The sequence below is a fragment of the Lactiplantibacillus brownii genome (assembly GCF_031085375.1).
In the GTDB taxonomy this organism is placed as follows: Bacteria; Bacillota; Bacilli; order Lactobacillales; family Lactobacillaceae; genus Lactiplantibacillus; species Lactiplantibacillus brownii.
Genome location: NZ_JAVCWF010000002.1, coordinates 1 through 57,671 on the forward strand (window position 1 = coordinate 1; position 57,671 = coordinate 57,671).

The following is a 57,671-nucleotide window of genomic DNA, read 5'->3' on the forward strand; positions in this document are numbered from 1 at the left end:
ATAATGAATCAAACTAATTTCAATTTTATTGAGTCGGAAAAAGCTTATGCAACTCGTTTTTTCCAATTCCCACAGGTTTTAATTTATGGATCTCAATATAAGACATTAAGTGATAGTGCAAAATTAGGATATATGATTTTACACGATAGACTAGATTATTCATTGAAAAACAACTGGGTTGATGAAGATAACAGGGTTTATTTCATTTTTACAAATCAAGAACTAACAGATCTTATGGGCTGGTCAAAAAAGAAAGTGATTAGGGTAAAAAATGAACTTGAAAACCAAGGATTATTATTTCAGAAAGCCATGCACTTTAATCCCAAAACTGGTAAAAATGAACCAAATAGATTGTATTTAGCAGATTTAGAAGTTACCGCAACAGACATTTATACAAAATCTCGGCAACAAGAGCCACGAGCCCTTGGTACACGCGAAAGTGTCAAAACGGAACCTTCGCGGAAGTTCGCTAAAACCCTTGATACACGCGAAAGTGTCAAAACGGAACCTTCGCGGAAGTTCGTTAAAGATACACCACAAACCCTTGATACACGCGAAAGTGTCAAAAAGAGTCACGATCTAGACTATACTAATAATTTAGATACTAATAGATATAATATAGATACTCAAAAGTTGGACTTTTCCACAGCCCAATTCTCACCAGCAGAACTAGAAAAGCAAAACAAGGATTTGGTGAAACATGCTAATGATTTCTTAACTGATAAAGATAGTGGCTTACCAGTTTTCTTAGAACCCGAAGCCGTACAATTACTTAGTTTCTGGTGCCGAACTCCGCAACAAATGCGCCGGTTTATTGGTATCATTCTGAATGCTAAATATCGAGTTGAAAAGGATCATCAGGACATTGGCGTCATAATCCCACTTGATGATGAGGAACTGAAGCCTTTAATGACTAAAGCCTTGAGACGCTACTTTAACGCCCTGAGAAGCAATGAGAAGCACATCAAGAATGTTGAGAACTACTTGTACGGCACCATGCAAAACCTATTTGGCGTTTGGTGGAATAAACAAGCGGCTAGAGAATATGCGGCTAAACACCCCGAAGAAGAAAAGTCGGCCGACAACGATAACAGTGGGTTGTACTACTAGTCCTAAAAGGCTACAAAATCCTTTCTAAGCAGTTTTAAGACTTACTAACCTATTTATACTTAAGCTAGATTTAAATGGCTTAAACAGAAGAATAGGGGCTTTTAAATGAGTGCCAGAGCTAACCAGGCTAACCAGCTCAAAAGTTCAGCCTTTAGATCAACGCCAAGCTCAAGTGATTTGAGGCCAGGGCTTTATCTATTGATAGGGTACTCAAAAGGTAGTATAATGGTAGTAGTAAAATAAAGGAGATGAGACAATCATGGCAGTTAAGGCAAAGAAACGGGTCCAAGTCAAGATTGATAAAGATTTGGCCGATGATACCGAAGCAGTTTTAAGCGAATTGGGCTTAAATCCAACCACGGCCATTAACATGTTTTACAAGCGGATTGTTGCTAATGGTGCTTTACCTTTTAATGCGTCTTTAAGCGAAGAAGAAAGAGCTAATTTACGCTTTTTAAAGGCGACCGAAGGGACACCAGTCACCGAGTTCAAAGACGCTAAAGAGGTCGCTGATTGGCTCAACGATCCAGATGAGGACTAATGACTTAGTCAGCCTATACGTTAGTTTTGTAGAAACTAACGGTGGCAAGTCTCGGCCAGTTTTAATTCGTCGGGTATCAGAACAGACGGTCGAGGCTTTTAAAATTACTAGTCAGTATGAAAAGAAGTCGGCTTATATCAAGCAACAATATTATCCGATTCAAGATTGGCAATCCGCTGGGTTGAAGAAACCTTCCTGGGTCGATCTTGGTAATATTTATCGCTTTCCCAAAGCCGGTTTAAACTTTAAAGAAATCGGTCATTTAAGTAAGCTAGATCAAAATAAAATTTCAGATTTTACGCTTGACCTAAAATCAAAAAGAAGAGGTAAGGGTCAAAAGATAATTCAACAGCGATCAAGTAAAAGGAAGCACAAAGAAAGTAAAGCAGAGCTTACACAAAGAATTCAAAAACAGTTAAAAGACTTTGCTAAACAAAATCCAGAAATTAAGCCAAAAAACAATCCTGAAAATAAAAACGATCGGCCTAGTTATTAGGTTGATCGTTTTTTAATTTATCCGGTTTATGGGCGTTAACATAGTCAGCAAATGTTTTTAAAAGTTCTTCGGTTTGTTCGACCGAGAGGTTATTAGCTTGAAAGTACTTTTCTAATAAAGCCCCTTTTTGAATTAATCGGCGAGAACGGGCTTTGCGGGCTTGCCGATTTTCATAGTATTTAGATTGCCGTAATTTAAAATCCTCCCGCTCAATTTTTTGTTTTAAACGCGCTTGCTGCTCGACTAGTTTTTCATATTGATTAGACATGGAATTTCCCCATCTCGTATGGCTAATGATCTACGGAATTTACCTTTAAAAATTCAGAAAATTGCTTGGCTAAAAGCTTAATCTGATCGTTAGACAAATTAGCATAATCTAAATTGGCTTGACTGATGATTTGTTTACCTAGACGTTGTTCAATCTTATTTTTTTCGTCCTTAATTTTTTTATTAAGGGCTTTTAATTTAGCTTCTTGTTTTTCTAAGTTACTTTGAGACATAACGATCCCTCCAATCATATTAGAAATAATCACCGACACTATATCATAAGGGAAACGTTAAGTCAAAGTATAAAAGTTGAAATAGCGAAGCGGAAGGCATACACTAAAAGTAAATTCAGGAGAATAAGCAGACCGAGTGAAACGAGGTCAATGCGCACTTACACACAACAACTAAAGTTGGTTGTGTTATTGTGCTAAACACTTGTATTAGAAGTCGCCGTTGGCGACAACAAAAGCAAACCCATAAACCCAAAGAAAGGTGGTGACCGACATGGCAATTTTTCACATGAGTTTTCAAAATATTAGTGCTGGTAAAGGACGTAGTGCCATTGCTGGAGCTGCTTATCGAAGTGGTGAAAAGTTATTCGATCAAAAAGAAGGCCGAAGCTATTTTTATGCTCGGTCAGTCACGCCAGAAAGCTTTATTTTGACACCAAAGAATGCGCCAGAATGGGCGAGTGATAGAGAGAAATTATGGAATGAAGTCGAAAGAAAAGATCGGCGAGCAAATTCACGCTATGCAAAAGAGTTTAACGTGGCTTTACCAGTTGAATTAAGTGAAGATGAACAGAAAGAATTATTGACAAAATATGTACAAGAAAATTTTGTTGATGAGGGTATGGTTGCCGACGTAGCAATTCATAGAGATCACCCAGATAATCCGCACGCTCATGTTATGCTAACTAATCGTCCATTTAATCCAGACGGAACATGGGGATTGAAAAGTAAAAGAGAAAATATATTAGATGAGAATGGGAACAAGACTTATACAGGAAATAGTCGTTTTCCAAGATCAAGAAAGGTGTGGCTAGTTGATTGGGATAAAAAAGAAAAAATAACTGAATGGCGGCACAATTGGGCGGTTAGTGTAAATCAAGTTTTAGAGCAAAAAAATATTCCCGATCGGATCAGCGAAAAATCATTTATCGAGGAGGGAATAGATGATACCCCAATGCAACATGAGGGAATCAATAGTAAGCGGCATGAAAGAAAAGAATTTAACCAACAAGTTAAGGACTATCGCAAGGCCAAAGCCAGTTATAAAAATAACCAAGAAAAAGTAATCAATAGAGGTCATTTAGATAGCCTAAGTAAACACTTCTCGTTTAATGAAAAACGGGTAGTTAAAGAGTTAAGCCATGAACTGAAAACTTATATCAGTTTGGAGAACTTAGATGATAAGCGGCGCATGCTATTTAATTGGAAAAACAGCACCTTAATTAAACATGCGGTTGGTGAAGATGTGACTAAACAATTATTGACAATTAACCAACAAGAAAGCTCACTCAAAAAAGCAGATGAACTCTTAAATAAAGTGGTTGATCGCACGACTAAAAAACTTTATCCAGAGCTTAATTTTGAACAGACCACGCAAGCTGAAAGACGAGAATTAATTAAGGAAACCGATAGCGAACAAACAGTTTTCAAGGGTAGTGAATTAAACGAACGTTTAATGAACATTCGTGATGATTTGTTGACCCAACAATTATTGACCTTTACCAAACGGCCATACGTTGGCTGGAAGTTATTAATGCAACAAGAAAAGGAAGTCAAAATCGAACTGAAATATACGCTGATGATTCATGACGATAACTTAGAAAGTCTAGAACACGTCGATCAAGGGTTACTAGAGAAATATTCACCAACCGAACAGCAAAAGATTACTCGCGCAGTCAAAGATCTACGGGCAATCATGGCCGTTAAGCAAGTCATTAAAACGCAATACCATGAAGTATTGAAAAGGGCCTTTCCCAAAGGTGATTTAGATGGATTGCCATTGATTAAACAGGAACAAGCCTATACAGCCGTGATGTACTATGATCCTGTTTTAAAGCCATGTCAGGCCGAAACGATTGAACAGTGGCAAGCAAATCCACCACAGGTGTTCAGTCCCCAAGAACATCAACAAGGACTAGCTTATTTATCGGGACAGCTTAGCTTAGATCAGTTAGAGAATCATCACTTACAACGGGTTTTAAAGCATGACGGCACTAAACAACTCTTTTTGGGTGAATGTAAAGTCGATCCAACGATTAAGAACAGTCAGATCGAGAAAATCCAAAAACAGTTAAAAGGGCAACAAGCCAAGGACGACCAGTACAGAAAAGCAAATATCGGACATTATCAACCACTGAACTACAAGCCAGTTAGTCCAGACTATTACTTAAAGACGGCCTTTAGTAACGCAATCATGACCGCCCTATATGCCCGTGATGAAGATTACCAACGGCAAAAACAGGCGCAAGGTTTAAAGGAGACTGAGTGGAAAATGACGAAAAAGCAACGGCAACACCAAACTCGAAACCGGCATGAAGATGGGGGCATGCACTTGTAATGTAAATGTAAAAACAAATGTACACAAGTGTGTTCAAATGGTGCTATAATTTAGTTAATTATTTAAGAAAGGAGTTACCTGCATGTGGCAAGACAACACGAATGGATTAGTTTATCTCAGGCCGGTATCAAGCTAGGGCATGATCGATCATATGTAAGCTTATGGTTAAGACGGCACCCAAATAGAATGCCCGAAGAATACTTAATGGAAACCGGCACAGTTAAATTAATTTCATTGGAAGGCATTGAATGGATAAGAAAACAAACAAAAAAAGAGGGCGTCCTCGTCAGCAGTAGAGTTGCTAACGGGGATCAGCACCTAGAATTACGCCTTCTAGGTGTCACCCTCCTAACAATCCATTTTACCGGGTGGGCTAGGGGAAAGCTAGTTGCTTAATATTTCTAGCCTAGAAAAGGGCAATATAAGGAGGTGATCCAATGAAAGTAGAAAGCTGGCAAGGCATTAATGGCAAGTTACTACATGATAACCAAAAGGCGATTATGGTTGATGACGACCAAGCACTAACTGACCAGAAGCAGCTACAAGCGATATTAGATCAAGACGGTCAGCCAATCGATGAAGTTCGGCAAGCAATGATTAAGAAGACCGTTAAACGCCAGTTGAAGACTGAGCCGTTAAAGCTTAGTGGTTGGTTTAATCGCCACCAAGACAGTCAAAATGCTAAAAAGGCCGAAAAATTAGTCAGTGATAAACCGACTCATCAATATAAGCAGATCAAAAATGAAATGACCTTTTTTGGTGCGAGTTTTCTGGAGGGCTTCTTAGGCTTCTACGGTTTAGAAGTTGATAATGCCTTAGGTCGTTACGAACATAATTTACATGTCTTAGAGACTCAGGAACTTGGTCAGTCAGAAAAAGAGTATTACTTAGCCACGAGCCAAAATGGGCGAGTTAAATTAGCCACAGATCCATTACCAAGCCAGCAAATTGCCGAGGAACAATTGGATAAGTTCTATCAGCGTGAGCCAGAAAAAACGCAGGCCGAACAAATTCAATTACGAACATCAGAAGACGATGGAAAGGAGGAATAACATGAAGTTCAGCAAAATGAAAGCGCTAGCAACCACTGGAGCTACTGCGATTTATTTAGGGCTGATGAACGCCCAGGTTGTTTTGGCGGCGGACGGCGGCGAAGTTAAAAGCAAGTTAACTCAAGCTGGTAAGACGATTCAAGGTATTTTAACTGGCTTGGTCGTTTTAGTTGGGATTTGTGTCGCGCTATTTATTATTATCAAAAGAATGCCTGACGCAGACGATCCACGAGAGAAATCAGAGGTTTATCACGCGGTTGGTCGGGTGGCTGGTTTAGTGGCCCTAGCGGCAGCGATTATCTGGCTATTACCTTGGGTTTACAGCCTATTCACTTAATTTAAAAAGGAGCCTGCCGAAATGAAGAAAGGAAAAGAATTTATCTTTCCAGAGAACGTAGATAAAGATTATGGGATCTGGAAAGACTACACCTTGAAGGATTTTGGCTATGCGGCGCTGGCAGGACTAGTGGGCTTAATTTTTATTGCGATCCCACCCTATGGCCTGATTTTAGTCCTGATAAAAATAGTGATTGTTGTCTTAGCCATGACGATTGTCATGGCTATTTTAACAATTCGGCCAGTTGCGGTGCGGAAGAATATTAAAGTGCGGGATAACTTTAAGTTGAAACGTCGCTATGCCAATGGTCAGAAACTGTTTTATTTAAAACCGAAGAAGCGAGGCGAACTAAATGCGTTTGAAGAAGAGCAAAACCGCCAATAAATCAGCGAAGCTCAATTGGGATTACCAACCGCCTAGAATCAATGGTGGCAAAGAGACCATTGATGACATGAGCTTGGTGGTGGGTATGTATGGTAACTACGAAGTTACCAAAACGGGTAATCTCGTTGGCATTTTGGAAGTTAGTGGGATCAACCTTGATCTACTTAATGAAACCGAACAGCAAGACGTCTTTGAGGACTATGGCGCCTTTCTCATGAGTACGTTAGGTGAAGGGGTTGATGACACCTTACAGTTCTTAGAGCCGACAATTCCCGTCAATATGACAGCTTATCTCAATGGTCTCAAACGTCGGTATCTTGCTTTACAAAAAGATCACCCCGATCAACAGTTCAAAATCCAATTAATAGCCAGTTATTTGGACCACTTTACTAAAGTCCAGGAATCCAAAAACATGACCACTAAACAACATCTGCTAATCGTTAAGGTACCGATTAAAGACAAAAGTGTTAAGAGTTTAAATCTAGCGGTCAGTCATTTAGACGAAAAAATCGAACAGGTTAAGCGGGATATTGAAAATGCGTTAACGGACTTTGATGTGACGGCCAAAGTGTTGACTAGTCAAGAAGTCCAAGAGATTTTAAAGAACTTAATCAATTTCAATGGATAGGAGGCAACAGTATGAGTTTTGGCGATAAGGTCATAGATTTGTTCATGCCAACCAAAAACGAAAGTCAGCAAAATAGTGAACCAGCGGTTAATAAACAAAAACCGGAGGTTGAAGACTTTACCAAGCTGATTGATCGCGATAGCTTGCATTCACTATTCCCGTTTAGCTGGGAACAGTACCCCACCTACGTCCAGTCGGGGGAGAATTTTATTCGGGTGTTAGCGATTGCTGACTATCCCAAGCGGGTTTACGGCAACTGGTTGTCAGAATTGAAGCGTAAAAAAGGCGTTATCGATATTGTGCAATATATCGACAGCGCCAGTAACAATTCAATGATTACCTATTACAAGAAGACGATTCAAAATAAGGAAGCGCAGAAGCTGAATACGTTCGACCCGTATAAAAAGAAGATTCTGCAAAACTACATTGATTCGGCCAACATGCAACTAGATAAATACCTTGATAATTCTACCACATTTGTCTATCAACATATGTTGGTTTATCTGCGGGCTAACAGTTTAGCAGAATTAGATGACTTAACCGAGAACGTCAAGAATACGTTGATTAAACTACAAATGAAGCCCTTAGTGCCCGTTAAAGCAACCTTTCAAGCTTTCTGGTCAACCATGCCAATTAACGAGAACCTCATGGGGGATTACACCTATAAAGAAAGTAATACCGAAGTCGCCAGCAGCATGTTTCCCTTTGACGACGCGGAGATTTTGGACTTGAAGCCTAGATCTGATATTGAAGGGGTTAACAAAGATACCAACAGCTTAATTGCCGTAGATATGCTGGATCGCAACAAGACCCTTAATCAAAATCAAGTCATTATCGGGACTTCCGGGGTTGGTAAAACCACCTATATGATTCAGAAAATCCTACGCTACGCCATTCAAGACTATCAAATCTACATTATTGATCCGGAAAACGAATATACCAAGATTGTCGAAGCCCTAGGTGGGGCAGTCTTGCACTTAACTTCTAATGCTAAGTACAAAATTAACCCGCTCCAAATTTTCTCCGAAGAAATCCTCAGCGCTGATGAGGCGGTCACGAACCTTGATTTACTAGTCAAAGATAAAATCCAGCGATTAAAGGGGTTCTTTGAAGTCCTTAAAACCGGGATTACCCAAGTTGAACTGGCAATCCTTGATGATGTTGTTAAACAAGCTTACGTCAACAGTGGCGTTTTGAAATACAGCCGCTTGAAAGAAATTAAAGACGATCAGTGGCCGACCTTATCCAATGTTTATGACGAGTTGGAAAAATTGGCTGATAAGGACGCTGACAAATTCGGTCGGGTTAAAGACTTCTACTATATTTTAGGCAGTTATACCCGTGGCTCTAACAGCCTATTTGACGGCCACACCAACGTTAACTTAAAAGGGAAAATCATTTCCTTTGATTTGAAACCGCTACAAAGTGAACAGGAAGTCCAATCAGCGGCCTATCTGAATACTTTTCAGTATCTATGGGACGAAATTACCAAAGATCGGCATAACCGCAAGAAATTATTTGTTGATGAATTTCACTTTTTAACCTTGCACAAAGCCGCTGCCACCTTTTTCCATCAAGCCTACAAGCGGTTCAGAAAGTACAATGCCGGGGCGATTGCCGGAACGCAACAAATTCAAGATGTGATCGAAGGAACAACAGATACTGGGCAGAATATTGGGGAAGCCATTATTGGGAACTCCTATACCAAGGTGTTCTTTGGCCTGGACGGTAAAGGCGTTGATGATGTGATTACTAAGTTAAGAATGACGTTCTCGGATAAAGAAAAGAAGTTACTAGAACGCCGTAGACAAGGCGAAGCCCTGATGATTTATGGCAGTCAACGCGCCTTTATGAAAGTCGAGTTGACCGAAGAAGAACTACGGCTAATTGATCCCGAAGCTTACCAAGAAAAATACAACTGTGAGACAGCCATTCAACCGGATTATCAAAAGCGCGTGGTCTTAACCCCCAGTGAAGTTGACGCTTTGACCACTACCGAAGAGGAAGGAGGGACTTTAAATGAGTAAATCAAATCAGCTATTAAATATCGAGGTCGGTACGTTCAAGCGACAAGGGAACCAGTTAATCCTCGAACTCAATCACAATCAGTTTCGATATGACCAGTTGAGTGAGCTAAACGAATTAAAACAAACTGATTCCAAGTTCTTGCAGTTAGTCAACGTGGTTGAGCAAGGCCAGAAGGTCGTTTTAACTTATACCTTGCCGGATAAGGTCAGATCATTAAAGGAATTACCGCAGGAAAATAAGGCGATCCGGGCAGCCATTGCCAAGAAAATTATGGCGCAAAAGGTGGTTGCTGATAGCCAGTATCATATTGCGTTAAATCCAGCTAATCTGTGGTATTACCCCATGCAACATGTTTGGTACGCCTATCGCGCCAATGAACTCATGCCTTATGATGACAAACATAGCAACTTAGCCAAATACAAAGCGCTGATTCTATTTTGCTTGACGGGGACGCCCTATGAACGGCTACTAAGCAATCCTAAAGAAGCCCTAGCTAAACACCCTGATGACTATTTACAACAAGTAGCTAAAGCTACGTCGTTAAATGAGTTAACGGAAGTGGTTAACGGCATTGAGGACTTTGTGAGTTATCACGAATGGCAGGAAGTTGAAACGGCCCAGCAGAAAACCAAACAACGTTTATGGTTGAGCGTGGCCGGAGTGGCGATTGTGGCCGTTTTGGCCGTCGGCTTAGTCCATAAAAGTGACGAACGGCAATATCAGAGCTTAGCTAACCAGAACCAAGCCCAGGTCACGCGATTAAAATATAGCGGCCAAATTCAAACTGCTTTAAATGATCGGAAGTGGTCGGAAGCGCAAAAAGATATGCAACGGGCCGGCTACCCTGCAACTAAGCAAGTCAATGTCTTTTTAAAGCATGGTCAGTACCAGCAAGCCTTAAAGGTTGATCCAAGTCAGTTGAACAAGGTTGTTAACACGGCTTATGCCAACAAAGATAGTAGCCAAGTGGCTGATTGGCAGTTGCCAACTAAGGCGACGAGCAAGCAAAAAGACCAATTGCAACTCGAAAAAGCGATTGTTAACTACGATACCAATACGCTCAATAACCAATTATCCTTTACGACGAACGGTGATGTTTTATTGAGAATGGGGCAAGCTTTCCTCGCCCATAACGATACGCAAGACGCCCAGACCGTCCAAACCAAATTAGCCGGCGTGAACAGTCCTAAAGCTAAGTATTTAAAAGCCCTGTTAAGTCTCAATTCCGCTAAGAACGAAGTTAACGACGCGCAAAAGAAGTTAGATGACGCCAACAAGATTGATGGCAGTAAAGATAAGGATAAAGACAAGAAGGTGGATTCGGCTAAGGCTGATCTAAAGAATGCGCAGAGCGACCAATCGGCAGCGCAAAAACAAGTTGATCAGGCCAAGCACAAAGTGGGTGATTAAATGCAGGTATTGTCGTTTGAATATAAGAAAAAGAAGTGGAAGTTGATTGCTTATATTGTGGGCGGTGCCATTCTGCTAATCGTCTTGCTGATCGCCGCAATTACTGGTCAGCTACAAGAAAACAGTTGTGATAACTCAACCACCACAGAGACGCAATTGGATAGTAAGAGCATGACAGAAAATGCCAAAAATATCTATGCGCACTGGAAACAGAAGTATGGCGCCACCCCACAAGCGGCCGCCGGGATCTTAGGGGTCTTACAACTAGAAAGTCGCCTTGATCCCAATTCGGTTAATTCAAGCTCCGGGGCCACGGGCTTAGCCCAGTGGTTAGGCGGTCGAAAGGATAAGCTGGAAGACTTAGCCCACAAGGAAAACAAACCAGCGACCAATCTCGGGGTACAGTTGGATTATCTCGACCAAGAATTGAACAGTAGTTACTATGCGTCAAACAAGCAGATCTTTAAATATACGGACGTGCACAAAGCGACGAAAGCCTGGCTAATGGATTATGAGGGTATGAGTAAGAACCCGGAACAATGGTATCTAAGCCAAAGATACGGATATGCCGATCACTGGTATTCCGTGTTGGGTGCGAGTGATCCAGTGGCCGGAAACACCTTAGACAATGCGAGTTCCGGAGATCTGACCGAACTAGGTTGTGATAGTGACCCAAGCTATTCCGGCGGTAGTATCGTCAAAAATGCGGAAAGTATGAAAGGCGATTTCTACTATGTTCAAACCCACCCTAGCCCTGATTTAGGTAGCGATTTAAAGAACCCTAACAAAACCGGTGGAACCGATTGTTCAGGCTTTGTCTGGTTAGCCCTGAATAAGGCTGGTTACAAGGTACCGGCCAATATGGGCTGGTTTACCGGCACGATGGCTAGTGACGCCAAAGGCAGCCATCAATACTTGAAACAAATCAGTGAAAATGACGCGAAAGCCGGCGATATTGTGATTGTTAATCAAGGCGCGGGAGCCGGCAACAACGGCCATACTGCTATTCTGTTAGGAAAATGGCAAGGTAAAGCCACCAAGATCATTGAGCAAGGTGGTGTAGGCGACAAGGTTAACGAAAGCACATTTGGCACCGCGTTTTATAGCTTATTGAACGGTAGTGATGTGACGTTAGCCCGGCCAATCAAGAAGTAAGGAGGGATAAACAAATGAAGCGTAGCGTGGTTTTAAGTGTGGTGATTGGTAGCTTGATCTTAGTTATGTCATTAGGGGCGAATGCCTATCAGCATAGCCAAATTAAGCAGGCACAACAACAGATTAGTCGCTTACAACAACAAAAGCGTCAAGTCAGCCGGCAATTGACTAAAACCAACCAACAAAAGCAGTTATTGAGCACCCAAATTGACAGTTATAAGACCTACCAAAATAATAAGGACAAAAGTCAGGCTGAACTTAGCTTTAATACGGTGGTCACCAAGTTCTTTAAGGTCATGAATAACTTTAAGCCCAAGACCTACGGTCAGCGCAAAGATGGGGTTAAAGACTTGATTTCCGACAAATTGTACCAGCAATACTTTTCAAATAAAGGCACGTATGGTGATAGCAATAGTGTTTCAGCCAAATTAGATCAGCTGAACCTGTATACACAAAGTAAGCAGGGGCAAAACATGAAGGGCTTGGCCGTCGTCAGTTATGAAAGTAAGAGTGGCGACAACGACTGGCAAAAGGCGACGGTGCTTTATCAAGTGACTTACGATACCACCACGAATCGAATCACCGCAGTCCAAAACTTAGGCAGTAGTTTTAAAGCCAGTGACCTTAATTAAGCGGGTTGGTAAAGCCCTAGCGGTAATCGTGGTGGTTTTAGCCGTTGGCGGGTTTGCCAGTCATCAATATGTCAACCACGTAGAAAAGCAGCGACCAATCGTGACTTTAGCTAAGCACCCTAAAAAAGTGTTGTTCTTCTATCGCGATGATTGCCCGGATTGCCAATCGATCTTTCATCAGATTTATTGGCACAACGCAATTAGTCACAACATCATCTTGATTAACATGAATCAACCCAAAAATCGGCATTACATTCAAAAATATCAACTAACGGCGGTGCCAACCTTGATTCATGGCAAGCAACGGTACACCGGTAACAACCAACAAAGAATTAAACAGATAGTAGGTGATTAGATGAAAGACAAATTATTAAACAGCGTTAAAGCCAGTTGGCCGTATCTACTAACGCTAATCATTGGCTTGTATTTAGCGGAGATCTTAGCTGGAGCTGTCATGGCCTTGTCCCGTTATAAGCTAACCTTTGCGGATCATATGCCAACCGTATTAAAACAATTAGCTTTACACCCCTGGCACTATTACAACTTGTATTTGGGCCAAAAGAACCCAGTACTAATTATTGTCAGTGTCGCCGTGATCCTATACACCATCTATTTTGCCTTGAAACGAAATAGCAAACATAAATCGTGGGAAACTGCGGACACTGAAACCCACGGGAGTGCGACCTGGGGTGATCTAAAAGAGTTGAGTGACCATTACTTTAGTATCAATGCCAAAGACCTCACCACAGCATTTAACAAGAGTACCAAGTCAGAAATTCTCAAATCATTAGTGGATCGAGAAAAGTCAGCGAAAGGGGGAGATTAACATGAATGGGACAATTTTAGGGATCGTAGATAAACAGATTGTTTACCAGAATAATAGTACCAAACCCAACCGGAACATTTTTGTGGTCGGGGGCCCTGGATCATATAAGACCCAGTCAGTCGTCATTACCAACCTGTTTAACGAAACGGAGAACAGCATTGTCGTAACCGACCCGAAAGGTGAATTATACGAAAAGACGGCCGGTGTCAAACTAGCCCAAGGCTATCAAGTACATGTCGTCAACTTTGCCAACATGGCGCACAGTGATCGCTACAATCCTTTTGATTATATTCAACGGGATATTCAAGCTGAAACCGTCGCCACCAAGATCGTTCAGAGTGAAAATGCCGAAGGCAAAAAAGATGTGTGGTTTAGTACCCAAAGACAGCTTTTGAAGGCTTTAATCCTGTTTGTCATGAACCACCGATCACCGGAACAACGGAATTTGGCCGGTGTGACCCAAGTATTGCAAGAAAACGATGTCGAAGCCGAGGAAAAGGGTGCAGATAGTCCGTTAGACACCTTGTTTCTTGATTTAACCATGACTGATCCAGCAAGACGCGCTTATGAGTTAGGGTTCAAAAAGGCCAAGGGGGAAATGAAAGCTAGTATTATTGAAAGTTTGCTGGCAACCATTTCGAAGTTTGTCGATCAAGAAGTGGCCGACTTTACCAGCTTTTCAGATTTTGATTTAAAAGAGATTGGCAACGACAAAGTGGTGCTATATGTGATTATTCCCGTGATGGATAACACTTATGAAAGCTTCATCAATCTGTTTTTCTCACAATTGTTTGATGAATTATACAAACTAGCCGCCGATCATCACGCTAAATTACCCCACCAAGTCGACTTTATCCTTGATGAATTTGTCAATTTAGGCAAGTTTCCCAAGTATGAGGAGTTCCTAGCGACGTGTCGAGGGTACGGTATTGGCGTGACGACCATTTGTCAGACCTTAACCCAGCTACAAGCCTTGTATGGCAAGGATAAAGCCGAGAGTATCTTAGGTAATCATGCCGTTAAAATTTGCTTGAATGCCGCTAATGATGTGACTGCGAAATACTTTAGTGATTTGTTAGGTAAATCGACCGTAAAAGTGGAAACCGGTAGTGAGAGTACCAGTCATAGCAAGGAAGAGAGTCATAGTAAAAGCGATAGTTACAGCTATACGAGCCGTTCGCTGATGACACCTGATGAAATTATGCGTATGCCCGAAGATCAGAGCTTATTAATCTTTAGTAATGCGCGACCAGTCAAAGCTACAAAAGCGTTCCAATTTAAACTATTTCCGGGGGCCGATCATTTGGTTAACTTGTCACAGAACGATTATCAAGGCCAACCAGAAACCAGTCAAGAAACCAACTTTAAGGATAAGGTAGAAAAATGGAAAGCAAAATTAAAGGAGACTGCTCAAAAAGAAGCCGCAAACGAGATGTCTCAAACAGAGGAGGAGCAACAACAGGACAACCTAGACAGCGACTTAGAAAGAGTTTCAAATAAAGATAGTCAAACAGAGGCGCCAAAAGAAGACGACAACAACCTACTTGGATAATGGAGGACATATTAATGAAAAAATATCGCAAATATATAATCGCCGTGATGACAGTGTTACTGATTGCTGTTGGTCTTACCGCTTGCGGAAAGTCTACAGCACAAGATTTGCAAAGTAACAAATGGTATCTCAACCAAAAAGGTCAAAGCTACAAAACCCAATTCAATAAAAAAACAATGATTATTGAAAGCCCTTTGATGAATGTAAATGCCACTTATTCAGTCAGCAATACTTCCGGTAAAGAATATTTAAAAGTAGATACTGATGATGAGAAAAATCAAAAGTTTGAATTAACTCAAATTAGCGATGGTTATAAGGCTAAAGCAATTAATAAGTCTGCTAAAGCAGATAACGGATTAGGGAGTTTTGAATTGCAAAAAAGGAAGTGATAGATATGTTTGTTTTAGGTGACATTTCAGGATTAGTTCAGGGAGCGATTGCTAAATTTTTTGAATGGGCATTATCTGGTTTGCTGGACGGTTTATTCAACATCTGCAAGGCCATTATTGACCAAGCCAATCAAAGTTTGCCAATTGTTAAAACGTGGTATGCCATCTTCCTGTCCTTTGCGACATCGTTAGTAGTCGTGGTTGTCCTTGGGCGTATTGTGATGACAATTCTAAAAGAGGCGGACGAAAGCACCGATGTCACTTGGGCTAATATCATCATGGACGGGATTAAATCAGCGGCCGTAATCCCAGTATTCGTGTTCTTACAGGGCTTTATTCAAGGTTCAATTACCTTGCCCCTGCTAAAGTATATGTTTAGTTCTGATCAGAAGTTTACTGCTAAATCAATTACCGGTATGAATAAGGTTCCTGGGTTAAAAGATGTTGGTATTTCACTACCCTTACAGATTTTGTTTCTACTAATCTTCACTGTCGTAACCGTCGTGTTCTTTATCAAGATGTGTGTGTTTGTGGCTGATATGGCTTGGTACAACCTGACGATTCCTTTAGCTGCAATGAGCATGGCGACAGAAAGCTTTGATTACAGTGGCACGTGGTGGAAGAAGTACATTTATTACAATGCTTCTATTATTAGCCAGGTGCTTTGTATGTCACTATCAGTATGGTGTTTCACTAATATGGCTAAATACGGGTTTATTGCTTTTATTGCTTCAATCGGATTCGGTTTTCTGGTGGTCAAAACACCTGACGCCGTTAAAGATTTTTGGGCTTCAACCGGTGTGACTAAAAGTGCTGGTATGGGTGCCATGAGAATGTTTCAAAATTATTTCCGTAACCACTAGGAGGAAAAATAGTTATGAAGAAAATCGCACACTGGTTATTGGAAAAAGCCAAAAAAGATATGCGAACCGACCCTTTTGCAACACCTTCACGGCGGACTAAGTTGTCTTACTATTTTGATAACTTAGTTAGCATGGTCTTCTATATAATGGGAATTTACCTCATGTTAATGGATTTATACCAAGAGCTTTTCACGGCGAACCATACCGATTTTTTAGGAACTGCGCTAATGGCCTTAGTTTTACTGCTGGGTGGCTTATTATTCCGTTGGTCAGCCTATGCAGATCTCAAAGCCATCAACCGGTATCAACATTATTTGAAGCAACAATCGATAGAGCAACAACAAGAATTGCGCCGTGAAACTTGGTTGAAAGCATCTGAACAAGGCAAAACAGAATTAGAACAGAAGCTTAATCACAAGGAGTGAACGAACATGACCACTGTTATCTTAGCTGAAAAACCCAGTCAAGCCCGTTCATACGTCCAAGCCTTTCAAAAGAGCACAAAAAAACAGGGTTACTATACGGTTAGTGACCCTGTTTTGCCCGAAAATACGCTTGTGACGTATGGTCTCGGACATTTAGTTGAACTAGCCACACCGGATAAATATGATCAGAAATACCAGCAATGGGCCTTATCTAATTTACCGATTTTCCCCGACAAATACAAGTTTGAAGTGTCAACTAGTAAAAGAGCGCAATTCAAGATCGTTAAAGACCTGTTAACGAAAGCCGATACCATTATTGTTGCCACCGATAGCGGTCGAGAAGGTTCCAATATTGCGTGGTCAATCATGAACCAAGCTCATATTGATGTTAAAAAGAAGACCATTAAGCGGCTATGGTTGAATAGTTTGGAAAAAGACGCCATTATTACCGGATTCAAAAATCTTGGCGATTGGCACAAAGACTATTTGTCTTATAAAGAAGCCCAAACCCGTCAAATTAGCGACTGGTTAATTGGAATGAATGGTAGTCCCTTATATACTTTGTTGTTAAGACAAAAAGGGGTACGCGGGGTGTACTCAATTGGTCGCGTGCAGACGCCAACCTTGTATATGGTTTATCAAAGAGACCAACTCATCAAAAACTTTAAGCCAGAACCCTATTTGGAACTGAATGCGGAAATTTTAGCTAATCAGCAAAAATTCGTCGCAAAATTAGACCCCTATCAGCGGTTTAAAGACGAAGCAGGGCTAATGACATTCATGCAAGCTAAACACGTTCAGAAAGGCTTACAGGACGGTTTAATCAAGGACGTGCAAAAGCAGGCTAAAAAAAGCGCCAGTCCACAGTTGTTTTCGCTTTCTAGTCTGCAAAGTGCCATGAACAAACGGTATCATGCCAGTGCAAGCCAAACCTTAGCGGCCATTCAGAGTTTATACGAAGCTAAATTTCTTAGCTATCCCCGAACCGATTGTGCTTATATCACTGATGAAGAATTTGATTATTTAGTGGCTAATCTGACGAAGTATCTGGGGTTAGTCTCTACGCAAGTCTCTTTAACCAATACCACACCAAACCAGCGTTATGTTAATGGAAAAAAAGTTGAAGAACACTACGCCATTATCATGACTAAAGTCGTCCCGACTAAAGATCAATTAGCTGCCTTACCTAAATTACAGCAACAGGTCTATGATTTGGTTTTAAGAACGACGTTAGCGATGTTTGCTGATCCGTACGAGTACGAAGAAACCACCATTATCACCCAGGTTGGCGACGCCAATTTTAAAGCAACCGGTAAGGTGCCAACTAAGCAAGGTTGGCAAGCTTTATTTGATGATCACAAAGCCGACCAGCAAGAGGCAGCCACCCTACCGATCGTTCACCAAGGCGACCAAGTTCAAGCAAATCTGCAAACGCCGCAAAAAGAAACGACACCACCGGTACCCTTTACCGAAGGTACCCTGATTACGGCCATGAAGACCGCCGGCAAAACGCTTGATGATGAAGAAGCCCAGGCTATTCTTAAAGATGTGCAAGGAATTGGGACAAGTGCAACCCGGGCCAATGTGCTGGAAGTGTTAAAGAAACGCGGCTATTTAGTTACTGAAAAGAACAAGCTACACGTCAGTGAAGCCGGAATTACTTTATGTAAAGCGGTGGAACTCGAACCCTTGCTAACTAGCCCAGAAATGACGGCTAAATGGGAGCAAGCGTTACAACAAATCAGTACCGAAGAACGTACCCCAGATAACTTTTTGAACCAAATCAAAAAGTTCGTGGCAAAGTTGATCGCTGATGTTCCCACGCAATTAACTGGCAGTGCAGCCATTAAGCAACAAATCGATCATCAGCAGCAAGCCCAAAAAGCCGCCGAGGTCTTCTTAGAAACACCGCAAGCGACCGTTTTAAATAAACAGAAGTTTTACATTGTAAAGCCTAAGCAAGGCGAAGACTTTACCCTGCCCAAGAAATGGAGCAGTAAAACCCTCGGTAAAACTGCGATCAAAGCCTTAATCACTAAGGGGGAAACCAGCAAACTAAAGGGGTTCAAGAGCAAAAAAGGAAAGTCGTTTGACGCCAAGTTAAAGCTTGACGGCCATAAATTAAGTTTTGATTTTGATTAGAACCTGCCTACCGCCCTACACTACGTTCCGGTTGGTGAACCCGTTGTTCAGGTTCGCTTTAAAGCACCCAAAGCAAACCTGAACAACGAGTGAGATTAACAAAGCAAAGGAGATCATGAAATGGATAACGAATTAACAGTCATTGGGAGTGAATTACCGGTTTTGCAGACTAAAGGAACCTACAAATATTTAAAAGAAATTACTGGAAATGGGGCTTATTATCAAGTGGCTTGGCAAAAATTAGCCGATGGCTACGTTGCCCTTTATGGCACGACCCCGATTCAAATAAGATCATTGCCGACATTGAATGATATTTTTGAAGATGAGGAGGGGTAGACAATGCCGAGTAAAGCCGACGTTAAAGCCTGGAAAGCACAATTAGTCGCCCAGGCTGAACAACAAATCCTAAAATTAACCGATAGTGGCCAATTTAAAAAGTACCTCAATACCTTGGCTAAATTCCATCATTATAGCGCCAGAAACATTGATTTGATTTATGCGCAAAATCCGCAAGCCACTCAAGTCGCGGGATTTAAGCAATGGCAAACAGATTTTAACCGCACCGTTAATAAGGGCGCTAAGTCCATTCGAATTGCGGCCCCAATTATTAAGAAATTGACACCCGCTGAGCAAAAGCGACTTGATACTACCGACGAACGGGCCATTGTTGGTTATCGTTACCTGCCCATCTTCGACGTGGCACAAACTAGTGGTGAACCCGTCCTAAGCGCTAAAGACTTTGTCAAAGAAAATTTGGCTGATCATCAGAATGTGACAAGCTTATATAACGCGTTCAAAGATTATTTAAACCAGCAACCCGACCTTAAAGTCAGTGAAGTTCCTTTAGCGACGCTAAATGGGGCTAAGGGGTATTTTCAACCCAGCACTAATGAAATCGTCATTGGTGGCGATGAGCCCGACAATGCTTTGAAACTAAAGACGTTATATCACGAATATGCGCATAGTCAGTTACATGGGTTAAAATCAGCCTTTAAAGATCGCCCACGAGCCTATCAGGAAACCCAAGCCGAAGCGGTCGCATATGTTGCCATGCAAAATATTGGCGTTGATACCAGTAACTATTCACTCGGTTATGTGGCTACCTGGGCTAAAGATACAGCTGTGATCCATAGTGCTTTAAGTGAAATCCAGCAAGTTAGCAACAAAGTGATTGAGCTTAGTGACGGGTTAACCAAACAACTAGGCTTACAAGAAGCACAAAAAGAACCTGAGCATGATCTAAAAAAGCTATCAGCTCAGTCACTGAATAAGTCCTATCAAAGCTTGCAACAACAAGTTCAGCAAATGACTAATCCACAACAAAAAACACAATTTAAAAACCAGTTACATGAGATACATGAAGAAATCAGTGAGCGAACTCAAAAACAACTGAAATCATTTGCTAAACAGAATCCAGAAATTAAACAACCAGATTCTGAACCTGATCAAAGCCTAAAACGTTAGCCAGTTTTTAAGGGACATGCTATAATGTAATAGAAAAAGGAAGTCTTGCGCTAACAAGACTTCCCGCGCAAGCCGCTTCAAAGGCGGTGGCATTAGTTAAGAAATGATAGTTGAGTCACCCTGTAACCTAGCCAAAGTTACGCAGGGCGGCTTTTTTATTTGTTCCTTTTGTCGATGTATGTTAGCAACGCTAAAATAAACATTGCAAACAGCAACATCAACGAGAGTGTCTGGAAGACGCTCATTGACTGTGAAACCTTCCTGAAGATTATTCCATGTTCCCATGGGCCTCACCTCGCAAGGGAAAAGACAGCCACCGCTCTTAAAACTTCCTGCGTAATCCATTATACAAGTGAATTAAGTATTGACCAAGCACAATAAAAATTAAGTCATGGGGTTTCATAGGATCCTAAATTTGATCAAATTAAGAATCAGCAAAACATCTTTTGTAGATACCCTTTTTTAAGTTCTTGGAGTTTTTCAAGCTTACGCTGATGAAGAGCGATAGTATCGTCTAGTTGTTTGAAAAATATAAAAATTTGTTTTTGTTCCAAAATACTTGGAAATTGTATTTTTCCTTCTAATGCTCCTTCATCAGTCACATTAATAGTATTTTTTGCGCCTTTTGTGACTAATGGAGTTAGGTAGTGTGTAGCGATATTATCGTTTTTCAATGCCATCGCTACAAATGGCGTATAAGCTTTATCTGTAGACGTATACACAGCATATAAAGGGGATAGAATTCCTTTTATAGTCGCGACCTGAAATATTCCGTAGGGAGCGCCTTTAAGTGGACTTTTGGTATATATTAATTCACCGCCTTGGACTACCTTGTAATTAGAAAGGTCAGATCCAGCAAACGATCGACCTTGATATTTTATTTGATTAACAGTTCCAACTTCTCGAGATACAGACAGAACATCGACCTTTCCATACTGCTGAGCTTTATTTTTGGTTTTGGATATGTCTAAAACGTCTTTTAACTTACGCACTTCCCAATCGTCAGCAAACCCCGCAAATCGCAATTCAGGAACTTTTGCGCCATTTTTTGGAAACATTTTTTGCAAGTAGCCTTTTTTCTGTTCCTTGAGCAAATCTAACTTACGCTGGTTAGCAGTGATAAGATTATCTAGCTGATCAAAGAAATATCCTATTTTATCTTGTTCATCCAATGTTGGCACATCAATCGGCATATCTGAAAAGGTATCAACGTGGATACGCTTTGCCTTTCTAGAACCATTAGCAATATTTCCTTGATACAAATAAAAGCTCTTGCGCATCACAGTATCCATTAGAAATGTGCTGTTTAAGTTGGCAATATCGAACGCCGGTGAATCTAGCGTAGATTCGTATCCATCAAGGTTTTCTGGCACAATTCCAAATGCCGCATGTAGAAAATCAAGTTTCCCATACATGAATTGGCCAGCTTTACGAACATAGTATTTCGTTGCCTCACTACCGTCTGTAACAGTCTCCTTAGGGATAACGCCCTTACCCCAAAGTTTAACCGTAAGTTTCTTTGAGATCGCACCATTAGACCCTGGAATTCGACTCTCAGTTAAGAAGTCACCAACCTGCCGCTGTACCCAAGGATCAGTGAAACCTTTAAATCTTAATTGCGGATATTTAGCTTGGTTATCTTTCATTGTGGGCCTCCGGTTTTGACTGATCATTCACCTGGGTGGTCACTAACTGGCTAGCTAATTCATTAAAGGCTTGTTCATTCTGACTGATTTCCTCGTCCAGTTGCTTCAGATCAGCTTTAACTTGGTCCAGATCAATCTCGGGTTCCGGTTCAAACGTATCAACGTAGCGCGGAATATTTAAGTTGTAGTCATTCTCCTTGATTTCTGCCGGTGAGGCCACATGGGCATATTTATCGACATCTTGCCGGTTTTGATAAGTGGTCACAATTTTTTGAATATTGGCTGCCGTTAGCTTATTTTGATTCTTGTCCTTTTCAAATTCCCGGGACGCATCAATAAACAAGACGTCGTCAGTGGTTTTGTGTTTCTTTAAAATCATGATTAACGTTGGAATACCAGTGGAATGAAAAATATTGGCGGGTAGTCCAATAATGGCATCAATCCGGTTATCTAACAGGAGCTTTTGGCGAATCTTGCCTTCCTTAGCCCCCCGAAATAACACGCCATGGGGTAAGACAATGCCCATAGTCCCGTGTTCCTGCAAATGATAAAAGCCGTGTAGCAGAAAGGCAAAGTCGGCTTTAGATTTAGGTGGTAAGACGCCATAATCACGGAAGCGGGGATCAGACAAACGTTTGTCACTGTTATCCCAGTGCGCCGAGTAGGGCGGGTTCATAACGACGGCATCAAATAAGTAAGGCTCGTCAACCGGCCAATCTTTACTTAACGTGTCACCATTGCGTAAGTGCATATCGTCATACGAGACTCCATGTAACATTAGGTTCATACGGGCCAGGTTATAGGTCGTGGTGTTCAATTCTTGGCCGTGATAACTCACTAAATTGGGGTCTTGCACGTGCTGTCCGACATTTAATAGCAGCGAACCAGAACCAACCGCTGGATCATAAATAGTTCGAACTTGTTTGTCACCTGCATTGCGCTGATAAGTCACAATCTGGGCAATAATGTCGGACACCTGCCGTGGAGTATAAAATTCACCCGCCTTCTTACCAGAATCACTGGCAAATTGCGCGATTAAGTATTCATAGGCGTCACCTAAGACGTCGCCTTGATGATGGATAAGATCAATCGCATTTAAAGCTAACATAGTATCACTAATAGTTTGGTTTCGTTGTTGTAAAGAACTGCCTAATTTATTACTACTTAAATCCACATCGGCAAACAAGCCCGAAAAGTCTTGCGCTGAAGACAGATTTTGCGTCGACTGTTCCAGATCATGAAGTGCCTGGGATAAATCATCTAACGCAAAAGTATGGGCTTGAATCTTGCCAATCAGGGTGGTGTACAACGCTTGTGGTTGAATTAAATAACCGAGCGTGTTTTGCAAATACTCCACTAAACTGGGCTGCACCGAGACGCCTTCCAATTCAAACTGAGGATCCATATACTGAGCATATTTCCGGGTGACATTTTCGGTTTCGCCTGCCCAATCACTAAAGGTCGTTAAGGTTTTCTCAGATAGAAACCGATAAAAAATTAACCCCAATAAATAATTTTTATATTCAGAAGCGTCCATTTTCCCGCGTAAGACATCGGCCGCATTCCATAGGGCGCTTTCAAGTTGACTAGCTTGAGTTGTTTTTTCTGACATTGTTTAACCTCACTTATTTTTGTAGATAAATTGCTAAATCGTGTTCAATAAACTGTCGCCAAGCGGCCTGGGACTTAATCCGGTATAGTGGTAAAATAGCTGGAATCTTCGGTCCAGTGGCAGTTTGAGCTTGTAAGGCCGCTGCTAAATTCGCTGACTGCGTTAATTCTTGTTCATGATGCCATTCATCAGTACCTACGGTGTGTTCACGCGCCACTCGCAATAGGGCTGCTTGATCTAAGCCCCACGTGTGGGCAAAGGCCGTCGTTTTTTTGACCAATTGTCTCTGGGCGTAATCAGTCACCAACTCCCGAGCATTTAACGCTACTGGAGTTTGATTTTGAGTACTCTGTTGCTGCGACTGTTGCAGTTGTTGTTCAATATAAGGCATGGCTTCGCGAATTAATTGGGCCTGTTGCGGTTGCGTTTCCGCTAATTTATTCAAACTAGCCTGTACTTTGGCACTATTTTGCAGGTAATCCGTCATATGCGCTTGGGCCTGATCGGGTGTCGAGTACTGTTGCTGTTCATCAATCCAATCTTGAATTAATTGCGTCAAATAATCATAATCCACTAAGACGACTGAGCCAACGGCTAAGGAAAAGTCTAAGGCGGCTAATTCTTCGGGAACTTTCTCGGGCTCTTGGTTAGTAACTGCCGCTTTAATTCGCAGATATTTACCTGTATAGGATTCTACTTCGGGCTGAGCGATACCAAAGGCCTTTTCGCTGTTCTTCCAAGTAAAATCGTTGTACATCGATAGTGAGTTCAATTGTTGATTCACTTGGCGAAAGGCTTTCACAAACTGTACCTTGGCAGTAGTTCCTTTAAGGTCATCGGCCGCCGTCGGCGTTGGGGCAATGGCTTTTAAAGCGACCACGGCCTTTTGAAATTTTAAGACGGCCTGCTGATAAGTGGGACGAATGATGACATTAAAAGAGCCTTCGCCACTATATAACTTATAAGCTTCACGTTCATTCGCTTCCATGATTGCCGGCACCCGAAAGGTCACAATTTGGCCTTCTTGTTTTAACTCCCGGTTTTGGAGCCGGTTGGTGCGTGAGTAGGCTTGAATAAGTTCTTGATAAGCTAAGGTGCGGTCAACAAAGAGCGTGTTTAGCCGAGGGGCATCAAAACCTGTTAATAATCGTCGCACCACAATCACTAAATTAATTTCCTGATCGGGTTGCAAATGAGCAAAGACCGCCTCACGCCGGGCAGCCCGTTTTGCGACATCTTCGTTATAGAGATTCAAATCGGCTAAATCAAAATTAGTGTGATACTGCTGATTATAATCCTTTAAAATGGTGGCCATTTGGTCATGTTTGTGCGCACTCTGATCTTCGTTTTCACTTAATGAATAAGTAATCGCAATTCGGGGCCAATCAGGATCTAGCTGATTGTGAGTAGTCTTTTTCGCGGCTTTAAAGGCTTGATAATAGCGTTGCGCCATTTCAATGGAGCTGGTGGTTAAAATCGCATTGTAGTTGCCATGCCCCAAGCTGGTTTTACGTGGGCCTTTTTGTAAAATATATTGAACAACTTGTTGGATATGTTCATCAGTCTCAAAGTCAGCCGGAGTTAAATACGTTTCTTCCAAGTCCTTGACTGACATCGCTTGAATCTTGGCTTGAATTTTCGCTTCATTAGCCGTACTCAGCAGGCGGCCTTGCTTATCACGACGCGCTTTGACGCGCTGAGTTTCTTTTTCGAGGGCCCGGGTTATTAACGTGTCTTTCCCAATCGTCGTTACGTGTTCCACGTTAAACGGTAACACGGCTTGGTCCTCTAAGGCGTCTCGCAAGTTATAAACATGACAGACTTTACCAAATAGCTCCTCCGTCGTAACTGCTAGATCACCTTTGAGCTGTTTCTTATTTTCATTAAAAATGGGGGTGCCAGTGTAACCATACCAGTTACTATTGATAAACGCTGCTCGAATTTCCTTTTGCATCTTACCAAACTGCGACCGGTGGGCTTCGTCAACAAAGAAGATCACCCGTTGCTTTAAAGTTTTACTAAAGCGGGATTGCTTACCGGTTGCCAGCTGGGCTTGCGTTTTTTTGACCGCCCGATGAAGTTTTTGAATCGAGGTGACCAAGACCTTACCGTCATTTTGTTGCAATTTACGCATTAAATCACCGGTGTTTTGGGCTTCGTTAATGGCAATATCATCATTGGCGGCATAGGCACTAAAGTTGCTGGTTGTCTGTTCGTCTAAATCCCGCCGGTCAACTAAGAAGATGACCTTATCGACACCGGGATCTTGCGCAGCTAATTTAGCGGTTTTATATGAGGTGAGTGTTTTACCAGAACCCGTGGTATGCCAAACAAAGCCATCTTGATGGTCGTGAATCCGGTGCATCACGGCTTCAATCGCATAAATCTGATAAGGCCGTAAGAGAATTAAGCTCTGACGTTCTTGGTCGATGACCGTATATTCACTGACCATTTTGTGGGCCATGGGAATATTAAGGACTTGGCGCGTAAACGCTAAGCCGTTTTCCACGGGGTGATTATCCCGCGTTCGCCAATTGAACAAAAAGGCTTTATTGAAATGATCCGGTTCGGCATTCGCAAAATACGCCGTACTATCCGGCGTCATAATCACAAACATTTGCAACAGCGAGTAAATTCCCGTATATTTACCTTCCTGCGAGTATTTTTCAATTTGATTAAAAGCCTGGTTAAGTTCGACCGTGGCTTTTTTTAGTTCCAATTGAATTAAGGGTAACCCATTAATCAATAGGGTTACGTCAAAACGGCGATCAGGATCGACATCTTGAGTACCAGCTAACCGTGGTCGCACTGCTTGCCGTACCACTTCATAACTAGATTTACCGCCAGCAACGTCCGCTTTCCAAAACAACTCGAGCGTCACCGTGCCCAGCTTAGCATCATCACGTTCAACTTCAACTTTGCCAATGCCATTTTCGGCGGCTAGTAACTTAGCTGCTTCGTAAGGTGTCCGGACCTCAATCGCCCGTTTAACCTGATTAAATTCGGTATCAGTTAAAGGGTGTCCCTGCAATTTAGCATAGTTATTGTTATTTAATTTATCACGAAAATTAGCCCATAATTGATCCGGCGTCGCACCATATAGGTCTTTTCGCTCCACCCATTGATTACTTCCGGTCGTTAAGGTTTTAACAACTTCTTTTTCAAACGATAGTTCTAGCATAAAAACAGTTCCCTCCTTTGCTTTTATTCACCAGGTTATTGTACGCAAAATAATTTGCATTTAGACTTCGGAATTTAATATATCAAGAATATCCTGAATTTTAACTAAACCAGTGGCTTCAATCTGCTTTCTTATATTTTTGTTTAACGACGGAATAGAAAAAAACAGTTCATGTCTTGCGCGACTCATTGCAACATAATAAACCCTGTCATCCTCATTACTTCCACTAAGGCTTGGGTTTAGTAAAAACGAAAAATTACTTTCTCTTTTTTTGCCAGTGTCATCTATCATAATGAGCACTTCATCTGCTTCATCACCCTTGGATTGATGAATAGTCCTAAATTCGGAGTTAGTACCTTCTAAGGGAACATCAGACAATAAATATTTGACTTTCAACCCTAAAAAGCATTTATTTCTTCCTGTAATCTTCTTCATTATTTTCGAAATGTTATCAGAATTTGCTTCATGAATATTCTTATCAAGAAGAATCTCGTTGAACCATGTACTAATATCACGATTCAAGTAATTATTAATTTTATTGTAAGCATAATAAAACTTTGATATGACATATTTTTCGTCAGCATTTGTTTTTTCGTAAGAACGGAAGAAAGATGAAATACCGGCGTTTATTTGACCCTCAGAAGCTAACTTAAGTGATTTTATAATACTATAGATGAATCTTCCTCTATCATCAGTGCGCATCTTATTGATATTATCCTTAATTTTTTTAGAAGGGGCACTGTAATTCGGGTTTATTTGTTCAATATAGTCGTTACTGTAACTAATGATCATCTTGGAACATGCTGAGTTTTGGGGGTGATTTTTTAAAAACCAATTAACAACTAATCTAGGTTCTCCAACCACTATAGTTGGCTTAGGACCTGGTATGTTCTGTAAAATTTGAGGATCCTTCCCAGAATTTTCTGTAATTCCATTTAAAAGTTTAATTATCGGGTCGCTGCTCCGGTGATTTATATTAATGCAATATTTGTTTAGTTTCGGTAGACTGAATTTTCTAAAGGTTTCCTGACTTGAATGCGCAAATCCATAAATTGATTGATTCTCATCGCCAATAACTCCTACTTTGCTTCCATTATCAGCTAAAATACTAATGATTTCAGCTTGGATTATTGAAGTGTCTTGAAATTCGTCAATAAAGATAAATGGGAAACTATTAGAAATCAGTTTAGCAACAAATGGATTGTTTTCTAAAATGATTAATGATAACAACAAAACATCATCGTAATTGATGATGCCGTTTTTCCAACATGATTGTTTATATTCCATAAAAAATTTAGGATCATTTTTAATATGATACCTTTTATTTGGAACTCGTGTATCTTTCTGATCAATAGTAAGACTGTAATGATCATTCAGCTTCTTAAAATATATACTTGAAGAAATACGATCCCGAATATTGTCATAATATGTCATATACTGGCATTTATATTTTTGGCAAAGCTCTTTAAAATCAGAAAAACTCGCTAATTGATGAGGGGTAATTGTGAGCTTCTTTGGTAAAGAATATTTGCCTTCTAATAACCATGAGTATGGTAAAAGTATAAATTCTGATAGAAAGCTGTGTATTGTTGAAACTTGCGTAAGACCAGATGTATATCCAATACGCCTTGAAAGATTATCGGCTGCAACATTCGTATAAGTAATCGCCAATACCTTTCTTAATGTGTTTATTTTTCCAGACTCTTTAATTATGTGATGAATATGGTTTACTAAGAATTCTGTTTTCCCTGAGCCGGGGCCAGCTGATACCAAGAAATTTTGATTAATATTTATGTTCTCATGAGATGATACTCTTTTATAATCCATTTTTATCTGCCATCCATTCGAAACATTCTTTGATGTATTTTGGCACTGTAATAGATTTACCACTACTTATTTCTTCGGAAAGTTCTTGCGCATAAAGGCCCTTATCTTTAATTGAATATAGAAACATTGTTCCTAGATATAGCTTAATTAACTTGGGATCAGTAATTTCTGATAAATCATTAGTATTGTGATTTTCCTTGAGTATTTCGTCCATTTGTTTAGATCTTTCGTTCTGGAAAGTATTCGATATTTTTTCAATACTCAGATTTTTACTGCTCATTTTTTTCAAATTTTCCCATGCATCACAATATCTCATAGAATCGTGAAAGATCAATGGCATTAGATCAGGATTATCCATATACAACTGATATTCAAACGTCCAACCTTCATTAGACTTATAGCCAGAATCTTCATCTTGTGAGAACACTTTAATATTAGCCGATTTCAAAGCCTTGATACTTTCTATATTCGGATTTTTGCTGTCAGGTTCCGTTTGGAATATTGGCGGACAGGATTTGTTTTGCTTTCCTTGAACAGGATCTAAGTCCGTTAGACAGGCAATCTGCTTATATATTGCGGTATTAGGATTCTTATTTGTATCAAACATTCTTAAAAAGGGAATGAAATAGCGCCCCGACAAATTAATAATAGAAATATGTCTGTTTTGTATGTTAGATGTATCGGCTTTCATAAATTGCGGTATTAGCATTTGTTCCGCTAACCCCTCAATAAGAATAAGTTGATTAGTAAAAAACAAATTGGATCGTGTGACATCTAAAAATCGTTCTACAAATTTCTTGTCTTTTGGATTATCGATAAACGTTTCCCCAGGATATCCAATTTTAACACCACTTTTATATTTACTGAGAACAATAAGATCATCTAAACTAGCAGCAGCTGTAATATTAGGAGAATGCGTGGTTATAATCACCTGCTTTGCTGTTTCACTAGTTGTACCATCCTTGATATTATTTTGTAAAAATTTCAAAAAATCATATTGCATATCAGGATGAAGATGTGCCTCAGGTTCTTCTATTAATAGAAATGGAAAAACACTTGAATTGTCACCAAAATAAGAATTGTCGCGACTTTGCTGAAGTTCAGCTAATACTAAAGAAATATAAATTAAATTGTTATATCCTAGCCCATTTAAATTTATTGGCACATTTGATTCACCATTTTTAACAACTAAACTAAATTCTTTTAGGATATCGTGATCATTTAACGCACTATTGAATTCTGGTTCTTCACCATCAAAAGTAGCCCCGGTTTGGCTTGAATACTTCAGCATTTCCTTTTTACCCTCTTTAAATCTAGGGCTAAGATTATTCAATAGTCTCACAGCCAGATCATGAAAATCTTTATGTCGCTTTTGCATCATCTTTTCGATGTCAGGTTTTTTCAACTCTTTATTGCTTTTTAAATCGTAATCAATGAAAAAATTTAAAAGTTTATTGAGTAGATATTTGTTTCCCGAATTCATTCTTTTTTCAGCATCTCGAATAGCTGGCAAATATTGGCAATTAAAACGACTTAACGAATTATCCATTAATGGTTGTGCGGACTCTCCTACAAAATATTTTCTTTGGTATTTTGGAAGAAACTCATCTTCCAACTCTAACCAGACACTGCCTATATCGTCTAAGTCTTTTACGGCGTCCAAATATGCTTTTTCATATTTAGTTGGAAGTTGAAACTGCATAGTAATCTTTGCCTTATATGGATTATCTATATCAGTCAGCCAATTGCGTATTGCTAGAAGATCGTCGCTATCACTACCTTCTTTGTTTGATTTTTGCAAGTTAACTGACACAGTGATTTTAGGAGAGCAGTTTTTCAATTCTTCTTTTGTTTCAGTCTTACTAAAATCATTTATATCTAATCCAAATTTATTTTTGTCGAAGATTAATCTTATCGCTGATATTATCGTGGTTTTTCCAATATTGTTGGGCCCAACTAAAATGTTAATTCCCTCTGTAAAACGAATTATTTGTTTTTCCTTAAAAGTTCTGAAGTTTGTTATTTCAACACTTGATATGAACAATTTAATATTCTCCAATCTTATAGATTGTTATAACTTTAATGTTAATCCATCTTACTAAATTATACTCTATAGTGTTGTACAGTTGACTTCTAAAGGTTAGATATCTCAGAATGTAGGGCAAAAAATGCATTTAAATATGAAGGACAGATCAACCACTAAATGTTTATACTTCTCCTTTATAAACTATATTTCGAATTTCTAGTAGTGGGATAAACCGATCAGAATCAACCACAATCTCATTGGCATTGTAGCCATGGATCAAGGTGGTGATATCTGGCAAATGACGGTTGTTTTGGTCAACCGTTTTTAATTGAATGGTCACTGGTTGCTGACGCTGATATGCGTCCGCCAATACCTCGGTAATTACTGCTAAGGATTGTTGCGGTCTTGGAACGTATACTGCATTCAACTGCTGGTTCTGTTGGTTTAAAGTGGCAGTATGATCAGATAAATAGAACCCCTGCCATTTCATCATGCCCCGGTCATGATAATCGTGTTCAAAAAAATGCTTAACCGTGCCTAAATCAAAGTCTTGGTTATTCAAGGGGCACCCGCTTTCGTTGAATCAGCTTTTGACTTGCCGGCCACCGTTCTCCTGTAAAGCCGACAAATTCGATCGTTAGCTTTATATCTTGTCGTAATGCTTTTAACAGCTTTTCTAAATCAGCTAAATCATAGTGTGCTAATTTATGTAAGGGAACGGATTGCAAGCGCTCATTAGCCCGTTGACTGTTAAAAAACAGATTATAGGTCTGATCGTAGGTATCATTAGTCAACATTAACCAATAGCGGGTTTGGGGACGCCGCTTAAACAATAGGGTTAACCGCCCCTTAATAATCTCTATATCGCTATTCATAGCTATTGCCTCCATTATGTCCGCCCACTAGTGAAGCCCGCTTGATAGCGGTGCCTCCCTTTAATAAACTGGTCGCGTAAACTAGTTTGGTGAACCCAAATTGCCGGTGAATTTCATCAATCACCTGGTTTAACCGGCTACGGCGAATTTGGTTACGCGGTGTTTCAAATAAATTAAGCTGTTGGCCGGAGTTGGCACTTAGTTTACTGCTATAAACGCTAATATTCCGGACAGCTTGACCTTCCCAATTCTGACGGAATAACCACAATAATTGTTGCGTCAAAACTTGATTGTCGTTAGTCGGGTCAATTTTTAAAGCTTGGTGAAAGCCACCGCGGCCATCTGTTTCGGCTGCGGCATAGGAAAACCCAATGCTTAGCGATAGACACCCCGCCAATTTATGGTGGTGCCGAAGCCGTGCCGCCACCTGTTCCCCAATTTCTTTAATGACGGTTTCAATTTCGACTTGGTTAAAATAATCTCGTGGCAATACTTGCGAATTACCCAGGCTAGCTTCTTTAACCTTAGTTGGTTCCGTAACTTGCGCGCGATCAATTCCCCAGGCCGTAGCAAATAACTGGCTACCAATGACGCCAAGCTGCTGTTTGAGTAAATAAGGGTTGGTATGGGCTAGCTCATACATATTGTGAATGTGAAGGCGGTTCAAACGTTTCGCCATACGGGGGCCAATCCCCCAAACGTCCGTTAATTCAGTAATTGACCAAATTTTATCCGGCACAGTTTCGTAATGGATTTCACCGATCAATTCATGATTATGTTTAGCGTAAAGGTCTAAGGCTAATTTAGCTTGCACCGGATTGTCACCAATTCCCACGGTGGTATACAAGCCTAGCTTTTGCCGAACTGTCTTTTGAATCAAGCGGGCCACTTCGCGAACGGAATTGCCAAACAGCCGCCAAGTATGGGTCATATCAAGAATGCTTTCATCAATTGAATACGGCCAAACCTCTTTTTCAGTGGTAAATTGATGAAAGATCTGATTGATCTGCAAATTACGTTGAATATAAAGGTTCATGCGCGGTGGCACGACCCACAACCTGGGGTCATTGGGTAAGTCACGTTTACGGGAGACGTTGGCTTTAAGATGAAATAAGTGCTTAGCTTCGGGTGACGTGGCTAAAATGAGTCCGCCATTGGTATTTTCAGCTTCACTAAGGACCACTAATGGGACTTTTAAGGGATTTAGCCCCCGGAAAACGGCTTCGCAACTAGCATAAAAGGACTTGTTATCAATTAAGAAGAACACGCCATGCGGTTCATCATCAGTAAACAATTTCATCACTTCCGTTAGCTTTTACCTGTATTGTAGCACAGAAGGCAAACATACGTTCCCTAAAAGCTGCTAGAAAGCTGATTAAAAATAGTCGAAAGTCAGTTATAGTCATGTTATAATGTAACCAGAAAAGGGAAGCCCCGCTAGAACAGGACTTCCCATGCAAGCCGCTTCAAAGGCGGTGGCGAAGTTAATAAGACAGCATTAAGCTACCCTGTAACTGGCCAAAGTTACGCAGGGCGGCTTTTTTATTTGTTCCTTTTGTCGATGTACGTTAGCAACGCCAAAATAAACATTGCAAACAGCAACATCAACGAGAGTGTCTGGAAGACGCTCATTGACTGTGAAACCTTCCTGAAGATTATTCCATGTTCCCATGGGCCTCACCTCACAAGGGAAAAGACAGCCACCGCCCTTAAAACTTCCTGCGTAATCCATTATACAGGTGAATTAAGTATTGACCAAGCACAATAAAAAGTAGACAGTCATTGCCATGTATAATCACTGGTGAACGGGAATCTTAAGAAAATACTCGCTAGTTTTATCTGTCTACAAGAATTGTTGGAATACTGTTTTGTTGCATCTTAGAATTTTTCTACTATGAGACTGTACTTGTTGGGACAATCTGTCATAATGAAATAAAAACCAAAGGATATGGCACATAATGGAGCAAAATTATTTTCAGTATATATCAGAACACCTTGAAAAAAATCCAAGAATCAATGAATTAAAAGAAGCCTTAATTAGTTTTTCAAGGGAAAATCATCAGCCTGTATATCTTATTGATACACCTCTTTTAGATAAGCAAGAATTTAGTTATGAATATGAATTAGCTGCCGTTATACTTATTCCAAATAGAAAATTCTTTTTTTTGAATTTTGGAAATCAGAATGATGACGCTTTTAAAAAATATGCCAATAATTTTTTAGAAGATTTAAATAGTCTGATTTCAAAATATAAATTCCAAAAGAAAATTGGTCGTTTAAGTGATATAAAAGAAAAAATAATTGAATTTGCAAATATTAATAATCAAGAAGAATTGATTAAAAAAATACAAAACGGGACATTAGATTCTAGTTTAATTCGAAAAACAAATATTATATTATCTCTTGCCATAGGATCAGTTAATAACGCCAATTCGTTTGTACCACAGGAAGCAACAAATACTCTTGACAAGATTAAGAATCAGATAATTTTATTTGATTCTGATCAAACATCCTTTATGTATAAAGACAAACCTCAAAAAAAGATTACAGTGCAAGGCCTTGCAGGAACGGGTAAAACTGAGCTTCTATTTCATAAACTGGTTAATTTATATGTATCTGGTATATCCAATAAGACAAAGATAGCGTTCACTTTTTACAATCAAATTTTGGAACACAAAACACATAATAGAGTTATTTCATTTTTTGATTATATGCAAGTTTCAGAACAAATTAAGTGGAATGAACGTTTATGGGTAATGAGAGGATGGGGAAGCGCTTCTGATGGTAATTCCGGAGTATATGCTTTTATTTGTCAATACTACGGAATTCCATTTCAGAGGTTTCAGAGATTTCCTAAAATTGATTTCGATAAAGTGTGTCATGATGCCCTTATGCTTCTTAGGCAAATGGATGACTTTGAGCCTTGTTTTGATGATATTCTAATAGATGAAAGTCAAGACTTCCCTGAAAGTTTTTTTGACTTATGTGAAAAGGTAACAAAAGATAAGGTTATTATTGCTGGCGATATTTTTCAGAATATTTTTTCTAATTTAAATGAAAAAACCATACAACCGGACTTTCTTTTGAATAGAGTTTACAGGAATGATCCACGGACATTTATGTTTGCCCAATCAGTTGGGTTTGCACTTCAAGAAAAAAAAGTGATTCGATGGCTTTCGGATAAAGAGTGGCAGTCGTGTGGTTATATAGTTCAGAAAAACCAAAACAGTACCCCAATTGAGTACTCACTAACAAGAGCACCCATCAGAAGATTTGAAAACATTGATGAAAATGAAAACGCGATAGACATAGTATTATCTAAAAAAGAGGAAATAGTCGGCAATATAATCAATACTATAAAAAATTTAAAAAAAGATAATCCAACGATGAGCCCCTCTGATGTAGCCGTTATTTTCTTAACAGAAAAAAATGAAAGTATTGGCTACCAACAAGCAAATGAAGTTTCCGATAAGCTAGATACTACCTTTCATTGGAAATCTAATAAGGGCTATGAAACTCGTAATACTGATGCAGAAAATGTTGTCTTTATTAGCAACCAAAACAATATCAAAGGACTGGAATTTCCGTTTGTTATCTGTGTGGTAAACGGTGAGCTTAAATCTGATAAAGTCTTGGATAGAAACGCATTATATATGATGTTAACCAGATCGTTTGTTTCATCAAAATTGTTATTATCTAACAATGATGAGAATAAGGAGTTTTATTCCACTTATAAGAAAGTAGTAGACCTTCTATTACAAGAAAAAAAATTAACAGTCAAAAAGCCAACAAAAGACAATATTATAAGCAAAGATGTGTTGAAAAATCTGGCCAGTGCCGTTAATATGTCACATGACGAACTAGTTCTTCATGAATTAACTTCCTCACTTTCTATAGATGAATCGTCTATTTCTCAAAATACTATTAGAAAAATAACATCTATAATGCAGCAAATGGATGTAGATCTTGACAATCCGAATGACATTTCAGATTATATTGAAAACAATAAAAAAAGACTGAAGCAGATGATTAAATCATGAAATTATCTTTTCGAGATTGTTCATATAAAGCACCTTATAATGTAAAAGACGCTTTCAATAATGGTAGTATCGTAAAAACAAAATATGACATTATAAGAGAAGTTATCGAATTGCTTAGAGCCTGGTCAATGATCAAAACCTTGACACCGCAAGACTGTAAAAAAAGTAATACAATCTGTCTTAACTATGGAAAGGGAATGAGCAGTCGGTTCATTTACGTTCAAAATGATAAGCGAATTATTACTATGCAAAATCCTTTTACAGTAAGAGAATCCCAGCAATCACCAGGTGCATTTGAACTAGTAGACCCTATAACTAATTTGGTCATGAATGCTAGAAACGTAAGTATTCTAACAGTATTATTTAATCCAAAGGGAAATTCTTTATTTAAAGGGACCAAATCTCAAGAACAGGTAGTTAAATACTCACCATATTCATGCTTAGTTGACGATACGGCTAGAGGTACCGATGATATGAATAATATTTCAACAATTGAAGATTTTTTTAGAGAGACTTTTGACTCATTTGGTGTTAAAAATATCGAAGATGAGTATTTTTATAAATGGTGGGTCTTGTTCTGCCGATTTTTGTCTTTTGACAGTGAATATGTTAGATATGATGATGACATAGAAAACACGTCAGAAAGCCATCCAAGGTACCATTTAGATATCAATCTGGGAAGTTCCTTCAAGATTGGCGTTGGTAAAAAATATAATGTTGCTGATGTATTCAACCTACTAGATAAAAATGGGAATACTCCAAACTTAAAATTCAAGTAATTGATGATTATTTGAATGATTTATATAAAAATAAAGAAGTTAGGATAAGTAGGCTGGCTTCTTTTCTATTTAGAATTATTTTATTGAATATGATAAGCAAAAACGGCCAATAGGGTATACCCTAGTGGCCGTTTTTGTTTCTGTGCTATACTAAGAATTACAAATGTTCATTAGAACTGTCCAAAAGGAGAACTGGAAATGGCTAAAATCGGTTATGCGCGCGTGAGTTCCAAGGAGCAACATTTAGATCGACAGTTGGCGGCTTTAAAAGGTGTTGATAAATTGTTTACGGATAAATTAAGTGGGGCTAACACGAATCGGCCAGAACTGCAAAAAATGCTGGTCTATATTCGTGAGGGTGATATTGTAATGGTCACTGAATTAGATCGCTTAGGCAGAAACAACCATGATTTGACTAAGATCATGAATTCCATTCAAAATAAGGGTGCCACCCTAGATGTGTTGAATTTACCGTCCATGACAGGAATTGCTGACCCAAATTTACGTCAACTGATGACCAACTTGATTATTGAACTCTATAAGTATCAGGCCGAAAGTGAACGTAAGCGAATCATTGAGCGCCAGCAGCAAGGGATTGCCTTAGCTAAGCAGCAGGGTAAATATCATGGGCGCAAACCCCAATACACCCAAGACGATCCCCGCTTGCAACATGCTTTTAAGCTTTACGAGGCAGGCATGAGTGATGTCGATGTTGCCCGTAATACAGGTATTAAACGGACGACCTTTATTCGATACCGTGTGAAATACGGTATTAAAAGAAAATAGGGCCCCCCTTTTGGTTAGCACATGTTAACTGAAAGGGTCCCTATTTTCTTTACTTAATAAGTCTAATTAAATTAGTGGCCTTGGTCGAAGAAGGCATCAACTATTTTAATCAACTAGATCGTTCACCAGCAAGAAACGACCTCACCCCAGCGGAATACTGGAATGAGGCCGTTTAAGCAAAGAAAAACTTATATTATTTCAAATGACAACTTGACAGGGACTAGTACAACTCAGGGGGCTTTACTTTAATATTTCCTGTAGATATTAGCCTTTTTTTAATTTTAATTATGCCTAGAAGCCTATGTTAGAAGTCATAGTCGCCGCTACTCATAGCTTCAGCATTACCCATTAGATAGCCAGCACCAACTTGTGAAAAGAAATCATGATTGGCCGTTTCGGTTGAAATTCCGTTCATTACGATTGGGTTGATATCTTTAATCTCAGCATTAGGGAAGCGGGATTCAAAGCCCATATTTTGGAGCGCCTTGTTGGCGTTGTAGTGAACGAATTGTTTAACGTCTTCCGCTAACCCAATCGGCGCGTAAACTTCTTCGGTGAACGCAAACTCGTTCTCAAGGAGATCGTCGAGCAACTCATCCATCCACTTTTTGAATGTTTTTTGTTCAGTCGCCGATAGCTCGTTATATCCCAATTGAAATTTGTAGCCGAGGTAGGTACCATGAACAGATTCATCGCGGATCACCAGTTTGATAACTTCAGAAAGATTTGCCAGCTTATTGTTACCACGGTACCAAAGTGGGGTAAAAAAGTTGGTGTAGTACAAAATTCCTTCAAGAAAGACGCTTGCAACTTTCTTTTCAAGGTTGTTTCCCGTTTGATAAATATCATTGATCCGTTTGGCTTTGTATTGCATTCTGGGATTATTGTTCATCCATTTGAATACTTCGTCAACAGTGGCTTGATCGTTCAAAGATGTCAAAATAGTGCCGTAGCTTTTGGCATGAATTGACTCCATCATCAAAAAGTCATTGAGGACTGCTGCTTCTTTTCGTGTCCGAACGTCGGGCCGCATCACGTCGACTCCTTCTTCAGATTGGAGTGTGTCTAGCAAGGCTAATCCACCCACAACCCGATTGATAACCGATTTTTCGGTGCCAGAGAGTGTCCGCCAGTCCCGTAAATCATTAGAAACAGGTACTCGCGTATCCAGCCAGTATTGTGCCGTTGCTTTATCCCATACATATTCGTCAAGTTCGTCTTCGATGATGTCCCAATTAATTGTTTTATAGCTCATTAGTTGAATACTCCTTAAAAGTCGTAGTCGTCATCGGTCATTTTTTCAGTGTCCGATTCATTGTTTTCAGCTGTTACCTGTTGCAAAAATTGATTTTGATCAATCATCAGTTCTTTGAGTTGCGCCACTAGTGAAGACGGTTGAACTTCGTAGACAGCGTTAAAGCCAAGTGACATTAATGCATGATTGGCACCATAGGAGGCCAGATTGATGGCTTCGGTGGCATCGTCAAGGTTAGCTTCTAAGAAGTCTTTTTCAGTTTGCATGAGTTGATCAAACTGTGTATTAATCCAATACTGCAGTTCGGTTTGATCACTTACAGTGAGTTCTTCAAATCTGAGGCGAAATTTGTAACCAATATAAGCACTAAAAAGAGCGCTACCGCGGAGAATATTAGCCAACATTTGGTAAGTATTGACGAGAGCCTGTGTTTGAAGTATTGTCCAGTATTTACCAAACGAGAGCCCAGTTTCAGTCAGAATAAAAAGGGCTTTTTTCTGTAAGGCCATATCGCTAGTGCTCATTTGGGCTAGTTGGTCAATTTCAGCTTGCAGATTGGCATTATCATCTGCCCAAGTAAAACTTTCACCGCCGTTACCCGGAATCAGAGCCCGGAAAATGGTCGTACAGCTTTTGGCATGGACTGATTTCATAAAGGTAATGGTGTTTAATACGGATTCTTCTTGTTGAGTTCGCCGATCGTGGCGAATAGCAGGGGTGCCAACTTCTGATTGGTAGACGGCTAACATTGATGTACCTGCCAACATACGAGTAATGGCCTGTTGTTGAGTATCTGATAGCTGTTGCCAAGCCGTTTGATCATTCGTGATGGGAATCCGAATGTCCAACCAAAAGTTAGTGGTGAGTCGTTCCCACATGTATTTATCGAAATTATCTTTAATATCATCCCAGTTAATTGCTTTGTAGTATAAGTAGTCCATCGTTATTTGTTCGTCTCCTTAATTAGGATTCATGGGTATATGGGTCTTGTGACCCAATAACGTATGCCGGTGTGTTAAACGGACGATAAGACCCCAAGTGAATTTCCTAGATCATGCATGATTCACATTCATTTGCCGTTTTAATTTCATCGTCTTCTGTAAACGTTCGAATGTAATAAAGTGACTTAATGCCTTTTGTCCAGGCGTAATTCCGTAACCGGTTAAGGTCTCGGGTTGTCATCTTTAAATTGTTATTGTCCTTCCACTCGTAAAGGTCAGGTTTCAAAACTGAACGCATAAATAGTGTCAGACTCATGCCTTGATCAATGTGCTTTTGAGCTACGGCATAGGTGTCAATAATTTTTCGTTGATCAATATCATATGCGGGTGTGTAGTAAGGCAAAGTTTCGTTAGACAGGTAAGGTGCTGGATAGAAGATTGAGCCTACCTTATTTTCCTGACGTTGTTCTACTAATTGTGTGATTGGATGAAGTGATGCACTTGTTTCATTGACGTACGAAATTGACCCGTTCGGTGCCACAGCGAGTCTATTACGATGATAAAGGCCGCCAGTAATCACAGCTTGCTTGAGTGCCTTCCAATCTGTAACAGATGGTAATTTAATATTTTTGAAGATTTTTGCAACTTTGGTACTCTTAAATTTAAAGTCTGCGTTCAAGTATTGATCGAAGTAACTGCCATCAGCGTACTTTGATTGGTCAAATTTAGCGAAGGTTTCGTGGCGTTCACGGGCAATTCGATTGCTCGTAACGAGTGAATAGTAGTTTAAAGCTAGGAAGTAGGCATCAGTAAATTCAAGGGCCTCTGGTGAGCCATACTCAATTTGGTGGCGTGCAAGGGCAGTATGCAGACCCATAGCCCCTAATCCAATCGTGTGGTAAAGTTCGTTACCATGTTTAACAGTCGGTACTTCCTTAACGTCGGTTGTGTCAGTTACGAGGGTGAGCGCACGAACAGCAACCTCAACTGAGTGACCGAAGTCCGGCGAGTCAATCATATTCATGATATTAGTTGATCCGAGATTACATGAAATATCGGTGCCAATTGTCTTGTACGATAGGTCGTCATCAAGTTTTGACGGTTCTTGAGGCTGTAAGATCTCACTACAAAGGTTACTCATAATAATTTTGCCATCGACAGGGTTAGTTTGGTTGGCCGTATCAATGTTCAAGATGTAAGGATAACCAGATTCTTGTTGGAGTTGAGAAATCTTTTGTTCTAGTTTCCGCGCGTTAAAAACTGACTTCTTAATATTGGGGTTAGCGACCATGTTGTTATATTCTTTGGTGATATCGATGTAAGCAAATGGCGTACGATATTCACGTTCGACATCATAGGGGCTGAAAAGATACATTGGTTCGTTAGTCTTGAGTAATTCATAATATTTATCAGGAACAATCAAACCGAGGGACAAGGTCTTCACCCGAATTTTTTCGTCTGCATTTTCCTTTTTGGTATCCAGAAAATGTAAGATGTCAGGATGGAAGACGTTGAGATAAACCACTCCGGCGCCGTTCCGTTGCCCAAGTTGGTTACTGTAGCTAAATGAGTCTTCAAGTAACTTCATCACTGGTACAACGCCAGACGAGGCGTTGGAAATCTGCTTAATAGGATCACCTGAGGCGCGCAAGTTTGACAGGTTAACGCCGACGCCCCCACCGATTCGAGATAGTTGAAGGGCAGAATTAACGCCGCGTCCAATTGAGAGCATGGAGTCGGCCACATCGATTAAAAAACATGATACCATTTCACCGCGCCGTTTTTTACCCGCGTTGAGAAACGTGGGGGTGGCAGGCTGATAACGTTGTGAAATCAATTCATCGGCAACGTCATTGGCAAGTTGTTCATCACCATTAGCGAGATAGAGGGCATTGAAGACGACGCGATCGACAAAGTCTTCCAGAAATTGCTGGCCATCATTAGTTTTCATGGCATATTGTGTGTAGAACTTGTAGGCACCGAGAAAGCTGCGAAAACGAAAGTGATGGTCTCTCATTTGGTCGAACAAGGACTGCACAAACTTGTGAGAGTATTGTTCCAGGATGCTTGGATCGATATAATCTTCGTCAACCAAGTAATTTAACTTGGCATTTAACGAATCAAATTGCTTGGTCTTCGGTTTAACTGTCTCTTCGAAATAAGCCTTTAGGGCTTCTTGATCATAATGTAGCGGAATTTCTCCGTTGCTTGGGATATTTACGAGGTTATTTAAGTAAAAATAGGTATTTTCCATTTCTGGGGTGCTAGTTACCATTAGGGATTACTCCTTCGTTGTTTGAAAACAAAATTGATTGCGATAGGTTAAGATGGCATCGGCAATGCGAGGAATGTCGTGTGCGGTGCCACGTAGCTCAAAATCGGTAATGTAAGGAAAATCGAAGCGTTTAGCATATTGTTTAGCCGTGAGTGCAAACTGCTTATTAAAATTACGATTACCGCTACCGATAATACCGTAGCAATGCTGGTAATTGCCTTCGTACGCGAGGTAATCTCCCAAAATAGTGGTTAATATTTCAGTATAACCGTTATTAACCCCATTACCACCTTTAAGAAAGGCTGGTAGGAAGGTAACAAACGGCTGGTCAAGAGTGGTGAATTCAGGGTGTTCTTTAACATTAATTGAACTAACCCGAACATGACGTTCTTTCTCAAAGTATGTTGTCAGTCTGCTAATAAAATATTTCGTGTTGCCACTCAAACTGATGTAGAGAATATTTATGGTTTCCGTAACTAATCATCGTCCTTTTTCTATATATAGTGGTTAGGCAATTATAATAGCACTATATGTGGTGTCTATGCAAATTGGTGGACGATCTGATTGATCTACAAATTGTGTTGAATATAAAGATTCATGCGAGGTGGCTAAAATGGGCCCACCGTTGGTATTTTAAGCTGCACTAAGAGACGATAAACGGGACTTTTAATGAATGGAAGCAAGCTCCCAGGACCCAGCTCACAGTTTGCACCAAAGGCCTTGTTATCAATTGAGAAGAGCACACTGTACGGTTCATGATCAAAAAATATTTTGATTATGTCTACTAGTTTTTACCTTTGTTTTAGTACAAAAAAACGTGCGTCCCCTAGAACTATTAGAAAGTTAATTTAAAATAGTCGAAGGATAATTAAAGGCATGCTATAATGCGGGGAAGAAAAAGAAGCCCTGCGTGAACGGAGCTTCTCAGACAAGCCGCTTTAAAGGCGGTGGTCTAGATTACAAAATACATTGTCGCCTTGTAACCGACCAAAGTTACGCAGGGCGGGTTTTTATTTGTGGTGCTTGTCGATATAGCTGAGGAGCGCGATTAAAAACGGGCCAAACAGCAATATCAACGAGCGTGTCTGGAAGGCGCTCATTGGCTGTGAAACCTTCCTGAAGATCATTCCATGTTCACATGGCCTCACCTAGCAGGGGATCAGACTGTCCTTTATTAAAAAGTGCAGCGACTTTTTCGAAATACGATTTATCTAATAGATGCTCATTATGTTTCGGTAGATTGTAAAATTAATCCGAACAGCGTTCGGATTAATTTTACAATCTACCAACTATGAAACCCCATATGAAGTATTTTTTGACAAACCGTTGCACTTAGTTTGACAATTCGCCGACTGGATTGAAGTCAATATTTGAGACAGATTTTAAGAGACATTCAGAACCGCGTTTACCTTCCACAGCTCAAATAAATCATTAATCGTGATTAATAACTTATTTGAACCATGGAAAGCATTAAATCAGGCGGCCATTTGGCTCGTAAGTGTTGCGATTTCAACTTGTAAGGGGGTCTGGTAGCCCAGTGAACTATGAATTCTCTTCCTATTGTAGAAAGCATGCACATATTCAAAAAGGACAGCAGCGGCAGTTTCATAATTCTCAAAGACCGGCACTGGATAAACACATTCCTTTTTGAGGGAAGCATGAAAAGATTCCATTGGCGCATTATCATACGGACACCCCTTACGGCTGGAAGAGTGGCGGATATGTAGTTCTGTTAACCGTTGGTTGTAATCATCGCTGGTGTACTGTGATCCTAAGTCTGTGTGGATAATCAGGTCCCCAGTAATGGTTCGATTTTTAACCGCGCTTTCCAGGGTCTTTAAGACTAAATCAGTAGCCATCTTTTTTGAGAATGAATAGCCGATAATTCGTCTTGAGTGCAGATCCATGATGGTTGATAAGTAACACCAGCCATTACGCTTCGTTTGAATATAGGTCATATCAGCGGTCCATTTTTGATTTAAACCAGTGGTCGAGAAATCCTGCTTAAGCAAGTTGGGACGCTGTTCAACCTTGGTTTTGGAAGCCGAAGCCGCTTTCCATTTATTGACGGTAACGGAGTGGATATCCAGTTCCTTCATGAGCCGGGAAATCCGTCTTGGGCTGCACCGACGCTGCAGTGGTTGAAGTTCCAGATTCAATTCATGGTGGATCTTCATAACGCCGTATCGCTGCTTGAATTCCGCAAAGATCCGCAGAATCCGTTGTTTTAAGTCCGCATCTTCGGCCCGGCGTTTTGAAGGCTTTGGGGATCGATAACGATAATACTGAGCTCTGGAAACACCGAGGATTCGGCACATCTTGGTTACCTGGTGGTGATGGCTTTCTTGGTGAATTTAATCAAAGATATTGGTTACTTCTGCGCAAGGAAGCCCAGGGCTTTTTTTAGGATTTCGTTCTCCTCAGACAGCGAAGCCAGTCGCTTTTCCATCGCTTTGATTTCGTCTGGCGATTTACCGGATTGAGTTTTGGCCTGACCCTGGATCCACTTATGAACGGTTGAATAGCCAATGCCATATTCTCTGGCCAGTTGGGCGGCTGATTCGCCTTGTTTATATAGGTTGATAATGTTTTGTTTGAATTCTTTGTCGTAACGAGTTGGCATGTAAAAATTCCTTCCTTTTGAGAGACGATTTATTCATTATACGCTCTCTTAAAAGTTGTCTCAGGAATCAGCTTACATCCAAAAATTAAACGATACAGTTTAAATTGAAATTTGGTATATTTCTTGTTTCTTTAATCGGAGTGATCGTGAATATCATAATTGTTCTAAAGTAGGTTTTATTTTGTAAAAAAATAGTACCTTAACTCTTATCCAAGGAAAAAGGTGGCTACTTCGTTGATGTCGGTAACACGTTTGTGGTTTTGAAAGTTGTTGTCTCAATACTTCTTAAGAGAGTGGCGTATTCTAGTACGTTACTCTTTTTTTTCAAAATCATGTATTACCGCAATATGTGTATCTAGAACACACTATCTTTTTTGTTTACATATGATACACTACAAATTTATCAATTATGTAAACTAGCAGTTCTTTAATTAATAAATATATATAGTAATGAATATGAGGTGTTGGTAGCGTCAAGAATCTTGTGTAAATGAAATGCCTTCGTACATATAATATGTATCTAACTTAAATAAATGATGCTTCCAAGGTGTCCTGGAGTCCTTTGAACCCTCGGTGGATCCGCTTCAGAGACTTCTCGTTATAAACATTAAACTGAGAAACCAGGAAGCGATCCAGTGAATCTTCCGTTGGAAATTGTTCTTTGTGGTGGGTGGTGCGCTTGAGATGCTTATTAAAGTTCTCAATCAGGTTAGTGGAGTATAGTGATTGCCGGATAGCTGGTGGAAAGTCCATGAAAGTGAGTAAATTCGGCATTTTAAGCAGATCTTTGATTAATTTGGGATAGGTCTGATGCCAGTTGTTGGCGAACTCATTCAGTTTCAGTTCGGCTGCTTCACGGTTGGCGGCCCGATGAACTTGTTTAAAGTCACTGATCACGGCCTTGCGGTCTTTTACGCGAACTTTGTTCATCAGATTCCGCCCAACATGAACCAGGCAACGTTGTCGTTTGGCTTTAGGGAAATGCCGATTCAAGCCTTCATCCAAACCAACTAACCCATCGGCCACAAACAACAGCACATCTTTAACGCCCTGCTTGATCAAGGTTCCCAGCAGTTCAGTCCAGATTCCAGTCGATTCCGTTGGCGCCACTTGGTAGTTCAGCACTTCTTTCGTACCATCTGGACGAATGCCAATCGCAATATGAACGGCTTCTTTTTGAACGGTATCCCGCTTTAACGGCAAGTAAGTGGCATCTAAGAAGATGGCCGCATATTGTGAAGCCAGTCGACGTTGCTAGAAAGCTTGAACCTGTTCATTGACGGCTTTAGTCATGTTGGAAACCGTGGCTTTGGAGTAGTGAGCACCGTACATTTTCTCAATGAGTTCGGCAATTTCAGCAGTGGTCATTCCCTTGGTATACAACTGAATGACCGTTGTTTCTAAATTATCACTGTGCCAACCGTAGGCTGGCAAGGTATGATTTTCAAACCGGCCATTGCGATCTCGAGGAATGGTTAAGTTAAGTTGGCCGTACTTCGTATCAAACGAGCGCTCATAACTGCCGTTGCGGTTATTACCAGTGTTAATCCCAGCGTATGAGTAGCGTTCGTAACCCAAAAACTCTGCCAATTCGGTTTGAAGCAGCTGGTTAATCGCAATTTCGAGGTGGTGACGAAAAACTTCGTCCAAATCTTGCTTTTGGGCTAGTGCAGCGATAATTTCTGTGGTAAGTTCATTCATGGGGAATGCCTCCTGTGATGTTTTCTGTGATTACTAAATATCATAAGGGAAGGCATTCCCTATTTCTATACAATTCAGAAATCTTTTATGCATTTACACAAGATATTTTACGCTCTCAAATTAAGTGGGGCTAACAATAATCGGCCAGAACTGCAAAAAATGCTGGCCTATATTCGTGAGGGTGATATTGTAATGGTCACTGAATTAGATCGCTTGGGACGGAATAATCAAGACCTAACTAAGATTATGAACACCATCCAAGCCAAGGGTGCTACCTTAGACGTCTTAAACTTACCCTCCATGACCGGAATAGCGGATCCCAACTTACGGCAACTGATGACCAACCTGATTATTGAACTCTATAAGTATCAAGCCGAAAGTGAACGGAAGCGGATTATTGATTGGCAGCAACAAGGCATTGCGCTTGCCAAATAGCAAGGTAAATATCATGGTCGGAAACCTCAATATGCCGAAGATGATCCCCGTTTACTACATGCTTTTAAACTTTATCAGACGGGCATGAGTGATGTAGATGTTGCCCGTAATACAGGTATTAAGAGAACGACCTTTATTCGATATCGAAAGAGATTCGATATACAAAGATGATGTTTAAATGAGATAATCGTAGCAGAGTAGTACTCTATGTCAATAGCGGCGATAAAATGTCGTTTTGGGCGTGCGGACATTTTTCTGGGCTTTTACCGCTGCTATTTACACTCTATACAAATGGTTCATAATTAAGAACAATCAACCAAGATAATATTGATAATGTCTTGCTACACTAACTTGATGTTAAAAATTAGCAAGCTTCTAAATTACAAAAGTCCTTGGATCAGCAACAACGGCTACAATTAGCAACGCTTGCCGAAAATCGACAATTAAAGGGCCCTATTCAAAGAATAAGTAGTTTGCTTGAATCTTCTAGTTCAACTCAAAAACGACAAGCAGCTAAGAAAATGACAACTTGTCAAATAGAGGAAATCCCCCGTGTTTTAAAATCAAGTTAGCCACCCGCACTATCGTTTCGAGAAAATAAAAAATCAAGACGAGATGTCCCGTTATCATTGAAGTTCATACACAAACAATGAGAAAAGAGGATATCGTCTTGATGCATAAACAGCTTATCACGTCTCGCCCCAAAGGTCACCACTTAACCGCCGTTGAACGTGGCCGAATTGCCACGCTTCATGCTGAAAGGGTATCCTAACCGACAGATTGCCCAAGTCTTTGGTGTTTGTCATCAGACAACCGCTAATGAACTAACTCGTGGCACTGTTGATCAAGTAAAGAGGGTTAATGATAAGCTGAAATATTATCGCCAATACGTCCCAGAAGCTGCTCAAACACGTTACAAACTAAATCGGCTGCCACGTAGAGAGCTGAACTATCGCACTACTGAAGAAGTCTTTACTGCTGAATGTCTTCGAGTTAGGCGTCGAACTGCTAAGGTTGCGACTGCTGATTAATCACACAGTCATAGATATCAGGACTTCTCGTTCTATGTATGCGAAGTGGCTAACTGGTTCTTGCAGTTTTGGATAGAGGAAATCCAAGCAATATCAAGAATAAAAATTACAAGCAAGATAAAAATTATGTTGTCGATATTGGTGAAAGACAAAAAAATACATAAAAGTAAAACTAATAAGAATTGGTGGAATATTTGGAGATTTTAGATTGCTAGAAATAGTATTATTTCGAACAAATTGGGTTAGAAAACTAGGATGTTTTCAGTAAAACACATTATTAACCGTATTGAAGATTACATCGATGAAATTATTTGGGAGATTGCTTGTTCAAATCAAAATCACTAGATAGTATAGTTTTATACTTTTTATCAAAACTATTAATTTGCTCTATTATTAAATTTTTTAGCAATTTTTTCTTTTCTACTATACTTTTATAATCTTTAGGCTCTTTTCTAAGCTCTTTTTCTAAATCTGTATGAGCATTTCCCGTAATTATTTTGAACGAACATATTTCGTTTCTTTCTGACGGAGTAAGATGATTAAGTGAAGTAATTCTTGAGTTATATTGTGATGCATAATCACGCCAATATTTTTGGAAATTATTTATAATAATGTAGGGCTGCTCACTACTTTGATTATTTTCCATATTATTTTGAGGATTAAATATTTGAACTGCGTTTTCAAGCTCATATATCCTACTAAGGAATCCCATGGAATTGTTTAAAAGCGAACTTAAAGAATTAAGTTCATTTATTTTAACTGCATTTTCAAAATCATTTTGTTTAGATTCATTTAACTGATACTTTGTATTAAAGTATGCAAAACCAATTGCTAGAGTAGATCCCAAGTACCCACCCCAAAATCCTAACCAACCATCATTAGAACCACTACTAAATATACCCCAAGAAAATATACATAGTGAAATCTGTAATATAAATGGAATGAATATAAAAAAAATAATTGCCAGTGATACAGCTAGGTGTTTTTGTATAAATTTACTCATTCTTTTAGTCGTTTTCATTTTATATCATTTCCTTTTTCTTAAATTATATATTAAAAATTACATAAAAAACTTTTAATATCACAGAAAGTTATTAAAAATTCAAGAAAGTAAAACATAAGCAATGGTAAAGGGTCTATATCTCAAATCTCCTCTCGAAAACACTGTTATAATAGAAAATAAAAAGAGGCTAGTTATGTCACAGCCTCCTATTATTGTTTTTTAAGCAACCATAGACCTTAGGTTAGTTAGAATTTAATTAACCACTTGTTAAACTTTGATTCTAATATCAAGGTAATATCAGGATCTTCTTTCTCCAAAAAGCCGTCTAATTTATCAAAAATTTCAAGCACATTATATGCTTGTTTTGTTAAATCAATTTGATCGATGCTTTTTGTCATTGAATCTTTTAATTTTGAGGGTATGTTCCTCACATGACTAATCAATGTCATTAACTTTAGAACATCTTTTTCGGTTACCTCCTTGGACCATTTAATTTCTTTAACAGCTAATATAGTATCTTTTCGATTTTGCTCAAGATTTCCTAATCCCTTCAATTTTCCTTTAATTGTATCTGGATTGTTGCCATGATTAATAGTTGCAAGTTCATCTCTCATTACCGTAACTTTTTTCCCATCTTTATTCTCCACTTTATATACAGCATTAAATTTAGCAGCACCATCACCTAATTCACTATTAGAAACAATTAATCCTGTCGTAACAATTACACCCTCATCAATTTTTGTTCCTGATTTTTCCAAGAATGAAGCATTAAGTTTGGAATCACTGACGTGCATGCTATTCAAGTAAAAATCCTTGTCTATGTCGTTAGAAAGATTATGAATTAGTATCAGTGAAATGTACAATATAATCGGGTTATCATATGTTTTATATCGATTTTGAGTAACCACAGACCTCAGAAATTCATTATTACCATCTTTTGAACTTATGAATCGAAAATTAAAGATTTTATTATTTATATCTTTATCTTTAGATAAATTTGTTAATTCATCAACTAATTCTTTACGTTTATCATTTTTTAACATGAAATCTGAAAATTTGTTTATCTCTAAAAGAAGATCCAATAATTTTTTCTTCGCATCATAGATAGTTTCAACATTCGGAATTAAAGTTTTCTTATCCTCTTCTGAAATCACTGAAAAAACAACCCTATAATTATTGTTCCCAGTGGCAACTCTTTTAAAATCTATGTTTTCTAAATTGTTTAAAGATAAATTATAATCGTACTTTTTGTTGTCTATTTCGTTGAATACATTTATTGCAAGTTTAGTCCCGCCAATATTCAAATCTTCATTTAAGGGAAATTCTTTTTTTATATTTTTAAGCAATTCATTTTGCTCAGTGACTCGGTCTAATAAACTTAATGTGTCCTCTTTTGAGGCTTTAGGATCATTATCTGTATACAGATAATCTTTTTTGTTAAGATATGCCATCTAGATCACTCCTTTAAAAATATTGTCTCTAATAATAAGAATACTACTTTTTAGAAATAAAACTTGCTAATGATGGAGGAGAGCTTAAATTTAGATATTAATTCAAGCTAGTCATACTAGTCACCTTTTAACGTCTGATCTTTAGGTTTTCTGAAACCAACTAATTTAGAGTAAAGGGTTTTATAACTTGTGCAACAAATCGTCCTACCCATCAAAGATTCAAATGTTCTCAAAGAGGTGCAAGATACCTTATTTAATAATTTCAAAGCTGGGCGCCATAACTATACGATTTTTCAAGTTGGTAAAGCAACCTTGTTACGGGTGAGCGATGTTATGAGGCTTCGTTGGACCGATGTCTTTAACGAAAATGGTAGCGTGTGTCAGAATGCGTTTATCCACGACCAAAAAATCGGCAAAGCTAACTTACTATACTTGAAACCTGCTCAAAATGACTTATTAGTCTATCAAGCTTGGCTGCAGGAAAATCATTTAATCTCTGACTGGTTGTTTCCTTCCCTCCAGCACCCAGAGCGCCATATCACGGAAAAACAGTTCTATAAAATCATGAGTAAGGTTGCCGATTTATTAGGGACTAATTATCTAGGGACTCATACCATGCGTAAAACAGGGGCATATCGCGTCTATACACAATCGAATTATAATATTGGCCTAGTCATGAACCTGTTAAATCATTCTAGCGAAACGATGACTTTAGCTTGTTTAGGATTGGATCAAGCTAGTCAAGAAACCATGCTGGATCAAATCGATTTTGGTTAGTAGCTTTTTTATTTGGTTGCTGTTATTACAAAAGTTGGAACCATCGGGGTACCCCACCAACCGTTATAGCCAGTATTTGCAATATTAACGTTTTGATATTCCAAGTCTTTAAGAATACGCACATATTTACTAGTTTCGTAGCCTATGTCCATGATTACTAACTGACCTTTTTGTTTTTGAACCCTTGCTATGTTTACAAGCGCTGCTTTCCGTTTCTCAAATGGCTTAATATTATGCAGTACCAAACTAGATACAATCAGATCAAATTCATTATCGTTGAATGGCATGTTTAAGATATTAGCAGTTTTCAACTTTACCTTGTCAGCCAAATTACTATTTTCCATTATTTTTTGAGTAGCTGCAATTGAATTGCTTCCCTGATCCTTATTACTCCAGATATCAATTCCTATTATTTCGCTTATATTTGCTGCTTGTCTGTTAAATTGCAACATAAAGGCACCGTGACCACAGCCAGCGTCTAATATTTTACTGTCTTTTTTTAAATGAATACTGTTAACAATGGATTTCATTATTCTATACTTACCAATTATTGAAGTGTGCATGTATTTAAGTCCACACAAAACTAACACTAAGACCATAATGGCTGAAACGGTGTTAAAACCACTTATTAACATCATAATTCCAATAATTAAAGCTGGCCCAAAGAAAAAAACCAAGCCTATTGGTGCGTCCATCTCCCAAATACTTTTCATTAAAATCTCCTATATCAATGTATTTATTCTTTAAAGCATATCATTTTTGTTGCTAATGTAATCTTTAAACTTAGATTTCAAATCAAATCCATTTCCTATAACTAATCATCGTGATACTACATCATGAGTCACCAAAAGACTTCTTTCTGTAACTAAGAATGGATAAATTGTTCTCTTCACTTATAATATAGAGAACTAATTAGCGCTAAACATCTTAATTTTTCAAAATATATTTTGATGATCTTCCCTTGCCAATAAGTTTTATCCGCTGACTTTTCTTCAATTCACTAAGAGCTCGTTTAATTGTTATATCGCTGTATTGCGGGATCAGGGCCGTGAGCTCACTTCTAGACAAGGGTTTTAATTCTTGCGTTAATGTTGTAAGAATTAAATCCGTTGCCGACACTGGTTTGTCTTGTACCAGATTGAGCCGATCATTAAGATTGCGATATGCTTGCAAGATAACACCCAGAAAATAATCTAAAAAGGGTGCATAGTCATTCTGGTTATTTTGCCAATTTAAAGAACTCTGCTTGAGAACTTCATAATAGGACTGCTTGGTTTTCTCAATTAAATTTTCAAGACTGATATACTTTCCAACGTTGAGTTGTGCTTGATACATCGTTAACAGCATTAACAACCTCGACATACGGCCGTTACCATCACGAAACGGGTGAATCGAAACAAAATCAAAGATAAAGGCACCCAATAAAATTAGTGGTGAAAAAGTTTGCTGATCAACTGCTAAATTATAATTGATACAAAGTTCCTGAACCAATTTCGGCGTTAAATACGCTGCTGGTGGTTGGAAACGGACTTCCTGCCTACCGTCTGCATATTCGGTAATGATTTGATTATCAGAATCTTTGAATTGGCCACCCCAGGTGCTGTTGGTATAGCTAAACAAACGTTTATGCAACGTTAAAATTGAACTGTTGTTAATCGGAATATAGGCATATTGTTCATGAATTAAAGCCAATACGTCCCGATAACCTGCAATTTCTGCCTCACTGCGATTACGCGGGCTAGTTTTTTGATGAACCAATTGTTTTAACCGAGTGTTACTGGTATAAATCCCTTCAATACGATTAGAAGCATCAGTACTCTGGACTTTAGCAACATTAACCAAGTGATCTAGGGCTTCTTTGTAGGTAATTGACGTAGCTGATAAACGACCTTTAAGTTCATAAATTTGGTTCAACTTGTCATTCATTGAAGCAGCTATTTCTAAATTATTTAAAGTTTTATAATCAAATTTTTTCAGGATCATCTCACTCCTTTCGGTATCATTTTACATTATTTGATACCGAAAATATACAAATGATACTGATAAAACAAATAACATCTAAGAAACCACCTAAAAAGGCACCTCATATTCGAGGTACCTTTTTAGATTTAGCTTGTAATCCGTATCGAATTAAGTTACGAACAAGCCCACCGGTCAACTTTTTAATGGCTTACGATCTGTCAACAAAGCAATCGGCGACAGAATCAAAACGATCATCGCTCCTACTAAATAGGTATGACTGAAGGCCTGGCTGATTTGTCGATTCTTAGTATGCTTAATTTTTCTCAAAGCTGTCGTTAAAGCTGCTTTTTGCGCCAATTGTTTGAGACCTACTAACAATTTTTTCTGCCCCTGCCAATTTTAGTAACTCAATTTGATTTGCTAATTTTTGATCAGTGGTACTGACCCGCGCATAGCCATATTTCATCTTTTTCTCTCCTTAACTATGTCATTAAGTAATGACACGGTTCTAACTCTTTTTTGATACTAATTCTCTTTTTCACCAACAGATTAAGAAACAAGCTGCTGAGATATTTGATGATCTAGATCTAAATATTTCAATTTCCATAATCATCTTTATTTCAGAAAAACATAACTGACGGAAGTTTACCTTTGAGATTGAGAATCCAATTTATAGTGAGGCCAACCAAATAGAACTAAATCGTCATTTCAAAGCATGCTTAATAATAAGAATCTCCATGCTCATGAATTTCCAGATAATAGAGATTGATAAATGACATCGGTTGAATTTTTAGGTGAAACATGGCATGAGTATGTTGTCTGGCAGATTGAAGACCAAAGAGCTTTAAATCATATCAATAATTTAATAAAACTCATTCAGATCGATGGGTTAGGATGGGGTTTAAGAAAGCTAAAGCCCCTTTTTATTCTTGATAAATTGTCGAATACTGCTGATATAAAATAGATATAACCGTTGTTATGTCAAGGATGCAACTGCTGGTTGTCAGATTGCTCAAATAATATGCATGCATTCTTAGAAGACCTGTTAGATAGTAATGTGGTGGAAGGGAAGTTTTGGTGAATGATTTTAGGGCAACGAATTCGAGAGGAACGTGAAAGAAGGAACTGGACTCAAAATGACTTAGCTGAACTATTAAATGTTAGTAGACAGTCTATTTCAAAATGGGAAATTGGCTCAGCCTATCCTGATATTGAAAGATTAATTCAGATTAGTGATTTATTTGAAGTTAGTTTAGATAGTCTTATCCGTGGAGACGAAAAGTTTCAAAAAAAGATTAAAGTAGAGAGCTCTAAAGTTGGTATGACCTTTTGGGACTTTATGAGTTATCGCTGGTGGGTAATCTTTGTTGTTGCATGGTGTTTGGCTTGGCTGTTACCAGTCATCATTCATGCACTTAAATAAAAAATAAAGGAGTGGCCGTGATGTCAGAGTACATTTTAAATACAAAACAATTAACTAAAAAATTCAAGAATAGCATTGTTTTAAATCATATTAATTTGGAAATACCGAAAGGGAAGGTTTATGGATTACTAGGAATTAATGGAGCTGGAAAGTCGACTACTATGAAGATTATTACCGGAATTATTACCAGTTTTGAAGGTGAAATGAAATTCAATGGACAACCATGGGGACGATCAAGTTTAAATAAAATAGGGGCCTTAATCGAATATCCGGCAGCATATGAGAACTTAACAGCATATGACAACATGAAAATTGTTGCTTTAGAAGAAGATTTACCACTTGACGGGATTCCAATAACCTTAAATCGTTTGAATATCAATGACACTGGTAATAAAAAAGTGAAAAATTTTTCATTAGGTATGAAACAACGATTAGGAATTGCCATGGCGATGTTGAAAAATCCAGATTTTTTAATTTTAGATGAGCCTTTTAATGGCCTTGATCCCTATGGAATTAAAGAGTTAAAAGAATACTTAAAGGAGCTTACTGAAAATGGAAAGACAGTCATGATTTCCAGTCACATTCTTCCGGAACTTCAAGATATTGCGGAGTATATTGGTATCATCAATAATGGTTCGCTAGTTTACCAGCAGGCAGTGACAGGCAAAGAAGATTTAAACCAAATATTCTTTGAAAAGACCCAGGAAAGGAGTTAGTCATGCAGACAGCTTTAAAAATTGAAATGTTAAAGGCAAAGGGCAGTACTTATTTGAAAACTGCTTTGGTCCTGCCTTGTATTTTCTTAGTATTTACGTTAATGACCATATTGTCATCAACAAATCCTACAGGCATGGCTGATGGAGTTAGCATCATTCAATCTAACATTTTTAATCTGTGGGGATTAATATTGTTGCCAATTTGTATTGTGGTGATCATTAGTAGTGATTTTCAGCAAGAATATAGAGCGCTAGGAAGACAACGAGCTCTTGCTAACAACTGGTCTCTGAAATGGATATATCTGGCAAAAACATTAAAATTCTGGTTACTAGTTTTATTCTCTCAACTAATTCTAATTGTTATTGTATTGAACAGTAATTTATTGACAACTAAAATAGTTGGCAATTTTCCATTGTTGTTTTGTACTTCTTTAGTTATTTGGATTGGCAGCTTACCACTAATCGTAATTAATATGTATTTACTAAGCTATCTGAATGCCATTATGGTCAGCATACTAAACTTGTTTATTTCTATTGGAAGTACCTTTTTAGGAATAACACTAGCCCCATGGTTCTGGATTGATCCATGGGTATACGCATTGCGGACAACAACACTACTAAGGAGTAATCCAAACGGAACAATTCTAACTACCGGTAATACCTTGGTAAATGATACTAGCTTTATATATTTAATACTGTTATCTGTTACTTTTTGGGTAATAATTAATTATTTATACGCAATAATTATCGACAGAAAGGTGGCGTAGCATTGCTTAAAGTAACTTTTCTTAAAATTAAGCATCAACCATTTCTCCTAGGTGTTTTGACCTTAGTTATTGGTTATGGATTGTTAATTGTTTGGAAGATGCGATCTAATCCTGATAATAGTGATATTTGGTTTAAAAATGGTCTAGTCTATTTAAATTGTCTTACCCCCTTTTTGATTAGCTTAATTATTGCTATTCAAAGGAAATTTGAAGATCAAAGGCCTAATTTTTATAGTGTTTTATCATCTCCTAGCCGAACAAAATGGTTGTTAGCTTTCTCACTAGGAGCCTACACCATCTGGTTAATGAATCTATTAACCTTTAGTTTGTTATTTTGGATTTTTACCAAGGTGCCCTTTAGTGAATACGTTAATTTATGGGTGAGCGAAGCATTTTTAGGAATGATTTGGGTACCAATTATTGAATATTTTGGAATTATTCATAGTTATTTAGCAAGCATAGTTGTTGGCGTTATGACCATTCCGTTTACGATCTATTATGGAACGACTCAATTAGGGATTGATTTATGGAGAATGATACCTTGGGTATATAGCATAAAAATATATCTAATCCCTAAGTCACAATTAATTTGGATGATTTTAGTCATTTTGATTTGTACGTTACTGGAACAATTATTGGTTAATTGGTGCTTTAACAATTGGACAGGTAGATAAGGAGAGATTAAAAGTGAATCAAGTAAAAAATATCGCTATTTTTATTTCGTGGGTTTCCTTAGCAAGCATTATTGTTTTATTTGCTATCCAAACTCATAGTTTTAATCAAATCATGGTATTATTTTTAGTGATTTTACCAACATTGTTAAATGTGCCCTTAATTTTTAAAAGCCGGAACAAAACCGCAACTAATTTTCAATTTCTTATGATAGGGATTAGTATTGCGATATTCCTATTAGCTATGGTGACGTCAATACTCGAATCAACATATATTAATTATGTTCGTTGGGGAATGGGATTAGCGTCAATTATGGGTATATCGATCAATGCTTACTTAATTCATTGCAGTACAAGAAAGAGAAAAGTTTAACCAAAATCGATTTGGTCCAGCATGGTTTCTTGACTGGCTTGATCCAAACTCAAATAAGGAGAGCGTAAAATATCTTTTATGCATTTACACAAGATATTTTACGCTCTCCCTGAGTTTGGCTTTACTCCAGCTCAGGGGGTTCACTTTACCTCATATTCGAGGTAACTTTTTAGATTTAGCTAGTAATCCGTATTAAAGTTAATGGCTAGCTCCCAGTTCAACTTTTTAAGGGCTTACGATCTGTCAACAAAGCAATTGGTGACAGAATCAAAACAATCACCGCTCCTACTAAGTAGGTATGACTGAAGGCCTGGCTGATTTGTCGATTCTTAGTATGCTTAATTTTTCTCAAAGCTGTCGTTAAAGCTTCTTTTTGTGCCAATTGTTTGAGACCTACTAACAATTTTTTCTGACCCTGGCTTATTTGCTGATTACCCAAATTAATTTTTTGAGAAGCTACTGACAGTTTAGATATAGCGGTATTTTGATTTCCTAATTTGGTTAAGGTAAGTGCTAGTTGCTGGTTACCCGCTTTTAAGTTGTCAGTAGCTAGTGCTAACTTTTTCTGGGCTTGGTAGACCTGGTGAAGATCGGTTCCCTTTTGGGGCCGTGGTAAATCAACTTGAGATTTGGCCGCTTGTTTAAGGGCACGTCTTAGGTTCGTCTGTTTGTTTTTAGTTGTTAATTTGACTGATCCAGTAGTGGAAAATAGGCTGTTCAATTGTTGATGAGCCACTTTCTTTACTTTGGGTGATAATTGCTGTCGATCAACAATTTGAATGGCATCTTGATGAATATGCTGCTTAGCTGTATTGACATTATTATCAAGGACCGTTACTAGAATTGCAATTCCTAAACAGGTGCCAATTTGACGCGCTGCGTTAACAATTCCCGAACCAATCCCACTTTTATTTTTGGGCAAATGCTTAACCGAGGCCACTAACGAAACCGAAGAGAACCCAAAACCAACACCGTTAATCACCAGAAAAGTAATGACAACAGCTTTAGGCGTTGTGGTAGTGATAAACGACAAGAGTAGTAAACTAGCTGCCATGACTAAGAGGCCAATCAAAGTAACCGGAACTGCGCCAACTTGATCAAATAACTTAGTTCCCAAAGGCATCGCTACCATGATTGTTAAGGAAACTGGAATAATAATTAGGGCTGCATGTAACGCTGTATCGTTCAGAACGTCTTGTAAAAAATAATTTAAAATCAGGGTGGGG

The 57,671-nt window shown here is 39.0% G+C and carries 57 protein-coding genes and 5 pseudogenes (1 of these 62 running past the window's edge); 35 read left to right on the forward strand and 27 right to left on the reverse strand.

What is annotated here, in order from left to right; all coding sequences use genetic code 11:
* The first annotated feature begins 3 nt into the window (after nt 1–3).
* The 3 genes from RA086_RS14015 to RA086_RS14025 all read left to right on the forward strand — a co-directional run bounded on the left by RA086_RS14015 (nt 4) and on the right by RA086_RS14025 (nt 2,147).
* Entirely contained in the window at nt 4–1,110 is a 1,107-nt protein-coding gene (locus RA086_RS14015) for a replication initiator protein A (RefSeq protein ID WP_308704528.1), read from the forward strand.
* A 259-nt stretch (nt 1,111–1,369) separates the two neighbouring features.
* Entirely contained in the window at nt 1,370–1,651 is a 282-nt protein-coding gene (locus tag RA086_RS14020) for a type II toxin-antitoxin system RelB/DinJ family antitoxin (RefSeq protein ID WP_241479453.1), read from the forward strand.
* Nucleotides 1,641–2,147 carry a hypothetical protein gene (locus tag RA086_RS14025; protein ID WP_308704497.1) on the forward strand — a complete coding sequence of 169 codons (507 nt, stop codon included), beginning with the start codon at nt 1,641–1,643 and terminating at the stop codon, nt 2,145–2,147. Before RA086_RS14020 ends, RA086_RS14025 begins: the two co-directional genes overlap by 11 nt.
* Here the strand turns inward: RA086_RS14025 and RA086_RS14030 are convergent.
* Entirely contained in the window at nt 2,137–2,415 is a 279-nt protein-coding gene (locus tag RA086_RS14030; RefSeq protein WP_003646133.1) for a hypothetical protein, read from the reverse strand. The two genes, RA086_RS14025 and RA086_RS14030, sit on opposite strands and share 11 nt — an antisense overlap.
* 22 nt (nt 2,416–2,437) lie before the next feature.
* Nucleotides 2,438–2,665 carry a hypothetical protein gene (locus tag RA086_RS14035; RefSeq protein WP_308704529.1) on the reverse strand — a complete coding sequence of 76 codons (228 nt, stop codon included), beginning with the start codon at nt 2,663–2,665 and terminating at the stop codon, nt 2,438–2,440.
* Between the two features lie 253 nt (nt 2,666–2,918).
* Here RA086_RS14035 and mobQ point away from each other — a divergent pair, with 253 nt between their 5' ends.
* The 19 genes from mobQ to RA086_RS14130 all read left to right on the forward strand — a co-directional run bounded on the left by mobQ (nt 2,919) and on the right by RA086_RS14130 (nt 20,269).
* The gene (mobQ, locus tag RA086_RS14040; RefSeq protein WP_308704498.1) at nt 2,919–4,982 is read left to right on the forward strand and encodes a MobQ family relaxase; all 2,064 of its coding nucleotides are present in this window, start codon (nt 2,919–2,921) and stop codon (nt 4,980–4,982) included.
* 84 nt (nt 4,983–5,066) lie between these two features.
* Nucleotides 5,067–5,378 carry a hypothetical protein gene (locus RA086_RS14045; RefSeq protein WP_039098894.1) on the forward strand — a complete coding sequence of 104 codons (312 nt, stop codon included), beginning with the start codon at nt 5,067–5,069 and terminating at the stop codon, nt 5,376–5,378.
* A 41-nt stretch (nt 5,379–5,419) separates the two neighbouring features.
* Nucleotides 5,420–6,034 (forward strand): hypothetical protein, encoded by a 615-nt coding sequence (locus RA086_RS14050; RefSeq protein WP_308704499.1) that lies wholly within the window; start codon nt 5,420–5,422, stop codon nt 6,032–6,034.
* A gap of 1 nt (nt 6,035) precedes the next feature.
* Nucleotides 6,036–6,371, forward strand: a complete 336-nt coding sequence (locus RA086_RS14055) for a CagC family type IV secretion system protein (protein ID WP_076648311.1) — start codon at nt 6,036–6,038, stop codon at nt 6,369–6,371.
* 21 nt (nt 6,372–6,392) lie between these two features.
* Nucleotides 6,393–6,755, forward strand: coding sequence for a hypothetical protein (locus RA086_RS14060; RefSeq protein ID WP_061777529.1), 363 nt, complete (start codon nt 6,393–6,395; stop codon nt 6,753–6,755).
* On the forward strand, nt 6,724–7,383 hold the full coding sequence (gene trsD, locus RA086_RS14065) for a TrsD/TraD family conjugative transfer protein (RefSeq protein ID WP_061777530.1): 660 nt from the start codon (nt 6,724–6,726) through the stop codon (nt 7,381–7,383). Before RA086_RS14060 ends, trsD begins: the two co-directional genes overlap by 32 nt.
* An 11-nt stretch (nt 7,384–7,394) precedes the next feature.
* Nucleotides 7,395–9,410, forward strand: coding sequence for a VirB4 family type IV secretion system protein (locus tag RA086_RS14070; protein ID WP_308704500.1), 2,016 nt, complete (start codon nt 7,395–7,397; stop codon nt 9,408–9,410).
* Nucleotides 9,403–10,821, forward strand: coding sequence for a type VII secretion protein EssB/YukC (locus tag RA086_RS14075; protein WP_308704501.1), 1,419 nt, complete (start codon nt 9,403–9,405; stop codon nt 10,819–10,821). The genes RA086_RS14070 and RA086_RS14075 overlap by 8 nt, the downstream gene beginning before the upstream one ends.
* Nucleotides 10,822–11,976: a phage tail tip lysozyme gene (locus tag RA086_RS14080; protein WP_308704503.1), complete on the forward strand. Its 1,155-nt coding sequence runs from the start codon at nt 10,822–10,824 to the stop codon at nt 11,974–11,976.
* Nucleotides 11,977–11,990: 14 nt separating this feature from the next.
* The gene (locus RA086_RS14085; RefSeq protein ID WP_308704504.1) at nt 11,991–12,608 is read left to right on the forward strand and encodes a hypothetical protein; all 618 of its coding nucleotides are present in this window, start codon (nt 11,991–11,993) and stop codon (nt 12,606–12,608) included.
* A complete protein-coding gene (locus RA086_RS14090; RefSeq protein ID WP_308704505.1) occupies nt 12,595–12,963 on the forward strand; it encodes a thioredoxin family protein in 369 nt (122 codons plus the stop codon). Before RA086_RS14085 ends, RA086_RS14090 begins: the two co-directional genes overlap by 14 nt.
* The gene (locus RA086_RS14095; RefSeq protein WP_308704506.1) at nt 12,964–13,434 is read left to right on the forward strand and encodes a conjugal transfer protein; all 471 of its coding nucleotides are present in this window, start codon (nt 12,964–12,966) and stop codon (nt 13,432–13,434) included. It abuts the gene before it with no gap.
* A gap of 1 nt (nt 13,435) precedes the next feature.
* Nucleotides 13,436–14,986, forward strand: a complete 1,551-nt coding sequence (locus tag RA086_RS14100) for a VirD4-like conjugal transfer protein, CD1115 family (RefSeq protein WP_308704507.1) — start codon at nt 13,436–13,438, stop codon at nt 14,984–14,986.
* Between the two features lie 14 nt (nt 14,987–15,000).
* Nucleotides 15,001–15,375 carry a hypothetical protein gene (locus tag RA086_RS14105; protein ID WP_265678779.1) on the forward strand — a complete coding sequence of 125 codons (375 nt, stop codon included), beginning with the start codon at nt 15,001–15,003 and terminating at the stop codon, nt 15,373–15,375.
* Between the two features lie 5 nt (nt 15,376–15,380).
* Nucleotides 15,381–16,238: a conjugal transfer protein TrbL family protein gene (locus RA086_RS14110; RefSeq protein ID WP_125577875.1), complete on the forward strand. Its 858-nt coding sequence runs from the start codon at nt 15,381–15,383 to the stop codon at nt 16,236–16,238.
* Nucleotides 16,239–16,252: 14 nt separating this feature from the next.
* Nucleotides 16,253–16,663 (forward strand): hypothetical protein, encoded by a 411-nt coding sequence (locus RA086_RS14115; RefSeq protein WP_219482554.1) that lies wholly within the window; start codon nt 16,253–16,255, stop codon nt 16,661–16,663.
* Between the two features lie 6 nt (nt 16,664–16,669).
* Entirely contained in the window at nt 16,670–18,805 is a 2,136-nt protein-coding gene (topB, locus tag RA086_RS14120) for a type IA DNA topoisomerase (RefSeq protein WP_308704508.1), read from the forward strand.
* Nucleotides 18,806–18,925: 120 nt separating this feature from the next.
* Nucleotides 18,926–19,141, forward strand: a complete 216-nt coding sequence (locus RA086_RS14125) for a hypothetical protein (RefSeq protein WP_010620903.1) — start codon at nt 18,926–18,928, stop codon at nt 19,139–19,141.
* A 3-nt stretch (nt 19,142–19,144) separates the two neighbouring features.
* Nucleotides 19,145–20,269: an ArdC-like ssDNA-binding domain-containing protein gene (locus RA086_RS14130; protein WP_308704509.1), complete on the forward strand. Its 1,125-nt coding sequence runs from the start codon at nt 19,145–19,147 to the stop codon at nt 20,267–20,269.
* A gap of 155 nt (nt 20,270–20,424) precedes the next feature.
* Here the strand turns inward: RA086_RS14130 and RA086_RS14135 are convergent, their stop codons facing one another.
* The 10 genes from RA086_RS14135 to RA086_RS14180 all read right to left on the reverse strand — a co-directional run bounded on the left by RA086_RS14135 (nt 20,425) and on the right by RA086_RS14180 (nt 33,068).
* Nucleotides 20,425–20,514: a putative holin-like toxin gene (locus RA086_RS14135; protein ID WP_072672334.1), complete on the reverse strand. Its 90-nt coding sequence runs from the start codon at nt 20,512–20,514 to the stop codon at nt 20,425–20,427.
* Between the two features lie 186 nt (nt 20,515–20,700).
* Entirely contained in the window at nt 20,701–21,915 is a 1,215-nt protein-coding gene (locus RA086_RS14140) for a restriction endonuclease subunit S (RefSeq protein ID WP_308704510.1), read from the reverse strand.
* Nucleotides 21,905–23,527 carry a type I restriction-modification system subunit M gene (locus RA086_RS14145; protein ID WP_158160016.1) on the reverse strand — a complete coding sequence of 541 codons (1,623 nt, stop codon included), beginning with the start codon at nt 23,525–23,527 and terminating at the stop codon, nt 21,905–21,907. Before RA086_RS14145 ends, RA086_RS14140 begins: the two co-directional genes overlap by 11 nt.
* A gap of 13 nt (nt 23,528–23,540) precedes the next feature.
* Complete coding sequence (locus tag RA086_RS14150; RefSeq protein ID WP_308704511.1) at nt 23,541–26,708, reverse strand: type I restriction endonuclease subunit R; 3,168 nt, start codon at nt 26,706–26,708, stop codon at nt 23,541–23,543.
* Between the two features lie 60 nt (nt 26,709–26,768).
* Nucleotides 26,769–28,535, reverse strand: a complete 1,767-nt coding sequence (locus RA086_RS14155) for an ATP-dependent helicase (RefSeq protein WP_308704512.1) — start codon at nt 28,533–28,535, stop codon at nt 26,769–26,771.
* Nucleotides 28,525–30,579, reverse strand: coding sequence for an ATP-dependent nuclease (locus RA086_RS14160; RefSeq protein WP_308704513.1), 2,055 nt, complete (start codon nt 30,577–30,579; stop codon nt 28,525–28,527). Before RA086_RS14160 ends, RA086_RS14155 begins: the two co-directional genes overlap by 11 nt.
* 163 nt (nt 30,580–30,742) lie before the next feature.
* Nucleotides 30,743–31,123 (reverse strand): hypothetical protein, encoded by a 381-nt coding sequence (locus RA086_RS14165; protein WP_308704514.1) that lies wholly within the window; start codon nt 31,121–31,123, stop codon nt 30,743–30,745.
* On the reverse strand, nt 31,116–31,436 hold the full coding sequence (locus tag RA086_RS14170) for a hypothetical protein (protein WP_032809155.1): 321 nt from the start codon (nt 31,434–31,436) through the stop codon (nt 31,116–31,118). Before RA086_RS14170 ends, RA086_RS14165 begins: the two co-directional genes overlap by 8 nt.
* On the reverse strand, nt 31,429–32,736 hold the full coding sequence (locus RA086_RS14175; RefSeq protein WP_308704530.1) for a Y-family DNA polymerase: 1,308 nt from the start codon (nt 32,734–32,736) through the stop codon (nt 31,429–31,431). The genes RA086_RS14170 and RA086_RS14175 overlap by 8 nt, the downstream gene beginning before the upstream one ends.
* Before the next feature lie 242 nt (nt 32,737–32,978).
* Nucleotides 32,979–33,068, reverse strand: coding sequence for a putative holin-like toxin (locus RA086_RS14180; protein ID WP_072672334.1), 90 nt, complete (start codon nt 33,066–33,068; stop codon nt 32,979–32,981).
* A 326-nt stretch (nt 33,069–33,394) separates the two neighbouring features.
* On the opposite strand from RA086_RS14180, the gene RA086_RS14185 reads away from it, so the two are divergent.
* The 3 genes from RA086_RS14185 (at nt 33,395) to RA086_RS14195 (ending at nt 37,041) form a co-directional block, all read left to right on the forward strand.
* On the forward strand, nt 33,395–35,476 hold the full coding sequence (locus RA086_RS14185; protein WP_308704515.1) for an ATP-binding domain-containing protein: 2,082 nt from the start codon (nt 33,395–33,397) through the stop codon (nt 35,474–35,476).
* A complete protein-coding gene (locus RA086_RS14190) occupies nt 35,473–36,255 on the forward strand; it encodes a hypothetical protein (RefSeq protein WP_308704516.1) in 783 nt (260 codons plus the stop codon). Before RA086_RS14185 ends, RA086_RS14190 begins: the two co-directional genes overlap by 4 nt.
* Nucleotides 36,256–36,453: 198 nt before the next feature.
* Nucleotides 36,454–37,041, forward strand: a complete 588-nt coding sequence (locus RA086_RS14195; protein ID WP_308704517.1) for a recombinase family protein — start codon at nt 36,454–36,456, stop codon at nt 37,039–37,041.
* A 304-nt stretch (nt 37,042–37,345) separates the two neighbouring features.
* Here RA086_RS14195 and nrdF read toward each other — a convergent pair whose 3' ends face one another.
* From nrdF to RA086_RS14235, 8 genes and pseudogenes are all read right to left on the reverse strand, one after another.
* Nucleotides 37,346–38,296, reverse strand: a complete 951-nt coding sequence (nrdF, locus tag RA086_RS14200; protein ID WP_020923860.1) for a class 1b ribonucleoside-diphosphate reductase subunit beta — start codon at nt 38,294–38,296, stop codon at nt 37,346–37,348.
* Between the two features lie 14 nt (nt 38,297–38,310).
* A complete protein-coding gene (locus RA086_RS14205) occupies nt 38,311–39,237 on the reverse strand; it encodes a ribonucleotide-diphosphate reductase subunit beta (protein ID WP_308704518.1) in 927 nt (308 codons plus the stop codon).
* Between the two features lie 106 nt (nt 39,238–39,343).
* Nucleotides 39,344–41,491, reverse strand: a complete 2,148-nt coding sequence (gene nrdE / locus RA086_RS14210; protein ID WP_029508458.1) for a class 1b ribonucleoside-diphosphate reductase subunit alpha — start codon at nt 41,489–41,491, stop codon at nt 39,344–39,346.
* 27 nt (nt 41,492–41,518) lie between these two features.
* A complete protein-coding gene (nrdI, locus tag RA086_RS14215; RefSeq protein ID WP_071665479.1) occupies nt 41,519–41,977 on the reverse strand; it encodes a class Ib ribonucleoside-diphosphate reductase assembly flavoprotein NrdI in 459 nt (152 codons plus the stop codon).
* Between the two features lie 545 nt (nt 41,978–42,522).
* A complete protein-coding gene (locus RA086_RS14220; RefSeq protein ID WP_222843448.1) occupies nt 42,523–42,639 on the reverse strand; it encodes a putative holin-like toxin in 117 nt (38 codons plus the stop codon).
* Between the two features lie 348 nt (nt 42,640–42,987).
* Nucleotides 42,988–43,866, reverse strand: a complete 879-nt coding sequence (locus RA086_RS14225; protein WP_308704531.1) for an IS3 family transposase — start codon at nt 43,864–43,866, stop codon at nt 42,988–42,990.
* A 17-nt stretch (nt 43,867–43,883) separates the two neighbouring features.
* Nucleotides 43,884–44,135 carry an IS3 family transposase gene (locus RA086_RS14230; RefSeq protein ID WP_002816285.1) on the reverse strand — a complete coding sequence of 84 codons (252 nt, stop codon included), beginning with the start codon at nt 44,133–44,135 and terminating at the stop codon, nt 43,884–43,886.
* 525 nt (nt 44,136–44,660) lie between these two features.
* Nucleotides 44,661–45,836 (reverse strand): annotated as a pseudogene (locus RA086_RS14235) (IS256 family transposase).
* A 117-nt stretch (nt 45,837–45,953) separates the two neighbouring features.
* Here RA086_RS14235 and RA086_RS14240 point away from each other — a divergent pair.
* From RA086_RS14240 to RA086_RS16000, 3 genes and pseudogenes are all read left to right on the forward strand, one after another.
* Nucleotides 45,954–46,442, forward strand: a pseudogene (locus tag RA086_RS14240) (recombinase family protein); the annotation flags it as partial.
* Between the two features lie 221 nt (nt 46,443–46,663).
* Nucleotides 46,664–46,843: a DUF536 domain-containing protein gene (locus RA086_RS14245; protein ID WP_236684210.1), complete on the forward strand. Its 180-nt coding sequence runs from the start codon at nt 46,664–46,666 to the stop codon at nt 46,841–46,843.
* A gap of 101 nt (nt 46,844–46,944) precedes the next feature.
* Nucleotides 46,945–47,200, forward strand: a pseudogene (locus RA086_RS16000) (helix-turn-helix domain-containing protein); the annotation flags it as partial.
* A gap of 409 nt (nt 47,201–47,609) precedes the next feature.
* On the opposite strand, the gene RA086_RS14255 reads toward RA086_RS16000, so the two are convergent.
* Both RA086_RS14255 and RA086_RS14260 read right to left on the reverse strand, forming a co-directional pair.
* Nucleotides 47,610–48,323, reverse strand: a complete 714-nt coding sequence (locus tag RA086_RS14255; protein WP_308704523.1) for a hypothetical protein — start codon at nt 48,321–48,323, stop codon at nt 47,610–47,612.
* A 227-nt stretch (nt 48,324–48,550) separates the two neighbouring features.
* Complete coding sequence (locus RA086_RS14260; protein ID WP_308704524.1) at nt 48,551–49,756, reverse strand: hypothetical protein; 1,206 nt, start codon at nt 49,754–49,756, stop codon at nt 48,551–48,553.
* A gap of 189 nt (nt 49,757–49,945) precedes the next feature.
* On the opposite strand from RA086_RS14260, the gene RA086_RS14265 reads away from it, so the two are divergent.
* Nucleotides 49,946–50,533, forward strand: coding sequence for a site-specific integrase (locus tag RA086_RS14265; RefSeq protein WP_308704525.1), 588 nt, complete (start codon nt 49,946–49,948; stop codon nt 50,531–50,533).
* An 8-nt stretch (nt 50,534–50,541) separates the two neighbouring features.
* On the opposite strand, the gene RA086_RS14270 is transcribed toward RA086_RS14265, so the two are convergent.
* From RA086_RS14270 to RA086_RS14285, 4 genes and pseudogenes are all read right to left on the reverse strand, one after another.
* Nucleotides 50,542–51,246 (reverse strand): class I SAM-dependent methyltransferase, encoded by a 705-nt coding sequence (locus tag RA086_RS14270; RefSeq protein WP_308704526.1) that lies wholly within the window; start codon nt 51,244–51,246, stop codon nt 50,542–50,544.
* Nucleotides 51,247–51,460: 214 nt separating this feature from the next.
* Complete coding sequence (locus RA086_RS14275) at nt 51,461–52,516, reverse strand: Fic family protein (protein WP_065492996.1); 1,056 nt, start codon at nt 52,514–52,516, stop codon at nt 51,461–51,463.
* Nucleotides 52,517–52,687: 171 nt separating this feature from the next.
* Nucleotides 52,688–52,888, reverse strand: a pseudogene (locus RA086_RS14280) (MFS transporter); the annotation flags it as partial.
* Nucleotides 52,854–52,961, reverse strand: a pseudogene (locus tag RA086_RS14285) (recombinase family protein); the annotation flags it as partial. The pseudogenes RA086_RS14280 and RA086_RS14285, both read right to left, overlap by 35 nt.
* A 306-nt stretch (nt 52,962–53,267) precedes the next feature.
* On the opposite strand from RA086_RS14285, the gene RA086_RS14290 reads away from it, so the two are divergent.
* The 6 genes from RA086_RS14290 (at nt 53,268) to RA086_RS14315 (ending at nt 56,445) form a co-directional block, all read left to right on the forward strand.
* The gene (locus RA086_RS14290; RefSeq protein ID WP_228966449.1) at nt 53,268–53,459 is read left to right on the forward strand and encodes a type II toxin-antitoxin system RelE/ParE family toxin; all 192 of its coding nucleotides are present in this window, start codon (nt 53,268–53,270) and stop codon (nt 53,457–53,459) included.
* A 117-nt stretch (nt 53,460–53,576) separates the two neighbouring features.
* Nucleotides 53,577–53,918 carry a helix-turn-helix domain-containing protein gene (locus RA086_RS14295; RefSeq protein ID WP_057811373.1) on the forward strand — a complete coding sequence of 114 codons (342 nt, stop codon included), beginning with the start codon at nt 53,577–53,579 and terminating at the stop codon, nt 53,916–53,918.
* A 20-nt stretch (nt 53,919–53,938) separates the two neighbouring features.
* Nucleotides 53,939–54,634 (forward strand): ATP-binding cassette domain-containing protein, encoded by a 696-nt coding sequence (locus RA086_RS14300; RefSeq protein WP_105923799.1) that lies wholly within the window; start codon nt 53,939–53,941, stop codon nt 54,632–54,634.
* A gap of 2 nt (nt 54,635–54,636) precedes the next feature.
* A complete protein-coding gene (locus RA086_RS14305) occupies nt 54,637–55,401 on the forward strand; it encodes an ABC-2 family transporter permease (protein ID WP_105923800.1) in 765 nt (254 codons plus the stop codon).
* A 2-nt stretch (nt 55,402–55,403) separates the two neighbouring features.
* A complete protein-coding gene (locus RA086_RS14310; protein ID WP_265256409.1) occupies nt 55,404–56,075 on the forward strand; it encodes an ABC-2 family transporter permease in 672 nt (223 codons plus the stop codon).
* Nucleotides 56,076–56,088: 13 nt separating this feature from the next.
* Nucleotides 56,089–56,445 carry a hypothetical protein gene (locus RA086_RS14315; protein WP_105923802.1) on the forward strand — a complete coding sequence of 119 codons (357 nt, stop codon included), beginning with the start codon at nt 56,089–56,091 and terminating at the stop codon, nt 56,443–56,445.
* 217 nt (nt 56,446–56,662) lie between these two features.
* Here RA086_RS14315 and RA086_RS14320 read toward each other — a convergent pair whose 3' ends face one another.
* Nucleotides 56,663–57,671 carry the 3' portion of an MFS transporter gene (locus RA086_RS14320; protein WP_308704527.1) on the reverse strand. Its footprint extends 836 nt past the window's final position, so 1,009 of the gene's 1,845 nt are visible here — the last part of the coding sequence; its start codon lies beyond the right edge, outside the window — the gene reads right to left on this strand; the stop codon is at nt 56,663–56,665.

Excerpts from the sequence above, each read along its gene's own strand:
- RA086_RS14015 (WP_308704528.1), top strand. The coding sequence starts at position 4 with ATGAATCAAACTAATTTCAATTTTATTGAGTCGGAAAAAGCTTATGCA.
- RA086_RS14020 (WP_241479453.1), top strand. The coding sequence starts at position 1,370 with ATGGCAGTTAAGGCAAAGAAACGGGTCCAAGTCAAGATTGATAAAGAT.
- RA086_RS14025 (WP_308704497.1), top strand. The coding sequence starts at position 1,641 with ATGAGGACTAATGACTTAGTCAGCCTATACGTTAGTTTTGTAGAAACT.
- RA086_RS14030 (WP_003646133.1), bottom strand. The coding sequence starts at position 2,415 with ATGTCTAATCAATATGAAAAACTAGTCGAGCAGCAAGCGCGTTTAAAA.
- RA086_RS14035 (WP_308704529.1), bottom strand. The coding sequence starts at position 2,665 with ATGATTGGAGGGATCGTTATGTCTCAAAGTAACTTAGAAAAACAAGAA.
- mobQ (WP_308704498.1), top strand. The coding sequence starts at position 2,919 with ATGGCAATTTTTCACATGAGTTTTCAAAATATTAGTGCTGGTAAAGGA.
- RA086_RS14050 (WP_308704499.1), top strand. The coding sequence starts at position 5,420 with ATGAAAGTAGAAAGCTGGCAAGGCATTAATGGCAAGTTACTACATGAT.
- RA086_RS14055 (WP_076648311.1), top strand. The coding sequence starts at position 6,036 with ATGAAGTTCAGCAAAATGAAAGCGCTAGCAACCACTGGAGCTACTGCG.
- RA086_RS14060 (WP_061777529.1), top strand. The coding sequence starts at position 6,393 with ATGAAGAAAGGAAAAGAATTTATCTTTCCAGAGAACGTAGATAAAGAT.
- trsD (WP_061777530.1), top strand. The coding sequence starts at position 6,724 with ATGCGTTTGAAGAAGAGCAAAACCGCCAATAAATCAGCGAAGCTCAAT.
- RA086_RS14070 (WP_308704500.1), top strand. The coding sequence starts at position 7,395 with ATGAGTTTTGGCGATAAGGTCATAGATTTGTTCATGCCAACCAAAAAC.
- RA086_RS14075 (WP_308704501.1), top strand. The coding sequence starts at position 9,403 with ATGAGTAAATCAAATCAGCTATTAAATATCGAGGTCGGTACGTTCAAG.
- RA086_RS14080 (WP_308704503.1), top strand. The coding sequence starts at position 10,822 with ATGCAGGTATTGTCGTTTGAATATAAGAAAAAGAAGTGGAAGTTGATT.
- RA086_RS14085 (WP_308704504.1), top strand. The coding sequence starts at position 11,991 with ATGAAGCGTAGCGTGGTTTTAAGTGTGGTGATTGGTAGCTTGATCTTA.
- RA086_RS14095 (WP_308704506.1), top strand. The coding sequence starts at position 12,964 with ATGAAAGACAAATTATTAAACAGCGTTAAAGCCAGTTGGCCGTATCTA.
- RA086_RS14100 (WP_308704507.1), top strand. The coding sequence starts at position 13,436 with ATGAATGGGACAATTTTAGGGATCGTAGATAAACAGATTGTTTACCAG.
- RA086_RS14105 (WP_265678779.1), top strand. The coding sequence starts at position 15,001 with ATGAAAAAATATCGCAAATATATAATCGCCGTGATGACAGTGTTACTG.
- RA086_RS14110 (WP_125577875.1), top strand. The coding sequence starts at position 15,381 with ATGTTTGTTTTAGGTGACATTTCAGGATTAGTTCAGGGAGCGATTGCT.
- RA086_RS14115 (WP_219482554.1), top strand. The coding sequence starts at position 16,253 with ATGAAGAAAATCGCACACTGGTTATTGGAAAAAGCCAAAAAAGATATG.
- topB (WP_308704508.1), top strand. The coding sequence starts at position 16,670 with ATGACCACTGTTATCTTAGCTGAAAAACCCAGTCAAGCCCGTTCATAC.
- RA086_RS14125 (WP_010620903.1), top strand. The coding sequence starts at position 18,926 with ATGGATAACGAATTAACAGTCATTGGGAGTGAATTACCGGTTTTGCAG.
- RA086_RS14130 (WP_308704509.1), top strand. The coding sequence starts at position 19,145 with ATGCCGAGTAAAGCCGACGTTAAAGCCTGGAAAGCACAATTAGTCGCC.
- RA086_RS14135 (WP_072672334.1), bottom strand. The coding sequence starts at position 20,514 with ATGAGCGTCTTCCAGACACTCTCGTTGATGTTGCTGTTTGCAATGTTT.
- RA086_RS14140 (WP_308704510.1), bottom strand. The coding sequence starts at position 21,915 with ATGAAAGATAACCAAGCTAAATATCCGCAATTAAGATTTAAAGGTTTC.
- RA086_RS14145 (WP_158160016.1), bottom strand. The coding sequence starts at position 23,527 with ATGTCAGAAAAAACAACTCAAGCTAGTCAACTTGAAAGCGCCCTATGG.
- RA086_RS14150 (WP_308704511.1), bottom strand. The coding sequence starts at position 26,708 with ATGCTAGAACTATCGTTTGAAAAAGAAGTTGTTAAAACCTTAACGACC.
- RA086_RS14155 (WP_308704512.1), bottom strand. The coding sequence starts at position 28,535 with ATGGATTATAAAAGAGTATCATCTCATGAGAACATAAATATTAATCAA.
- RA086_RS14170 (WP_032809155.1), bottom strand. The coding sequence starts at position 31,436 with ATGAATAGCGATATAGAGATTATTAAGGGGCGGTTAACCCTATTGTTT.
- RA086_RS14175 (WP_308704530.1), bottom strand. The coding sequence starts at position 32,736 with ATGAAATTGTTTACTGATGATGAACCGCATGGCGTGTTCTTCTTAATT.
- RA086_RS14180 (WP_072672334.1), bottom strand. The coding sequence starts at position 33,068 with ATGAGCGTCTTCCAGACACTCTCGTTGATGTTGCTGTTTGCAATGTTT.
- RA086_RS14185 (WP_308704515.1), top strand. The coding sequence starts at position 33,395 with ATGGAGCAAAATTATTTTCAGTATATATCAGAACACCTTGAAAAAAAT.
- RA086_RS14190 (WP_308704516.1), top strand. The coding sequence starts at position 35,473 with ATGAAATTATCTTTTCGAGATTGTTCATATAAAGCACCTTATAATGTA.
- RA086_RS14195 (WP_308704517.1), top strand. The coding sequence starts at position 36,454 with ATGGCTAAAATCGGTTATGCGCGCGTGAGTTCCAAGGAGCAACATTTA.
- nrdF (WP_020923860.1), bottom strand. The coding sequence starts at position 38,296 with ATGAGCTATAAAACAATTAATTGGGACATCATCGAAGACGAACTTGAC.
- RA086_RS14205 (WP_308704518.1), bottom strand. The coding sequence starts at position 39,237 with ATGGACTACTTATACTACAAAGCAATTAACTGGGATGATATTAAAGAT.
- nrdE (WP_029508458.1), bottom strand. The coding sequence starts at position 41,491 with ATGGAAAATACCTATTTTTACTTAAATAACCTCGTAAATATCCCAAGC.
- RA086_RS14220 (WP_222843448.1), bottom strand. The coding sequence starts at position 42,639 with ATGATCTTCAGGAAGGTTTCACAGCCAATGAGCGCCTTCCAGACACGC.
- RA086_RS14230 (WP_002816285.1), bottom strand. The coding sequence starts at position 44,135 with ATGCCAACTCGTTACGACAAAGAATTCAAACAAAACATTATCAACCTA.
- RA086_RS14255 (WP_308704523.1), bottom strand. The coding sequence starts at position 48,323 with ATGAAAACGACTAAAAGAATGAGTAAATTTATACAAAAACACCTAGCT.
- RA086_RS14260 (WP_308704524.1), bottom strand. The coding sequence starts at position 49,756 with ATGGCATATCTTAACAAAAAAGATTATCTGTATACAGATAATGATCCT.
- RA086_RS14270 (WP_308704526.1), bottom strand. The coding sequence starts at position 51,246 with ATGAAAAGTATTTGGGAGATGGACGCACCAATAGGCTTGGTTTTTTTC.
- RA086_RS14275 (WP_065492996.1), bottom strand. The coding sequence starts at position 52,516 with ATGATCCTGAAAAAATTTGATTATAAAACTTTAAATAATTTAGAAATA.
- RA086_RS14290 (WP_228966449.1), top strand. The coding sequence starts at position 53,268 with ATGACATCGGTTGAATTTTTAGGTGAAACATGGCATGAGTATGTTGTC.
- RA086_RS14295 (WP_057811373.1), top strand. The coding sequence starts at position 53,577 with ATGATTTTAGGGCAACGAATTCGAGAGGAACGTGAAAGAAGGAACTGG.
- RA086_RS14300 (WP_105923799.1), top strand. The coding sequence starts at position 53,939 with ATGTCAGAGTACATTTTAAATACAAAACAATTAACTAAAAAATTCAAG.
- RA086_RS14305 (WP_105923800.1), top strand. The coding sequence starts at position 54,637 with ATGCAGACAGCTTTAAAAATTGAAATGTTAAAGGCAAAGGGCAGTACT.